This is a genomic window from Paragemmobacter straminiformis (assembly GCF_014243445.1).
In the GTDB taxonomy this organism is placed as follows: domain Bacteria; phylum Pseudomonadota; class Alphaproteobacteria; order Rhodobacterales; family Rhodobacteraceae; genus Paragemmobacter; species Paragemmobacter straminiformis.
The window spans coordinates 504697-562367 of sequence record NZ_JACLQD010000003.1; the positions used below are offsets into that span (position 1 = coordinate 504697).

The 57671-nt window shown below is 64.4% G+C and carries 49 protein-coding genes and 1 tRNA gene (2 of these 50 only partly in view); 36 read left to right on the plus strand and 14 right to left on the minus strand.

The window, feature by feature from the left end:
- Window positions 1–1152, plus strand: partial view of a glycosyl hydrolase family 28-related protein gene (locus H7F16_RS12870; RefSeq protein ID WP_185798004.1) — the 3' portion only. It extends 1137 nt beyond the left edge of the window; 1152 of the gene's 2289 nt are visible here — the last part of the coding sequence; its start codon lies off the left edge, out of view; it ends in the stop codon at window positions 1150–1152.
- A gap of 74 nt (window positions 1153–1226) precedes the next feature.
- Here the strand turns inward: H7F16_RS12870 and H7F16_RS12875 are convergent, their stop codons facing one another.
- The gene (locus H7F16_RS12875; RefSeq protein WP_185798005.1) at window positions 1227–1703 is read right to left on the minus strand and encodes a pyridoxamine 5'-phosphate oxidase family protein; all 477 of its coding nucleotides are present in this window, start codon (window positions 1701–1703) and stop codon (window positions 1227–1229) included.
- Window positions 1704–2105: 402 nt separating this feature from the next.
- Here H7F16_RS12875 and H7F16_RS12880 point away from each other — a divergent pair, with 402 nt between their 5' ends.
- From H7F16_RS12880 to H7F16_RS12900, 5 genes are all read left to right on the plus strand, one after another.
- Window positions 2106–3716 (plus strand): SulP family inorganic anion transporter, encoded by a 1611-nt coding sequence (locus H7F16_RS12880; protein ID WP_185798006.1) that lies wholly within the window; start codon window positions 2106–2108, stop codon window positions 3714–3716.
- 374 nt (window positions 3717–4090) lie between these two features.
- Entirely contained in the window at window positions 4091–6055 is a 1965-nt protein-coding gene (gene acs, locus H7F16_RS12885; protein ID WP_185798007.1) for an acetate--CoA ligase, read from the plus strand.
- Window positions 6052–6732, plus strand: coding sequence for an adenylate kinase (locus H7F16_RS12890; RefSeq protein WP_185798008.1), 681 nt, complete (start codon window positions 6052–6054; stop codon window positions 6730–6732). Before acs ends, H7F16_RS12890 begins: the two co-directional genes overlap by 4 nt.
- A gap of 140 nt (window positions 6733–6872) precedes the next feature.
- The gene (locus H7F16_RS12895) at window positions 6873–8744 is read left to right on the plus strand and encodes an MFS transporter (protein WP_206682602.1); all 1872 of its coding nucleotides are present in this window, start codon (window positions 6873–6875) and stop codon (window positions 8742–8744) included.
- A gap of 109 nt (window positions 8745–8853) precedes the next feature.
- Window positions 8854–9243, plus strand: a complete 390-nt coding sequence (locus tag H7F16_RS12900; RefSeq protein ID WP_185798009.1) for a response regulator transcription factor — start codon at window positions 8854–8856, stop codon at window positions 9241–9243.
- Between the two features lie 26 nt (window positions 9244–9269).
- Here H7F16_RS12900 and H7F16_RS12905 read toward each other — a convergent pair whose 3' ends face one another.
- Together H7F16_RS12905 and truA are read right to left on the minus strand one after the other, a co-directional pair.
- On the minus strand, window positions 9270–9551 hold the full coding sequence (locus H7F16_RS12905; protein ID WP_185798010.1) for a hypothetical protein: 282 nt from the start codon (window positions 9549–9551) through the stop codon (window positions 9270–9272).
- A 136-nt stretch (window positions 9552–9687) separates the two neighbouring features.
- Window positions 9688–10458, minus strand: coding sequence for a tRNA pseudouridine(38-40) synthase TruA (gene truA, locus H7F16_RS12910; RefSeq protein ID WP_185798011.1), 771 nt, complete (start codon window positions 10456–10458; stop codon window positions 9688–9690).
- Window positions 10459–10694: 236 nt separating this feature from the next.
- Here truA and H7F16_RS12915 point away from each other — a divergent pair, with 236 nt between their 5' ends.
- On the plus strand, window positions 10695–12101 hold the full coding sequence (locus H7F16_RS12915; RefSeq protein ID WP_185798012.1) for a YcjX family GTP-binding protein: 1407 nt from the start codon (window positions 10695–10697) through the stop codon (window positions 12099–12101).
- A gap of 23 nt (window positions 12102–12124) precedes the next feature.
- On the plus strand, window positions 12125–13075 hold the full coding sequence (locus tag H7F16_RS12920) for a YcjF family protein (RefSeq protein ID WP_185798141.1): 951 nt from the start codon (window positions 12125–12127) through the stop codon (window positions 13073–13075).
- 98 nt (window positions 13076–13173) lie between these two features.
- Here the strand turns inward: H7F16_RS12920 and pth are convergent, their stop codons facing one another.
- Window positions 13174–13875, minus strand: coding sequence for an aminoacyl-tRNA hydrolase (gene pth, locus H7F16_RS12925; RefSeq protein WP_185798013.1), 702 nt, complete (start codon window positions 13873–13875; stop codon window positions 13174–13176).
- 36 nt (window positions 13876–13911) lie between these two features.
- On the opposite strand from pth, the gene H7F16_RS19685 reads away from it, so the two are divergent.
- Both H7F16_RS19685 and H7F16_RS12935 read left to right on the plus strand, forming a co-directional pair.
- Window positions 13912–14976, plus strand: a complete 1065-nt coding sequence (locus H7F16_RS19685; RefSeq protein WP_185798014.1) for a glycosyltransferase family 2 protein — start codon at window positions 13912–13914, stop codon at window positions 14974–14976.
- A gap of 107 nt (window positions 14977–15083) precedes the next feature.
- Window positions 15084–16406 carry a lyase family protein gene (locus tag H7F16_RS12935; protein WP_185798015.1) on the plus strand — a complete coding sequence of 441 codons (1323 nt, stop codon included), beginning with the start codon at window positions 15084–15086 and terminating at the stop codon, window positions 16404–16406.
- A gap of 62 nt (window positions 16407–16468) precedes the next feature.
- On the opposite strand, the gene H7F16_RS12940 is transcribed toward H7F16_RS12935, so the two are convergent.
- A complete protein-coding gene (locus H7F16_RS12940) occupies window positions 16469–17062 on the minus strand; it encodes a 50S ribosomal protein L25/general stress protein Ctc (protein ID WP_185798016.1) in 594 nt (197 codons plus the stop codon).
- Window positions 17063–17262: 200 nt separating this feature from the next.
- On the opposite strand from H7F16_RS12940, the gene H7F16_RS12945 reads away from it, so the two are divergent.
- Window positions 17263–18414 (plus strand): MFS transporter, encoded by a 1152-nt coding sequence (locus tag H7F16_RS12945; protein WP_185798017.1) that lies wholly within the window; start codon window positions 17263–17265, stop codon window positions 18412–18414.
- Between the two features lie 62 nt (window positions 18415–18476).
- On the opposite strand, the gene H7F16_RS12950 is transcribed toward H7F16_RS12945, so the two are convergent.
- Window positions 18477–19640 (minus strand): alpha-hydroxy acid oxidase, encoded by a 1164-nt coding sequence (locus H7F16_RS12950; protein ID WP_185798018.1) that lies wholly within the window; start codon window positions 19638–19640, stop codon window positions 18477–18479.
- A 219-nt stretch (window positions 19641–19859) separates the two neighbouring features.
- On the opposite strand from H7F16_RS12950, the gene H7F16_RS12955 reads away from it, so the two are divergent.
- Complete coding sequence (locus tag H7F16_RS12955; RefSeq protein ID WP_185798019.1) at window positions 19860–20315, plus strand: MarR family winged helix-turn-helix transcriptional regulator; 456 nt, start codon at window positions 19860–19862, stop codon at window positions 20313–20315.
- Here the strand turns inward: H7F16_RS12955 and trpA are convergent.
- Together trpA and H7F16_RS12965 are read right to left on the minus strand one after the other, a co-directional pair.
- On the minus strand, window positions 20312–21103 hold the full coding sequence (gene trpA, locus H7F16_RS12960; protein ID WP_185798020.1) for a tryptophan synthase subunit alpha: 792 nt from the start codon (window positions 21101–21103) through the stop codon (window positions 20312–20314). The two genes, H7F16_RS12955 and trpA, sit on opposite strands and share 4 nt — an antisense overlap.
- A 79-nt stretch (window positions 21104–21182) precedes the next feature.
- Complete coding sequence (locus H7F16_RS12965) at window positions 21183–21614, minus strand: VOC family protein (RefSeq protein WP_185798021.1); 432 nt, start codon at window positions 21612–21614, stop codon at window positions 21183–21185.
- A 132-nt stretch (window positions 21615–21746) separates the two neighbouring features.
- Between H7F16_RS12965 and ychF the strand changes: the two genes are divergently transcribed.
- The 3 genes from ychF (at window position 21747) to H7F16_RS12980 (ending at window position 23246) form a co-directional block, all read left to right on the plus strand.
- Window positions 21747–22844 carry a redox-regulated ATPase YchF gene (ychF, locus tag H7F16_RS12970; protein WP_185798022.1) on the plus strand — a complete coding sequence of 366 codons (1098 nt, stop codon included), beginning with the start codon at window positions 21747–21749 and terminating at the stop codon, window positions 22842–22844.
- 55 nt (window positions 22845–22899) lie between these two features.
- Window positions 22900–23115, plus strand: coding sequence for a hypothetical protein (locus H7F16_RS12975; protein ID WP_185798023.1), 216 nt, complete (start codon window positions 22900–22902; stop codon window positions 23113–23115).
- Between the two features lie 41 nt (window positions 23116–23156).
- Window positions 23157–23246, plus strand: a tRNA-Ser gene (locus H7F16_RS12980).
- A gap of 1405 nt (window positions 23247–24651) precedes the next feature.
- Here the strand turns inward: H7F16_RS12980 and H7F16_RS12985 are convergent.
- The 5 genes from H7F16_RS12985 to H7F16_RS13000 all read right to left on the minus strand — a co-directional run bounded on the left by H7F16_RS12985 (window position 24652) and on the right by H7F16_RS13000 (window position 29159).
- The gene (locus H7F16_RS12985; RefSeq protein WP_185798024.1) at window positions 24652–26142 is read right to left on the minus strand and encodes a YfjI family protein; all 1491 of its coding nucleotides are present in this window, start codon (window positions 26140–26142) and stop codon (window positions 24652–24654) included.
- Entirely contained in the window at window positions 26139–27020 is an 882-nt protein-coding gene (locus H7F16_RS12990) for a DUF7146 domain-containing protein (RefSeq protein ID WP_185798025.1), read from the minus strand. The genes H7F16_RS12985 and H7F16_RS12990 overlap by 4 nt, the downstream gene beginning before the upstream one ends.
- A 91-nt stretch (window positions 27021–27111) precedes the next feature.
- A complete protein-coding gene (locus tag H7F16_RS20050; RefSeq protein WP_422121121.1) occupies window positions 27112–27513 on the minus strand; it encodes a winged helix domain-containing protein in 402 nt (133 codons plus the stop codon).
- Window positions 27514–27702 (minus strand): helix-turn-helix transcriptional regulator, encoded by a 189-nt coding sequence (locus H7F16_RS12995; RefSeq protein ID WP_185798026.1) that lies wholly within the window; start codon window positions 27700–27702, stop codon window positions 27514–27516.
- 197 nt (window positions 27703–27899) lie between these two features.
- Complete coding sequence (locus H7F16_RS13000; RefSeq protein ID WP_185798027.1) at window positions 27900–29159, minus strand: tyrosine-type recombinase/integrase; 1260 nt, start codon at window positions 29157–29159, stop codon at window positions 27900–27902.
- A 561-nt stretch (window positions 29160–29720) separates the two neighbouring features.
- On the opposite strand from H7F16_RS13000, the gene H7F16_RS13005 reads away from it, so the two are divergent.
- Window positions 29721–30707, plus strand: coding sequence for a porin (locus H7F16_RS13005; RefSeq protein ID WP_185798028.1), 987 nt, complete (start codon window positions 29721–29723; stop codon window positions 30705–30707).
- A gap of 15 nt (window positions 30708–30722) precedes the next feature.
- Complete coding sequence (locus H7F16_RS13010; RefSeq protein ID WP_185798029.1) at window positions 30723–31736, plus strand: ligand-gated ion channel; 1014 nt, start codon at window positions 30723–30725, stop codon at window positions 31734–31736.
- Window positions 31737–31740: 4 nt separating this feature from the next.
- On the opposite strand, the gene H7F16_RS13015 is transcribed toward H7F16_RS13010, so the two are convergent.
- Window positions 31741–32109 (minus strand): hypothetical protein, encoded by a 369-nt coding sequence (locus H7F16_RS13015; RefSeq protein WP_185798030.1) that lies wholly within the window; start codon window positions 32107–32109, stop codon window positions 31741–31743.
- Between the two features lie 169 nt (window positions 32110–32278).
- Between H7F16_RS13015 and tssA the strand changes: the two genes are divergently transcribed.
- From tssA to tssM, 19 genes are all read left to right on the plus strand, one after another.
- Complete coding sequence (tssA, locus tag H7F16_RS13020) at window positions 32279–33304, plus strand: type VI secretion system protein TssA (protein ID WP_338402006.1); 1026 nt, start codon at window positions 32279–32281, stop codon at window positions 33302–33304.
- 20 nt (window positions 33305–33324) lie between these two features.
- The gene (tssB, locus tag H7F16_RS13025; RefSeq protein ID WP_185798032.1) at window positions 33325–33828 is read left to right on the plus strand and encodes a type VI secretion system contractile sheath small subunit; all 504 of its coding nucleotides are present in this window, start codon (window positions 33325–33327) and stop codon (window positions 33826–33828) included.
- Window positions 33829–33836: 8 nt separating this feature from the next.
- Window positions 33837–35321: a type VI secretion system contractile sheath large subunit gene (tssC, locus tag H7F16_RS13030; protein WP_185798033.1), complete on the plus strand. Its 1485-nt coding sequence runs from the start codon at window positions 33837–33839 to the stop codon at window positions 35319–35321.
- 95 nt (window positions 35322–35416) lie between these two features.
- Complete coding sequence (locus H7F16_RS13035; RefSeq protein WP_185798034.1) at window positions 35417–35950, plus strand: Hcp family type VI secretion system effector; 534 nt, start codon at window positions 35417–35419, stop codon at window positions 35948–35950.
- A 69-nt stretch (window positions 35951–36019) separates the two neighbouring features.
- Window positions 36020–36835 carry a type VI secretion system accessory protein TagJ gene (locus tag H7F16_RS13040; RefSeq protein WP_185798035.1) on the plus strand — a complete coding sequence of 272 codons (816 nt, stop codon included), beginning with the start codon at window positions 36020–36022 and terminating at the stop codon, window positions 36833–36835.
- Window positions 36828–37322, plus strand: a complete 495-nt coding sequence (tssE, locus tag H7F16_RS13045; RefSeq protein ID WP_185798036.1) for a type VI secretion system baseplate subunit TssE — start codon at window positions 36828–36830, stop codon at window positions 37320–37322. The genes H7F16_RS13040 and tssE overlap by 8 nt, the downstream gene beginning before the upstream one ends.
- 7 nt (window positions 37323–37329) lie before the next feature.
- Entirely contained in the window at window positions 37330–39192 is a 1863-nt protein-coding gene (gene tssF, locus H7F16_RS13050) for a type VI secretion system baseplate subunit TssF (RefSeq protein WP_185798037.1), read from the plus strand.
- Entirely contained in the window at window positions 39189–40229 is a 1041-nt protein-coding gene (gene tssG, locus H7F16_RS13055; RefSeq protein ID WP_241741429.1) for a type VI secretion system baseplate subunit TssG, read from the plus strand. Before tssF ends, tssG begins: the two co-directional genes overlap by 4 nt.
- Window positions 40226–42916, plus strand: a complete 2691-nt coding sequence (gene tssH / locus H7F16_RS13060; RefSeq protein WP_185798039.1) for a type VI secretion system ATPase TssH — start codon at window positions 40226–40228, stop codon at window positions 42914–42916. The genes tssG and tssH overlap by 4 nt, the downstream gene beginning before the upstream one ends.
- Window positions 42917–42928: 12 nt before the next feature.
- Window positions 42929–43846: a hypothetical protein gene (locus H7F16_RS13065; protein ID WP_185798040.1), complete on the plus strand. Its 918-nt coding sequence runs from the start codon at window positions 42929–42931 to the stop codon at window positions 43844–43846.
- On the plus strand, window positions 43843–46410 hold the full coding sequence (locus H7F16_RS13070) for a type VI secretion system contractile sheath domain-containing protein (protein ID WP_185798041.1): 2568 nt from the start codon (window positions 43843–43845) through the stop codon (window positions 46408–46410). The genes H7F16_RS13065 and H7F16_RS13070 overlap by 4 nt, the downstream gene beginning before the upstream one ends.
- A 2-nt stretch (window positions 46411–46412) precedes the next feature.
- Complete coding sequence (locus H7F16_RS13075; RefSeq protein WP_185798042.1) at window positions 46413–46706, plus strand: hypothetical protein; 294 nt, start codon at window positions 46413–46415, stop codon at window positions 46704–46706.
- Window positions 46703–48805 (plus strand): type VI secretion system Vgr family protein, encoded by a 2103-nt coding sequence (locus tag H7F16_RS13080; RefSeq protein WP_185798043.1) that lies wholly within the window; start codon window positions 46703–46705, stop codon window positions 48803–48805. Before H7F16_RS13075 ends, H7F16_RS13080 begins: the two co-directional genes overlap by 4 nt.
- Before the next feature lie 11 nt (window positions 48806–48816).
- Window positions 48817–49428, plus strand: coding sequence for a DUF6931 family protein (locus H7F16_RS13085; protein ID WP_185798044.1), 612 nt, complete (start codon window positions 48817–48819; stop codon window positions 49426–49428).
- 1 nt (window position 49429) lies between these two features.
- Complete coding sequence (locus H7F16_RS13090; RefSeq protein WP_185798045.1) at window positions 49430–49726, plus strand: PAAR domain-containing protein; 297 nt, start codon at window positions 49430–49432, stop codon at window positions 49724–49726.
- 7 nt (window positions 49727–49733) lie between these two features.
- Window positions 49734–51308 (plus strand): type VI secretion system-associated FHA domain protein TagH, encoded by a 1575-nt coding sequence (gene tagH / locus H7F16_RS13095; protein ID WP_185798046.1) that lies wholly within the window; start codon window positions 49734–49736, stop codon window positions 51306–51308.
- Window positions 51309–51344: 36 nt separating this feature from the next.
- Window positions 51345–52682, plus strand: a complete 1338-nt coding sequence (gene tssK, locus H7F16_RS13100; protein ID WP_185798047.1) for a type VI secretion system baseplate subunit TssK — start codon at window positions 51345–51347, stop codon at window positions 52680–52682.
- 36 nt (window positions 52683–52718) lie between these two features.
- Window positions 52719–54113 (plus strand): type VI secretion system protein TssL, long form, encoded by a 1395-nt coding sequence (tssL, locus tag H7F16_RS13105; RefSeq protein WP_185798048.1) that lies wholly within the window; start codon window positions 52719–52721, stop codon window positions 54111–54113.
- Window positions 54113–57671, plus strand: the 5' portion of a protein-coding gene (gene tssM / locus H7F16_RS13110; RefSeq protein ID WP_241741430.1) for a type VI secretion system membrane subunit TssM. Its footprint extends 35 nt past the window's final position; 3559 of the gene's 3594 nt are visible here — the first part of the coding sequence; it begins with the start codon at window positions 54113–54115; the stop codon falls past the right edge of the window. Before tssL ends, tssM begins: the two co-directional genes overlap by 1 nt.

Consider the following 57671-nt stretch of genomic DNA (forward strand, 5'->3'; position numbering starts at 1 on the left):
CGGGGCAAGAATGTCAGCGCGGGGACGCTGGAACTGAGCCAGCCTTTGTTCGCGGCGGCGGGAACGCGGACCTTCACCTTCGAGCGTTACAAATACCTGCTCGATTTCAGCGGGTTCGAGAACCTTGCGCGCTTCGAGATCCGCGAGGTGGAGTTCAACTGCAACGGCACCTGTTCGGGGTTGATGCTGTCCAAGGTGGGGCTGACCAACCGCATCGAGAATGCGGTCTTCAACCGCCCGAAGGATCGGGGCATCACCTCGATCGGGTCGGGTTGTCAGGGGCTGATGGTGGATACCTGCCAGTTCCTGTCGAACGAGCAGGCGATGGCGGCGCAGAGCCGGACCAGCATTGCGATGAACACCAACGCCAATGACACCAAGATCAGGGACAACCGCGTGGTGCGTTTCGCGCATTTCGCGATCATCGGCGGGACGGGGCATCTGTTCCTTGGCAACCACTTCTTCCAGGGGGATGACCAGACCGACGGGACGCGCAAGGCGGGGGTGGTCTTTACCTCGACCAATGTGAAGACGGTGTTCAGCGGCAACTATGTCGACAACTGTTTCATCGAATGGTCGAACGAGCATGATGCCGAGCCGGACCTTGTGTCGGGCTTTTCCTTCGGCGGGCTCACCATGAGCAACAACATCTTCATGGCCATCGATGTCGCCGCCTTTTTCCGCTGGCTGGTCATCACGCCGCGCGGGTCGGGGCATTACATCAACGGCTTGGCGGTGACGAACAACGCCTTCCGGACGGTCAACGGCTTCATCGACCGTGTGGATGCGGTGGATACGAGCTTTGCCGCGCTGGATACGGGGCGGTTCCGCAACATCGTCTTTGACGGGAATACCTATAACGGGATCACCCAGATCACGGTGAGCCCGCTGGTGATGGAGCATACGCAGGTTTCGGCTGCCGACACTTGGGTGGTGGAGACGGGGGGATTCCTTCCGTTCTCGGGCCGCGCACGGAATGTCACTGCGGTCGTGGCCGAGGGGGCGGTGACCAACGGGTCGAACGTGGCGCAATATGCGCTGCCCTATACGCTGGTCGAGCAGGGCACGGCGAAGACGGCGGTCAGCCTCAAATGGCCGGGCGCGGTGAAGGGGAAGGTCAATGTGACGGTGCGGTGTGACGTGCCGACGTAAGGGCAAATTTCTTCGAAGAAATTTGCAAATCCGTTCGAACGGATTTGGGGCGGTCCTGCGGGGCCGCCCTTTGGCTATTTCAGGTCATCGGCGGAAAGGCGGTGCGCCTTGCCGAAGCCCGCGTTGAGAAGGGCCGAGACGGGGTGCAGGCGGACGAAGGCGAAGTCGGCGAAGTCGATGTAGAGTTTCGCCTTTGGGTGGGTTTGCAACCAGTGGTCACGCAGCGCGGGGCGGGCGGGGTCGTCCGGGGCCACGAATTCGGCGCGGGCTTTCAGCATCAGGCGCGGGTGGGTGAGCGGGTCGCCCTTGGCCGCCGGTTCCCCCAGCAGAAGGGCGCAGGCGGGGTCGGCCTGAAGGGCTGCGTGGTGGGCGGAGAGCGAAGATATCAGCGTGACGGGGCCATCGGGCGAGAGGCCAAGGGCGATGCGGCTGATGGCGGGGGTGCCATCGGCAGGGTCGGTCACGGCGAGTGCGGCATGGGGCAGGGCGAGAAGGTCGCGGGCGAGGGCGATGGCTTCGGGCGTGGCGGCTTGGACGGGGTCTTTGGGCATGGGCGGGGTCCTCGGGTTGGTTCCTTATCGGCGGGGTTGGGGGTTGGGTGCAACGGGGTTGGGGGGAGGGGTTAGCCCGCGTGTCCTTTGCTGGGCAACGGCTTCAAACCCAGGCACGGCGGCAGGGCTGGACCGTGGCCCAAAGCCACGGTCCGCGCACGCCCCGCCCCCGGGGGCGTGCGCAAGGGCGCCCACCCCCCGTGGCGCGCGCGGACCTAACGGCGCGTCCGGGAAACGCTCCACCGGAGCCTTTCCCGAACGCTTGCACCCTGTGACCATCGGAGGGTGGGGGGCATGGGCTGTCGCATATCAAGGCGAGGCTGTTCGAACCGTCCATTCTGCCGCGTTGACTTGCCCGCCCTAGAGGCGTTTGCTGCACCGCAAAACAGGCATGGTGGCGACATGAGCGCGACAGGCACCTTTTCGGCCCAGTTTACCCCGAAGATCATCACGGTCCTGCGCGAGGGTTACCGCTTTGCGGACCTGCGGGCCGATGCCATCGCGGGGTTGACCGTCGCCATCGTGGCGCTGCCCCTAAGCATGGCGATTGCCATTGCCAGCGGGGTCGGGCCGGAGCGGGGGCTTTATACGACCATCGTGGGCGGGTTCCTTGTTTCCGCGCTTGGCGGGTCGCGGTTCCAGATCGGCGGGCCTGCGGGGGCGTTCATCGTGCTGGTCGCGGCCTGCGTCATGAAAAGCGGACTCGACGGGTTGATCCTTGCCACCTTCCTTTCGGGGTTCCTGCTGATGGCGGCGGGGCTGCTGCGGTTGGGAACCTATGTGCGCTTCATTCCCTATCCGGTGACGGTGGGGTTCACGGCGGGGATCGCGGTCATCATCTTCTCGAGCCAGATCAAGGACCTGTTCGGGCTGACCCTGACGGGCGGAGAGCCTGCCGAGATCATCGCCAAGGTTCAGGCGCTATGGGCGGCGAAGGGGACGGTGACGCCTGCGGCCTGCGCGCTGGCGCTGGGGGTCGTGGCGGTCATCCAGGGGCTGAAGCGGGTCAGGCCGCATTGGCCGGGGATGCTGCTGGCGGTGATCGCGGCTTCGGTCATTGCCGCGGTTCTGGCGCTGCCGGTGGCGACCATCGGGTCGAAGTTCGGGGAATTGCCGCGCGTGCCGCCTGCGCCGGCCTTGCCCGCGATGGATATGGCGAAGATCTGGGCGGCGCTGCCTTTTGCCCTGTCCTTCACCCTGCTCGGCGCGATTGAATCGCTGTTGTCTGCGGTGGTGGCCGACGGAATGAGCGGGCGGCAGCACCGGTCCAATGCGGAGCTGGTGGCGCAGGGGGCGGCGAACATCGGATCGGCGCTGTTCGGCGGCTTCTGCGTGACGGGAACCATCGCGCGGACGGCGACGAATGTGCGGGCCGGATCGCGCGGGCCGGTTTCGGGGATGCTGCATGCGCTGTTCGTGCTGGCCTTCATGCTGGTCGCAGCCCCCCTTGCGGGGTTCATTCCGCTGGCCGCGCTTGCCGGAGTGCTGGCCGTGGTGGCGTGGAACATGGCCGAGAAGGAAGAGGCGTGGCAGCTTTTGCGGTCGAGCCGTGCGGATGCGCTGGTGCTGCTGGTCACCTTTGGGCTGGTGGTGTTCCGCGACCTGACCGAGGGGATCGTGGTCGGCTTCGCGCTGGGGGGGCTGGTGTTCATCAGCCGCATGTCCGAGGCGGCCGAGGTGGAGGGCGAGACCCCCTTTGCCACCGATGACGGCGAGCGGGTGATCTGCCGTCTGCGGGGGCCGTGGTTCTTTGGCGCGGCGGCGCGGCTTGGGTCGGTGCTGGACCGGATCGCGGACAGGCCAAGGGAATTCGTGCTGGATCTGACCGATGTGCCGATGATCGATTCATCGGGGGTGCGGTCTTTCCTGCTGCTCGCGCGCAAGATGGCGCGGCGGGGCGGAAGCCTGACGGTGGTCGGCGCGCGCCCGCAGGTTGCCGAGGCGTTGCGCCACCACGGGTTGAAGGCGCGGTTCGCGGCCGATCTTGCCGCATTGGGCGCGCCGGAGCGGTAGCGCAAACATCTACAGGCAGGTGATTCGTGGCGAACGGGGCCGTGCTTGGCCCTGTGGCGGGCTTGTCGCGGCCCTGTGGCTGCGGCAAATGGCGCGCCGCGCCCGCATGGGGCCAAAGGCGCGATTCCCTGGACAAAGCGGCGTTTGCGGGGGCTGAACACAGCGCCTTGAATGCAAAGTGAATTTGGCCGGATTTACGCCAGATTTACGGATTTAACCAATATTCTGCAAATTAATTGACAGAAAAATCGTTGCAGCAATTAGAGTTAGCTGTAATTTTACGCATAGTGTAAAAGTGCAGGTGGGAGAGGGGTCGCCATGTCGGGCGGCCGATGCAAGCGGGTGGACCGGCCCGCGTTACGGGAGGACTGACTATGGCGGATACCGCACAGCCGACGAAGGCCTATACGGCCTCGTCCGATTTCATCGCCAAGGCGCATGTCGATGCGGCGGGCTATGAGAAGATGTATGCGGCTTCTGTCGCCGATCCGGTGGCCTTTTGGGCCGAACAGGGCCAGCGCATCGACTGGATCCAGGATTACACCAAGGTCAAGGACACGAGCTTCGAGCTGGGCAAGGTCTCGATCAAATGGTTCGAGGACGGCAAGCTGAACGTCAGCGCCAATTGCATCGACCGCCATATGGCCCGCCGCGCCAACCAGACGGCGATCATCTGGGAGCCGGATGATCCGAAAACCCCCGCGCAGCACATCACCTATGCGCAGTTGCTGGAACAGACCTGCCGCATGGCGAATGTGCTCAAGAAGCACGGGGTGAAAAAGGGTGACCGCGTCGTCCTGTACCTGCCGATGATCCCCGAGGCGGCTTATGCGATGCTGGCCTGTGCGCGGATCGGGGCGATCCATTCGGTGGTGTTCGGCGGCTTCTCGCCGGACGCGCTGGCGAACCGGATCAACGATTCCGAAGCCAAGGTCGTGATCACCGCCGACTGGGCGCCGCGCGGCGGCAAGAAAACCCCGCTGAAAGGCAATGCCGACCAGGCGCTGCTGCATTGCAGCGACAAGGTGAAGTGCCTTGTGGTGAAGCACACGGGCGACCAGACGCACTGGACCGAAGGGCGGGATTTCGACCTAAAGGCCGAGATGGAGGTTGTCTCGCCCTATTGCGCCTATACCGAAGTCGGCGCGGAGGACCCGCTGTTCATCCTTTACACCTCGGGGTCGACGGGCAAGCCGAAGGGGGTGGTGCATACCTCGGGCGGGTATCTGGTCTATGCGGCGATGACGCACCAGCTGACCTTTGATTACCATGACGGCGACGTGTTCTGGTGCACCGCCGATGTGGGTTGGGTCACGGGGCACAGCTATATCGTCTATGGTCCGCTGGCGAATGGCGCGACCACGATCATGTTCGAGGGCGTGCCGACCTTCCCCGATGCGGGGCGGTTCTGGGAGGTTTGCGCCAAGCACAAGGTGACGCAGTTCTATACCGCGCCGACGGCCATTCGCAGCCTGATGGGGCTGGGGCCGGAGTGGGTGGAAAAGCACGACCTGTCGTCCTTGCGTCTGCTGGGGTCGGTGGGCGAGCCGATCAACCCCGAGGCGTGGAACTGGTACAACACCCATGTCGGCAAGGGGAAATGCCCGATCGTCGATACCTTCTGGCAGACGGAGACGGGCGGTCACCTGATCACCCCGCTGCCGGGGGCCATTCCGCAGAAGCCGGGGTCGGCGACGAAGCCCTTCTTCGGCATCCGGCCCATCGTGCTGGACCCCGCAAGCGCCAAGGTGCAGACGGAAACGGAGACCGATGGCGTGCTGTGCATCGCCGACAGCTGGCCGGGGATGATGCGGACGCTGTGGGGCGACCACGCGCGGTTCGAGGAAGCCTATTTCAGCCAGTATCCGGGCTATTACTTCACCGGTGACGGCTGCCGCCGCGATGCGGACGGGTATTACTGGATCACCGGCCGCGTGGACGATGTGATCAACGTATCGGGCCACCGTATGGGCACGGCCGAGGTTGAATCGGCGCTGGTGGCCCATGCCAAGGTGGCCGAGGCGGCGGTGGTGGGCTATCCGCACGACATCAAGGGGCAGGGCATCTACGCCTATGTCACGCTGATGAAGGGCGAGGAGCCGACCGAGGCCCTGCGCAAGGAGCTGGAGGCCTGGGTGCGGACCGAGATCGGCCCCATCGCCAAGCCCGACCTGATCCAATGGGCGCCGGGCCTGCCGAAAACCCGTTCGGGCAAGATCATGCGCCGCATCCTGCGCAAGATTGCCGAGAACGACTTCGGCGCGCTGGGCGACACCTCGACCCTTGCCGATCCGTCGGTGGTGGATGACCTGATCGCCAACCGGATGAACAAGGCATGAGCGAGGTGCTGGTCAAACCGGCGGTGCTGATCTTGCTGGGCCCTCCGGGGGCCGGCAAGGGCACGCAGGCGCGGATGCTGGAGGAGGACTTCGGTCTGGTCCAGCTTTCGACGGGTGACCTGCTGCGCGCCGCGGTTGCGGCCGGAACCGATGCGGGCAAGCGCGCCAAGGCTGTGATGGAAGCGGGGCAGCTTGTCAGCGACGAGATCGTGCTGGCCATCCTGAAGGACCGGATGGCTGCGGATGATGTGGCGCGTGGCGTGATCCTTGACGGTTTTCCGCGCACCGACGGGCAGGCGGCGGCGCTGGATGCGCTGCTGGACGCCGCCGGACAAAGCGTGACGGCGGCCATCTCGCTTGATGTGGATGACGAGGCGATGGTGGGCCGCGTGTCGGGCCGCTACACCTGCGCGGCCTGCGGCGAAGGCTATCATGACGAATTCAAGCAGCCTGCCCATGCGGGTGCTTGTGACAAATGCGGCGGCACGGCGTTCAAGCGCCGCGCCGACGACAATGCCGAAACGGTGCGCGAGCGGCTGAAGGCCTATCACGCCCAGACGGCGCCGTTGATTTCCTATTACGAGGCCAAGGGCGTGCTGCACCGGATCGACGCGATGGGGTCCATCGCCGGTATCCGCGCGGCGCTGTCGGGCATCGTCAGGGGTGTCGCGGCATAGACGGGGGTTGTGTCCGGGAGGAGCCGGTCACGACAGGAAGGGGGACGGCTGCGCCATGTGGTGCCCCGAAGGGGGTGGCGGGGCGGCCGAACAATAAGCGTAACGGTCGGTTTCAGACCGGACAACAAGGAGGAAGCCTAATGGCGACTACGGAAATGAACGTCAGGGACCGCTCGCGGCCCATGACCAGCGAGGAAAAGAAGGTCATTCTTGCCTCGTCTGCGGGAACCATCTTCGAATGGTACGACTTCTATCTTTACGGCTCGCTCGCGGCGATCATCGGCGCGCAGTTCTTCACCTCGTTCCCGGAAGCCACGCGCAACGTCTTTGCGCTGCTGGCCTTTGCCGCCGGCTTCATCGTGCGCCCCTTCGGCGCACTGGTGTTCGGCTCGCTCGGTGACCTGATCGGCCGGAAGTATACCTTCCTGATGACGATCCTGATCATGGGCATGTCGACCTTCCTCGTCGGTCTGCTGCCGGGCTATTCCTCGTGGGGTGCTGCGGCTCCGATCATCCTGATCGGCCTGCGCATGTTGCAGGGCCTGGCGCTTGGGGGTGAATACGGTGGCGCTGCGGTCTATGTGGCCGAACATGCCCCCGCCAACCAGCGCGGCTATTTCACAGCCTTCATCCAGACCACGGCGACGCTGGGCTTGCTGCTCTCGCTTATCGTGATCCTGTCGGTGCAGGGCTATGTGAACGGCCATTGGGATCCGACGCCGGTTCTTGACGCTGCGGGCGCTGCGGTGATGAACGCCGACGGCACGCCGAAGGTGATCAAGGCGTTCGACCTGTGGGGCTGGCGCGTGCCGTTCCTCGGCTCGATCTTCCTGCTGCTCATCTCGCTTTACATCCGTTTGCAGATGAACGAATCCCCCGCCTTCAAGAAGATGAAGGAAGAGGGTGCCGCCTCGAAGGCTCCGCTGCGCGAGGCTTTCGGCCAGTGGCGCAATGCCAAGATCGCGATCATCGCCCTGCTGGGTCTGACCGCCGGTCAAGCCGTGGTCTGGTATTCGGGCCAGTTCTACGCGCTGTTCTTCCTTCAGAACGTCGTCAAGGTCGACAGCTTCACCGCCAACGTGATGGTGGCGTGGTCGCTGATCCTTGGCACCGGCGGCTTCCTGTTCTTCGGGTCGCTGTCGGACAAGATCGGCCGTAAGCCGATCATCCTTGCGGGCTGCCTGATTGCCGCGCTGACCTACTTCCCCGTGTTCAAGATGCTGACGACCACCGCCAACCCGGCGCTGGCTGCGGCGCAGGAAACGCCGGTCGTAGTGAGCGTTGCGCCGGAAGACTGCTCGTTCCAGTTCAACCCGACGGGCACGGTGAAGTTCACCTCGTCCTGCGATATCGCGAAATCGACGCTGGCGAAAACCTCGGTCAACTATTCGACCGTGGAAGATGCGGCGACGACCATCGCGCAGGTGAAAGTGGGCGAAACGGTTGTGGCGTCCTATGACGGTGCGGCCAATGCCAAGGCGATTGCCGAAGCGACCGCTGCGCTGGACACCGCCAAGGCGGGCACCGACCAGGCGGCCATCGACGCGGCGCAGGCTGCGCTCGACGCCGAGAAGGGCGTGAAAGCGGCCTTCGAGAAGAGCCTGAACGACGCGCTGGGCGCTGCGGGCTATCCGCTGGTGGCCGACAAGAACGAGACCGTCATCAAGGCGCAGAACGTGGTCGATATCTTCACCGGCCAGAAGATCAAGGTCGTGCTGATCCTGACCTATCTGATCCTGCTGGTGACGATGGTCTACGGCCCGATCGCGGCCATGCTGGTCGAGCTGTTCCCGACCCGTATCCGCTACTCGGGTCTGTCGCTGCCCTACCATATCGGCAACGGCTGGTTCGGTGGCCTTCTGCCTGCGACCGCCTTTGCGATCTCGGCCCAGACCGGCAACATCTATGGCGGGCTGTGGTATGCGATCGTGGTTGCGGTGATGACCGTGGTGATCGGGGCGATCTTTGTTCCGGGCGGCACGCACAAGAAAGACATCTTCGCCGACAAGTGATCGGTCAGGTGTGAACGGCCGGGGCGTGGAGACGCGCCCCGGTCGGTTTATTGGCGGTGTAAGCGGTGCTTTCGGTCTTTCCGCCCCTTCAGCTGCAAGGACATGACCCATGCCCGCAGATGCGAAGCGCCGGGTTCTGGTCGTCGAGGATGACGACAATATCGCGACCGCCCTGCATTATGTGGTGAGCCGCGAGGGAATGGCCTGCGACCGCATCGCGAGCGGCGCCACGGCATTGGACCACATCCGCGCCACGCGGCCCGATCTGGTTCTTCTTGATATCATGTTGCCCGAGGTGTCGGGTTACGAGATCTGCGAAGGCATCCGGCGCGATCCGGTGCTGGCTGCGACGCGGGTGCTGATGATGACGGCGCGCGGATCGGCGCAGGAACAGCGCCGCGCGCTGGCACTGGGGGCGGACGGGTTCATCTCGAAGCCCTTCGACCTTGGCACGCTGCGCGGCGAGGTCTGGCGGCTGCTGTCCCCGGCTGCGGGCTGAGGCGGGGCCGGACCAGCCCCCGCGCCTTAGCCGCGCGCGCGGCGGTAGAGTTCCCAGACGCCCAGAACGATGCCGAGGATGACGGCATTCGACAGAAGTCCAGCCGAGATCTGTCGCCACATCGGTTCGCCCAGACCTTGGGTGATCGTCACGGGGATGATGATGGCGACGAAGGCGATGCCCGAGGCGAGGGGCAGAAGCGTGCCCGTCACGGGGCGGGTGCGCAGCATCGTGATGACGAGCCCCACGATCAGCACGATGCGGAACGGGTCGCTCAACTGGGACAGGATCAACTGGGACAGGGTCATGCGGGCCTCGTATCGTTTGGGGCAGTTTTAGACGAGCGGCGGGGTGCTGCAAGGGAATTGCGGCGGCAGGGGGGCTGCCGCCCCCCGGGCGCGGCCGCGCCCTCCCCCTGCGAGTATTTGGGCAAGGATGAAGCGGTCAGGCGAAGGGGTCGTGATCGTAGCCGACGCCGGTGAGGTAGAGGCCCTGGGGCGGGCAGACCGGGCCGCAGGCGGCGCGGTCGCGGGCGTCGAGGGCGGCTTTCACCTGTTCGGGGGGCCATGTGCCGGCGCCCACGCGGTGCAGCGTGCCGACGATGGAGCGGACCTGATTGTGCAGGAAGCTGCGGGCGCGGAGCGTGAAGCGGTATTCCGTGCCGTGGGCGTGGGGCTGTTCGGTGATCGTCAGCTCGTCGAGCGTTTTGACGGGGCTTTTGGCCTGACAGAGGGTTGAGCGGAAGGTGGTGAAATCGTGCTTGCCGACAAGGTGGGCCGCGCCGCGCCGCATGGCCGCGAGGTCGAGCGGTTCGGGCACTTGCCAGACGCGGTTCTTGTCATGCGTGACGGGGGCGCGGCGGGCCAGAAGGCGGAAGAGGTAGCGCCGTTCGAGCGCCGAGAAGCGGGCGTGGAAGTCGTCGGCCACGCGCGCGATCCTGAGGATGGAGACGGGATGGTGGCGCAGATGGTAGTTCATCGCCCCTGTCAGGCGAAAGCAGTCCCAGTCGCGGGGCAGGTCGATGGTGGCGACCTGACCCGTGGCGTGGACGCCTGTGTCGGTGCGGCCTGCCGCGGCGACGGTGTGGGGGCCGGGTTCCAGATGGGCAAGGGCCGCTTCGATGCAGCCCTGCACGGTCAGCTGGCCGCCGCCCTGCCGTTGCCAGCCGTTGAAGGGCGTGCCGTCATATTCGATGAGGAAGGCGTATCTGGGCATGGGCGAAGGGGTTAGCGGAAGCGGCGCGGTGAGTAAAGGGAAGGGGCAGCCTTGCTGCATTCGCGCGGGCAGCGCTGCCGGGCGCCGCGGTTTGCGCCCGGGCCGCCCCTTTGCCGCGCCGCCCGCGTTTCGGCGTGAGCGGTGCATCGGCGGGGGTATCGGTGGGGGTATCGGTGGGCGCATCTACACAGCGGGGCCCGGCGTGCCTATGTTGGGCGTAACGAAAGGGGTCCGCCTTGGCCTTGCAGAATATTCCGGACGGAATCGTCCGCAGCATCGAAGGGGCGGTTGCCCGCGCCTCGGGGTCTTTGGAGCCTGTGGTCCGGCTGGGCGTGACGGGGCTGAGCCGCGCGGGCAAGACGGTCTTTATCACGGGGTTGGTGGCGAACCTGCTTGACCGCGGGCGCATGGGGCAGCTTTCGGCCGTGGCGCAGGGGCGGGTCGAGGCGGTCTATCTGCAACCGCAGCCCGACCTGACCTTGCCGCGTTTCGACTATGAGGGGCATCTGGCCGCGCTGACGGGCGATGCGCCGCATTGGCCGGAAAGCACCAAGGCGGTGTCCGAGCTGCGCCTGTCGTTCCGCGTGCGTCCGTCGGGATTTCTGGCCGGGCTGACGGGGCCGCGCGTGGTGCATCTGGATATCGTCGATTATCCGGGGGAATGGCTGCTTGACCTGTCGCTGCTGGAGCGGAGCTATGCCGACTGGTCGGAGGCCGTGCTGGACCGGATCGCCAAGCGGGCGGAAGCGGGCGAGTTCATGGCCGTGGTGCGGGCCGAGGACGGGTCGCTGCCGCTGGACGAGGGGCGGGCGCAGGCGCTGGCGGCGTGCTACACGCGCTATCTGTTCGCGGCGCAGGCGGCGGGGCGGGGCGATTGCACGCCGGGGCGGTTTTTGTTGCCCGGCGATCTTGCCGGGTCGCCCGTGCTGACCTTTGCGCCGATCCCGCGCCCGGCCAGCGCGGCGCGGGGCAGTCTTTGGCGCGAGATGGAGCGGCGTTACGACGCCTATCGCGCGCAGGTGGTGAAGCCCTTTTTCCGCGACCATTTCGCCAGGATCGACCGCCAGATCGTGCTGGCCGATGTGCTGGGGGCGATACATCGCGGGCCGCAGGCGGTCGAGGAACTGCGCCGCACCATGGCCGATGTGCTGGGCGCGTTCCGCCCCGGCCGCAACGGCTGGCTGACGCGGATTCTGGGAGGGCGGCGGGTCGAGCGGATCCTGTTTGCCGCGACCAAGGCCGACCATCTGCACCACAGCCAGCACGCGGCGCTGACCGCGATTGCCGGGGCGCTGCTGCGCGAGGCCAAGGACAGGGCCGAATTCGCGGGGGCCAGAACGGCGGCGCTGTCTTTGGCGGGGTTCCGCGCCACGGTCGAGGACGAGGTGATGCGCGACGGTGTGGCGCTGGCGGTCGTGCGCGGCCGTGTGGGCGACCGGACGCTGGCGCTGTATCCGGGGCGCTTGCCCGAGGATCCGGCGCGCCTGCTGGCACCGGCACGGCAGGGGGCGGAGACCTGGCTGGAAGCGGAGTTCGGGCTGATGGCGTTCGAGCCGTCGCGGATGGCGCTGAAACCGGGGGACGGGGTGCCGCATATAAGGCTGGACCGCGCGGCGGAATTTCTGTTCGGAGACAAGCTGTGAGCGACAAGCCCTTCGTCATCGAGATGGAAGAGGGGGTTGACCCCTCGCTCGCCCCGCCTGTGCCCGAGGCGGAGGGCCGCGCGATGCAGGTGGCGCTGGCCTTGGGGGCAAGGCGGCGGTCGAAGCTGGCGGCCTTTGCGGGATGGGCCTTTGGCGCATTGTTTTCCTTTGTGATTTCGGTGGCGCTTTATGACTTTGTCGCCTCGCTTCTGGCGGCGAATACGGTGTTGGGGGCGGTGGCCTTCGGGCTGGTGGCGCTGGCCGTGGCGGCTGCGCTGTTGCTGGCGCTGCGCGAGGCTTCGGCCTTTTGGCGCCTTGCGCGGTTGGACGGGTTGCGGGCGAAGGTGGCGGCGGCAGGCACCTTGGCCGAGGCGCGGGGGGCGGTGGATGCGGTCGCAGCGCTTTATGCGGGGCGGGCAGATCAGGCCTGGGGTTTGGCGAGATTGGCCGAGCGGCGGGGCGATGTGATGGATGCCGATGCCCTTACAGGCTTGGCCGAGGTCGAGTTGATGGCGCCGCTTGATGCCGCCGCGCGGTCCGAGGTGGAGGGGGCTGCGCGGCAGGTCGCCACGGTGACGGCGCTGGTGCCGCTGGCGCTGGCCGATGTGGCGACGGCACTTTACGCCAACCTGCGGATGATCCGCCGCGTGGCCGAGATTTACGGCGGCCGGTCGGGGATGTTCGGGTCGATGCGGCTGTTGCGGCGGGTGTTCGGGCATCTGGTGGCCACGGGGGCGGTGGCGCTGACCGATGACATGATCCACTCGGTGGCGGGGGGCGGGCTTTTGTCGAAGCTGTCGCGCCGGTTCGGCGAGGGTGTGGTGAACGGGGCGCTGACCGCGCGTGTGGGGTTGGCCGCGATCGAGGTGTGCCGGCCCATGCCCTTTGTGGCCCTGCCCAAGCCGGGGGTGACGCAGACGGTGAGCCGTGCGCTGGCGGGGTTGTTTTCGCGGGGCGGAGAAAGCGTTTCCTGACGCAGGAAACGCGACGGAATTTGACGCAAATTCCGGTCGGGAGGGTGGGGGGCGATTTCTGCGCCAGAAATCGGGGCGGAATTTGTGTCAAATTCCGCCTAGCGGAACTTGTCCATCAGCTTCTGCATCGGGTTGCGCGTATCCTCGGGGGCGGGGTCTGCCGCCTTGGGCGCTTCGGTTTTCGGCTGTTTCGGCCCGCCTTGGCGTTCCGTTCCGGTCGATGCGCGCGGGGGGGCGGTGCGCAGGGCCACGGCGTTGAGGAAGCGGGCGCCGTCGCCTGCTGCAAGCGCCTCGGCCCCTTCGGAGAGGCCGCGGAGGAGGTCTTCGAGCCAGTCGCGTTCGACCTTGGCAAAGTCGTTCAGGACGTAAGCGGCCACGGCGTCCTTGTGGCCCGGATGGCCGATGCCGAGGCGGACGCGGTTATAGGCGTCGGTGCCAAGGTGCTGGTGCATCGAGCGCAACCCGTTGTGGCCCGCGTGGCCGCCCCCCGCCTTGACGCGGGCCTTGCCGGGGGCGAGGTCGAGTTCGTCGTGGAATACGGTGATGTCGGCGGGGGTGAGCTTCCAGAACTCCATCGCCGGACGGACGCTTTCGCCCGAGAGGTTCATGAAGGTCTGGGGTTTCAACAGCAGGACCTTTTCGCCGCCAAGCTGGCCTTGGGCGACAAGGCCCTTGAACTGCGCCTTCCACGGGGAAAAGCCGTGGTCGGCGGCGATGCGGTCAAGCGCCATGAAGCCGATGTTGTGCCGGTTGCCCGCGTATTTCGCGCCGGGATTGCCGAGGCCTACGAAGAGTTTCACGCCGCACCCCCTTTGGTTCGGCCCTTGGAATGCCCGATGGGCGGATGTGGCGCAAGCCTTGACGGGCAGCACGGCGCGGTCATGCTGGGGCCTGTGACGGGTGCGGGGGTGTCGATGCGCTATGCGGTGGTCTGTTCGGTGCGCGACGAGGGGCCGTTTCTGGTCGAATGGGTCGCGTGGCAACGGATGCTTGGCTTTACCGATGTCGTGGTGGTGACGAATGACTGCACCGACCATTCGCCCGCGCTTCTGGACGCGATGGAGGGGATGGGCTGGCTGACGCATCTGCGCTGCGATGTGCCTTCGGGCGAGCGGATCACGGCGACGAAGCTGGCGGCGGCGAAGCGGCTTGAGGCCGTGGCGGGGGCCGATTGGGTCATGGTTGCGGATGTGGATGAATTCCTGAACATCCATCGCGGCGCGGGGCGCTTGCCCGACCTGCTCGGGGGGTTCGACGAGCCGTTTCTGGGCATGTCGATCCCGTGGCGGGTGTTCGGCACGGCGGGGCGGGAACAGTGGGAGGACGGGGTGCAGCACCGCATGCATACCCGCGCGGCGACACGCGAGCACAAGCTGTCGGGCTGGGTGAAGTCGATCCACGGGCATGCCGACTGGTTCCTGCGGCTGGGGGAACATTCGCCCAAAAAGCTGAAGCCGCAGCGGATGCGCGACTGGGGGCTGCGGGGGATGCGCTGGATCAACCCTTCGGGCCAGGAGTTGAGCGGCTGGACCCCTGAGGATGACAGCCTGCGCACGCTGCCGCTGTCGCTGCGCGGGTTCGAGGTGGCGCAGGTCAACCATTTCATGCTGCGCAACCGTGAAAGTTTCGGGCTGAAGCGGGGCAGCCTGTCGCCCGTGGCGGGGAAAGACCGCTACACGGACGAATATTTCGACGTGGCCGACCGGAACGAGGTGGAGGATGTCACCATCTTGCGCCATGCGGCGGCTTTTGATGCGGTTCACCTGCCCATGATGGCCGAGGCGCAGGTGGCGCGGTTGCACCATCGCTGTTGCGCCGATTACGTGGCGCGGCTGGCGGCCAAGGCGGGCGGCGATCCGCGCGGCGATGCGCGGTGGCAGGGGCATATGGCGCGCGCCTGACGGGGGTTGCCGCCTTGTCGCGGGCGCCGTGGCCGAAGGAAGGGCTTGCGCAACCCGTTGCGGAACGGCCATGTGCCTGCCGGAACCGCAGCAAACCCGAGGCCCCCATGCCCGCAAGCCCCGCCGACAGCGCCATCTACCGCCAGCTTTTCAGCGATGACGAGGGGGCGCGGCTGTTTTCGGACAGCGCCGAGCTGCGCGCCATGCTGATCGTCGAGGCAGCGCTGGCCAAGGTGCAGGGCGAGACGGGCCTGATCCCGCCGGAGGCGGCGGCCTTTATCGCGCGGGCGGCGCATGAGGTGCAGATCGACCCTGCGGGGCTTGCTGCCGAGACGGGGGTGAACGGCGTGCCGGTTCCGGCGTTTCTGGCGGCCTTTCGCAAGGCGGCGGAAGCGCCCGATCTGATGCAATACTTGCATTGGGGGGCGACCAGTCAGGACATCATGGACACGGCGCTGGCGCTGCGGTTGCGGCGGATGCTCGAGCTGTGGCAGGCGCGGCTGGATGCGGTCTTGCAGCGGTTGGGCCGTCTGGCGCGCGACCATGCCGACCTGCCGATGGCGGGGCGCACCTTCGGGCAGGCGGCGACGCCGGTCAGCTTCGGGGCTGTGGTCGCGGCATGGGGCTGGCCCCTGCTGGGCTGGCGCGACGGGTTCGACCCGCTGCGGGCGGCGGTGCTGAATGTCTCGCTTTCAGGGGCGGCGGGCACGCTTTCGGCGATGGGCGAGGCCGGGCCCGAGGTGCGGGCGCGGCTGGCCGAGGCGTTGGGGTTGGCCGATCCGGGCCACAGCTGGCACAGCGACCGGTCGGGCATGGCGCGGCTGGCGGGCTTTGCGGCAGGGCTGGCGGGCAGTCTGGGCAAGATGGGCGAGGATGTGATCCTGCTGGCGCAATCGGGGCTGGCCGAGGTGTCGCTGGGTGGGGGCGGGTCGTCGTCGACCATGCCGCAGAAGCGCAATCCGGTGGCACCATCGGTTCTGGTGGCGCTGTCACGGCAGGTGATCGGGCTGGCCGCTACGATGCAGGGCGCAGGGCTGCACCGCCAGCAGCGCGACGGGGCGGCGTGGTTCACGGAATGGCTGACGCTGCCGCAGATGTGCATCTCGACCGGCAAGATGCTGGCGCTGGCCGAGGGGATGCTGGCCGGACTGACGCCCGACGGCGAGGCGATGCGGGTGCAGCTTGATGGCGGGCTGGGGCTGATCCATGCCGAGGCATTGGCCTTTGCCCTTGCCGCCCGTCTGCCGCGGCCCGAGGCGCAGGCCGAGGTCAAGGCGCTGTGCGCAAGGGCGCTGGACTCGGGCCTGCCGCTTGCGGCGCTGGTGGCCGAGCGCTTTCCCGATGGTGATTGGGCTGCGCTTTTCGGGGCAGGGGGGCTGGGACAGGCCCCAGCCGAGGCGCGGGCCTTTGCCGCCCGTCTGGGCCACTAGGCGCGCGGCAAAGCAAAAGGGCGCAGGTTTCCCCGCGCCCTTTGGTCAGTCTTGGTCAAAGATCACTCGTCTTCCGAAGCCACGAGGCCGGTCGGAGCGTCGATCTTGGCGATCACGAAGTTGCGGTTGATCGTCGGCTTGGCGCCGGCGGGCAGGGCCACGTCTTCGATGTGGATCACGTCGCCGATCTGGCGGCCGGTCAGGTCCACGGTGATGTGGTCGGGGATGTCACCGGCCAGCACCTCGAGTTCGACTTCGGCGCGCACGACGGTCAGGGTGCCGCCACGCTTGATGCCCGGCGAGGCCGCAGCATTGTCGAAGTTCACGTGGATGAACAGGTTGATCCGCGATTCGTCGTGGATGCGCATGAAGTCGACATGCGTCGGCAGATCCTTGACGACGTCGCGCTGGACGCCGCGGCAGATCACGTGGACTTCTTCGCCGCCTTCGATCTTCAGGTTGAAGAGCGTTTGCAGGAAGCGGCCCTGACGCAGGCGCTTGAGCAGGTAGTTGTAGTTCAGGTTGATGGGCGAGGGCTCTTTGCCGTCGCCATATACGATGCCGGGTACGTAGCCCTCACGACGAGCTTGACGAGCGGCCCCCTTGCCTGTCCCCGTCCGTACCGCAGCCTGAAGATCGGGGATCTCGCGAGCCATGGTGGTTCTCCATAAATAAGTCCGCCGCCCTCCAAGGGTGTGCGACGCGACCGGGGGGCTATAGCCGTGATTCGCCATGAAGGAAAGCGGGAAAAGGGCGGTTTCGGGCGGCTCTGTCGCGGACGGTGCCTGCCTGTCGCGGCCAGACTTGCCCGCGGCGCGGCCCCGTCCTAGCTGCGACGGACAGGAGTTTCCAGCCCATGTCGATCTTTCGCACCCTTGCCGTGGCCCGCGCGCCGGTTGCCGCCTTTGCCGCGATGGGCGTGCTGTGGGGCACCTTTGCCGCCGTGCTGCCGGACCTGAAGGACCAGGTCGGCGTGGACGAGACGCGGCTGGGGCTGATCCTTTTGCCGACCCCGCTTGCGGCGGTGGTGGCGATGCTGCTTGCCCCGATGATCGGCGCATGGCTTGGCCGCGTGGCGGTGCCGGTGGCGGCGCTGGCGATGGCGGCCAGTTTCGCCTTGCCCGGGCAGGTGACGGTCGCCTGGGTCTTTCCGCTGGCGATGATGTGCTGCGGGGCGGCCACGGGCTTGACCGATGTGCTGATGAATGCCCGCGTCTCGGCGCTCGAGAACGAACGCGGGTTGCATCTGATGAACCTGTGCCATGCGGCCTATAGTTTCGGCTATGCGGGCGGTGCCTTGCTGACGGGGGCGATGCGGGGGGCGGAATGGGGCCCTGCATGGGTCATGGGAAGCTGCGCGTTGCTGGCGGGATGTTGCGCGGCATTGTCGTGGGAGAGGGATGGCGCGATCCACGGGCTGCGCAAGCCCAAGGGCGGCGGCGCGGCGGCGCGGTTGGGGCTGGTTCCGCTGATCGGGGGCGGGATCGTGCTGATCGCCTTCCTGACCGAGAACGCGGCGGAAAGCTGGTCGGCGCTGCATATCGAAAAGACGCTGGGCGGATCGCCCGAGCAGGGCGCGATGGGGCCTGCGGCGCTGGCGCTGACGATGGGGCTGTCGCGGCTGGCCGGGCAGGGGCTGGTGACGCGGCTCGATCCGTCGCGGGTGCTGATGGGGGGCGCGCTTCTGTCGGCGCTGGGCGCGCTGGGCGCGGCTTTGGCGACAAGTCCCGAAATGGCCTATGCGGGGTTCATCGTGATGGGGCTTGGGTCTTCGGTCATCGCACCCACGGCCTTTTCGCTGGTCGGGCGGCTTGCCACGGCCGAGGCGCGGGCGCGGGCGGTGGCGCGGGCGACGCTTTACGGCTATTTCGGCTATTTCTTCGGCCCGCCGACGCTGGGTTTTCTTGCCGGAACCTTCGGGCTGCGCTTTGCCTTTGTCTTTGCCGCCGCGATGCTGATGATGGTGCTTGTGCTTGCCCCGATCATGGCGCGGCAAAAGGCGGACTGACGGCGTTCTGCCCGCGTCCGGCCCTTGCGCGCGCGGGGCGCCCCCGCGCGGGCGGTTTGCCGCTAGGCCCAGAGCCCCTCGAAATCGGCCGGAACCAGCAGGTTGTCGCGGCTGAGGTTCTTTACGTTCTTTTCGCCACAGAGCGCCATCGTGATGTCGAGTTCCTTGCGGATCACCTCGAGCGCGGCGGTCACGCCAGCCTCGCCCATCGCGCCGAGGCCGTGGATATAGGCGCGGCCGATGAAGGTGCCCTTGGCGCCCAGTGCCAGCGCCTTGAGAACGTCTTGCCCCGAGCGGATGCCGCTGTCCATGAACACCTCGGTCCGGTCGCCCACGGCGCGGACGATGGCGGGAAGCATGCGGATGGCCGAGAGCGCGCCGTCAAGCTGCCGCCCGCCGTGGTTCGAGACGATGATCGCATCGGCCCCGAAATCGGCGGCGCGCTTGGCGTCCTCGACGTCGAGGATGCCTTTGAGGATCAGCTTGCCGCCCCATTTGTCGCGGATGCGGGCGATCTTGTCCCAGTCGAGATGCGGGTCGAACTGTTCGTTGGTCCAGCTCATCAGGCTCGACATGTCGCCGACGCCCTTGGCGTGGCCCACGATGTTGCGGAAGGTGCGGCGCGGGGTGCCGAGCATTTCCAGCGCCCATTGCGGGCGGATGGCGATATCCATCAGGTTCGGAAGGGTCAGGCGCGGCGGGGCGGAGAGGCCGTTCTTGAGGTCCTTGTGCCGCTGCCCGAGGATTTGCAGGTCGAGCGTGAGGACCAGCGCCGAACAGCCCGCCGCGCGGGCGCGCTCGATGGCGCTGTCGACGAACTCTTCGTCCTTCATCACGTAGAGCTGGAACCAGAAGGGTTTCTTGCTGTGGGCTGCGATGTCCTCGATCGAGCAGATCGACATGGTCGAGAGGGTGAAGGGCAGGCCGAATTTCTCGGCGGCGCGGGCGGCCTTGATCTCGCCATCGGCCCTTTGCATTCCGGTCATGCCGACGGGGGCAAGGGCCACGGGCATGGCGACAGGCTCGCCGATCATGGTGCTGGCGGTGCTGCGGCCCGACATGTCGACCGCAACCTTCTGGCGCAGGCGCAGCTTCTGGAAATCGGTCGTGTTCTCGCGGAAGGTCTGCTCGGTGTAGCTGCCGCTTTCGCAGTAATCGAAGAACATCTTGGGCGTGCGGCGCTTGTGCAGACGCTTGAGGTCGTCGATGCAGGTGATGACGGGCATTTCGGCAAACCTTTGCTGATTGGTTAGTTCATCTTACCAATATCGACGTTCCGGCGCAATCCTTCCCATCCGAAAGGTCTAGGGCCGTGCCTCTGGCTGCCCTGTCTTGTGCCTCTGGTCAGATATTCGTGCGGTCTTGCCCGATCTACGAGGTTCGGGATGGCACCACTTCGTTCCGGTTCGGACGTGTTGGTGCGGTATGGAACCAAGGGTGACGGTATGCAGGACAGGGACGCGGGCCATTCGGGCCTTTTGGGTTTTTTCGCCGAGGTCAGCGCCTTTGACCAGATGGTGCGCGCGCTTGTCGAGGCGCGGTTGCCCAAGGGGTTCCAGTGGTCGCAATTCGCGGTGCTGAACCATCTGTTCCTTGCGGGCGAGGGGCAGACCCCCGTGGCGCTGGCCCGCACCTTCGAGGTGCCGAAAACCTCGATGACGCATACGCTGATCGTGCTGGAAAAGCACGGGCTGGTCAGGATCGAGCCGAACCCCAAGGACGGGCGGTCGAAACTGGTCTGGCTTACGCCCAAGGGGCGCACGCTGCGCAGCGTGGCGATGACGGCGCTTGGTCCCGATCTTGACGCGCTGGCCGCGCGTGTGGATGTGCAGGGGCTGGCCCCGCTGCGGGCGGCGATGTTCGGGCTGCGTCAGGTGATGGAGACGCTGCGCGACGCCTAGGCCGAATGCGCGCCTGCCGAGAGGCCCGCGACGAAAGCCAGAACCTCGGGCACCGAGCGGCCCGCGCCGATTTCCTTGACGATGGCCGAACCCACGACGCAGCCGTCCGCCACAGAGGCGATGGTGCGCGCGGCGTCCGGCGTCGTGATGCCGAAGCCCACGATCACGGGCAGGTCGGTTGCGGCCTTGATGCGGGCAACCTCGGGGCCGACGTTGGTGGCGACGGCCGCCCCCGCCCCGGTGATGCCGGTGATCGAGACGTAATAGACGAAGCCCGACGTATTCTGCAGCACCTTGGGCAGGCGCTTGGCATCGGTCGTGGGTGTCGCGAGGCGGATGAAGTTCAGCCCTGCCGCCTGTGCGGGGATGCAAAGCTCGCTGTCTTCCTCGGGCGGGAGGTCGACGACGATCAGCCCGTCGATGCCGGCGGCTTTGGCATCGGTCAGGAAGCGGTCGACGCCGCGCGAGTAGATCGGGTTGTAATAGCCCATCAGCACGATGGGCGTGGTGGTGTCGCCCTTGCGGAAGCTGCGGACCATGTCGAGGATGCGGTCCATCGTCATGCCCTGTTCCAGCGCGCGCTGGCCGGCAAGCTGGATCGTCGGGCCGTCGGCCATCGGGTCGGTGAAGGGCATGCCGAGTTCGATGATGTCGACGCCGGCGGCGGGAAGCCCCTGCATCACGGCGAGCGAGGTCGCATCATCGGGGTCGCCGCCCATGATGTAGGAGACGAAGGCTTTCTTCCCCTCGGCCCGAAGCCGCGCGAAGGTATCGTCGATTCTGGTCATGTTTTGCCCCGCCCCATTCAACACCACAGGGGGTTTCGCACGGGCGGGCGGGAAAGATCAACCCGCCCGTTGGCGGGGATCATGCGTCGGCGGTGGCGTCGAGCGGTTCTTCGGGCGCGACCGAGATCATCCAATGCGTGCCGTAGCGGTCCTTGAGCATTCCGAAGCCGCGCGAAAAGAAGCTGGGGCCGAAGCCTTGCACCACATGGCCGTGGTCGGAGAGGGCATTGAAAAGGCGCTGCCCTTCGGAAACCGTGTCGGCCACGGTCATGATCGAGACGGCCGATTGCGGGTCGGCCGGCATTCCGGGGGGGTAGTCGGACGCCATCAGCATGCCGTCGGGCAGGGTCAACTGGCCGTGGATCACCCGTGTCGGGTCGCGCATCGTGTCGTCCATTTCCGGCGCGTCGGAATAGCGCATCATCGACAGGTCCTCGGCCCCGAAGACATCGGCGTAGAAAGCCAGCGCCTCGGCGCAATGACCGTCGAAATGGATGTAGGGAATGGGCATGGCGGCCTCCTCGGCTTGGGTGGGGACAGTGTAGCGCAACAGGCCCGAGTCGGGGGATTTTCCCGGGGGAACTTGATAACCCCGCCCCCGCAAACTAGAAGCGGCCCGTTCAGGATAACGGAGAACGGCGCGATGGGTTTCAAGATGGGGATCGTGGGTCTGCCGAATGTCGGCAAATCGACGCTGTTCAACGCGCTGACGCGCACCGCCGCCGCGCAGGCCGCGAATTTTCCGTTCTGCACCATCGAGCCGAATGTGGGCGAGGTGGCCGTGCCCGATGCGCGGCTGGACAAGCTGGCCGCGATTGCCGGATCGAAGCAGATCATCCCGACGCGGATGACCTTCGTCGATATCGCGGGGCTGGTGCGGGGCGCGTCCAAGGGCGAGGGGTTGGGCAACCAGTTCCTGGCCAATATCCGCGAATGCGACGCCATCGCCCACGTGCTGCGCTGTTTCGAGGATGGCGACATCACCCATGTCGAAGGCCGGATCGACCCCGTCGCCGATGCCGAGACCATCGAGACCGAGCTGATGCTGGCCGATATGGAATCGATCGAGCGGCGGCTTGCGAACCTTGCCAAGAAGCTGCGCGGCGGTGACCAGGACACGCTGGATCAGGACCGGCTGCTGCGGGCTGCCCTTGCCGCGCTGAACGCGGGCAAGCCTGCGCGCACCGTCAAGATCGACCCCGAGGACGAGCGCCAGTGGCGGATGCTGCAACTGCTGACCGCCAAGCCCGTGCTGTTTGTCTGCAACGTCGAGGAATCGAAGGCCGCGACCGGCAACAGCCAGTCGGACCGCGTGGCGGCGATGGCCAAGGCGCAGGGGGCGGCTTCGGTGGTGATCTCGGCCCGGATCGAGGAAGAGATCAGCCAGCTTGCCGATGACGAAGCGGCGATGTTCCTCGAGGAGATGGGCCTGCAGGAGGCGGGGCTCGACCGTCTGATCAAGGCGGGCTACGCCCTGCTGGGTCTGCGCACCTATTTCACCGTCGGCCCCAAGGAGGCCCGCGCCTGGACGATCGAGGCGGGCTGGCTTGCCCCGCGCGCGGCCGGGGTGATCCACGGCGATTTCGAAAAGGGTTTCATCCGGTCGGAAACCATCGCCTACGAGGATTATGTCGCCGGAAACGGCGAGGCGGGCGCCAAGGAGGCGGGCAAGTTCCGCGTCGAGGGCAAGACCTACGAGGTCAAGGACGGCGACGTGCTGCATTTCCTGTTCAGCGGCTGACCCGAGGTTTGCCGCGGCGGGAAACCCCTTGCCCGGCATCGTGCTGAGATGCAGAATGACGCTGTGCCGACGGGGCTGTTCCCGCCGGATGTACGAGTGGTGCCAGATGTTGGACGCCGACCAGATCGAAGGGTTCCGCGCTGCCTTTGCCGATGCGCGACCCGCTTGCCCGCCGCAAGCTGCGGGGCTGGCCCTTGCCGCCCGCCGCGCGGCAGCCGCAGGATCGCAGCCATCGGCAAATCCGCCCGTCGCCGCACCGAAGTCGCCATAACCCCCTTGCACGCCCCCCCAGCCCCCGTTATTGCGGTCGGCGGAGCTGTGGCCGAGTGGTCGAAGGCACACCCCTGCTAAGGGTGCAGACGGGGAACCGTCTCGAGGGTTCGAATCCCTTCGGCTCCGCCATTTTACCCACTTAAGTATATGATTTTATTGGGAAATCGGATTTTACTTCCCCCAAAAAATCCCCCTCATCGCGCCGGATGCCCTAGGAATTCGGCGGAACAAGTGGCGATTTGGAGCCGTGATGTTTGACGATGCAGACTTCCTAAATCGGGGTTTTCGGTTCCTTACGGAGCGGCCCGAAGCTTGGCTTCCCTACGTTCTTCTACTTGCGGGCATTGTCGGGGGATTGGCCATGCTTCTGCCGAAACGCCGAAGCCGCCCCTGCAAATGGAAGCGGCTTGGCTACAGGTCGGGAACGCGCCTAGTGAAGTGGCAATGCAAAACGTGCGGGGCAGAAGCTTTCACGCCAAGCCGCGCAGCGCCCAAGGAATGCAAGCGAAGCCTTCGCCCCTCGGTTCTCTAGGTTCTGTAGGCAGGTGGGAGCGGTTTGACTTCATTTGGCTCATTTCGAGTCCCAGAGCATCCATCGCCCCCTTTTTACGGCGCGGGAAAATTCCCTTTTTTTATGGCGTTCGAAAATTCGGCTTTCCGTCATTGCAGAAAGGCACCCTAAAATTGCCCTAAGGTTCTGTCGTCCAAAGCGCCTTTCCATGATAATGGAAAGCTATGGCCACTACTTGCAGAGCTATTTCAACGAAAGAAACATTCCACCTAAGGAGCTTCTCATGGGCAACTACTTCATGTCTTGTGCGCTTGCGGTTTGCATGACTTTAGCGGCCCCACAATGGTCGTTTGCCGTAGAGCAAATTTGGGTTGTCGACTCTTGGACGTGTGCCGACTGGGCTTCTAGAGCTAAAGGTGCAACGCCCTTAGAACCCCACTTGGTCGGCCTTATAAATGGCATGTCTATGGGGTCTGGACTGGATTTGTGGGGGCGACCCACAAAGGTCGCAAAGGACCAAGTGTTTTTTTGGATGGACCAGTATTGCGCTTCGCATCCGCTAGACGGCTTGCTCCAAGGTGCCGCAGCGTTCGCTATTGAACGGCGGGGAACGGACTGGAGCGATAAATTTAAGGAATAATCTTTCTCACAGCCCGCTAGCAATCAAACCGTCCTTTGGTCGGCTATCGGAGCCTTGCCCGGCCTAGCGCGTCATACTCCACGTGGCCCGATGCCCTTAACCTCGCTTCGGCTTGCCATGCCCTTGTAGCGCCCCAGCCCAGCGCAACGGCTGCTGCCCCGTAGGTAGTCGGCCCCGATGTTGCCAGCATATCGGCCAAGCGTTCCGCGTCGGCTGCCCCGTCGGTTTCGGGATTTCGAGCCGTAGGGGCTGCTACACTCGCTACAATTGCTACACGGGGTCGGGGCGGGTCATGCTTTGTAGCGGTTGTAGCGGTTGTAGCAGGGGTGAAGGTTGCAGGGGGCTTGTCGCCCCCCACTATCCCGGCAACGGCTTGCTGCACGTCAAACCACATTTTCCGCACCGACTTTAAGCCACGCTTCCTTCCTTGCCGCGCCGCGAATGACGGTCCCGCGTTCGAGCGGGATTAACCAATTATGCGTAACAAGAAGGGCGATTGCAGCCTTAGCTTTCGGAGCTTCTCGTAGTGCGTTCGGCCCAAGCTGCACCACGTCGCGCACGGTCACTTCCCGATGGGGAAAGCTATCCAAGAGCCAAGCCCGCAAGGTTTCGGCCCTTTCGATTTCTGCCGATACCGTTGCCGCGTCGGCGAGCCGCAAGGCTTCGGAAAGGTAGAATTGCGCCAAGATGATACCGTCGGCCATTGTCGCCACGTCAACTTGCGGGGCGTGCAGGTCGCGCCACAAGGTCAGCACCCCGGCAATCCGCGCCGCTTGTTCGGCTATCTTGGAAGCGCTGCCCGTCACCCGCCGAAGGCTTCGGCCCGGTGCTTGTTCCGCCTCTATAGCATCGGCGAATTGCACCAAGAGCGCCCGAGCGTCGGGGGCGAGATGCAAAGGGCGGGTTTCGAGCGCCCGTGTTTCGGGATGGATGGGCAAGGGCGTTTGCAGAATAGCGTTCAGCCGCGCCCCGAAGGCTTCGAGCGCTGCCCGGTCGCTTCGCGCCAAGGATGCTAACCGCGTTCCGATGGTGCTGGGCGGTTCGGTCACAAGGAAGCGTGCCAGAAAGCCCGTATCGCCTGCCATCGGATCCGCCATGAAGGTTCGCGCCACACCGGGCTGCACCATGAGGTGAACCGACAAGCGCCGCCCATACATGGTTAGAGAGCCTTCGCCGTTAAGCGTGCGCTTGATGGGCTGCCCCTGCCATGCGTCGTTCAAGGCTGCCAGCGTGCTTTGGCGGTTCTCCGATTTCATGGCATAGCCGCCAAGGAATTGCCCGCCTTCGTCCGAGAAGATGCCAAGCGCCGGGCAGCCTTCGCGGAATTGCCGGGTCAGCCCTTCATAGGTCGGGCTTCTGACCGTGCGGTCAGCCGTTGGCGGGGGCGACGGTTCCGGCCCTAGCTTTTCAAGGTCAGCCCGCGCAGCTGTGCGCTTGTCGGGCTTCTTGGTGTCGGCCATTATCCGTTCACGTTCGGCCTTCCATATCGCGTGACTGTTTTTCCACGTTTCTAAATCGGCTTGGCGGGCTTGGTCTTGTTCCCGTTCATAGGCCCAGAGCGGGGCCAAGAGCGCCTTATCGCAGGTGGATTTCCGTTCGCCCGATAGCGCGATGGTCAGCGCATAGAGCGAAACCGGGCTAAAGCCGCCAAGCGTTTCCACATCGGCAAAGCCCTGCACGGCCAGAGCCGCCACCGCCAAAGCCGACTGGGCAGGAATTGCCACAGGGGCTTGGCTTTCCCCCTGCACAGCTTCGACGGCTTCCCGAAGCGGCCCCAAGGCTGCCACGGGGTAAGGTTCGCCCTTGGGTATTTCACGCAAGAGCGGTTGCGGCCCTTCGCCTTTGAATTCGATTTCTTGCGGTTGCGCGTTCATGCCAGCACCGCCTTTCCCGTTAAAACGTCGTTCCAGTCAGCCCCATCCGGGGCGGGAAGGATTGAGACAGCCCAGCCCAGCGCCACGGCACGTTCGGCCAGAGCGTGCGCCGCTTCGCGCCCCGGTTTGTCGCCGTCGCTTGCAATGGTCAGCCGTGAAGGGGCGGGGGGCAGCCGAAGCGTTGCAAGGCCAGACGTGGATAGCGCCGCCCATATCGCCGTAGGGGCCGAAAGAAGCCCGTAGGAAAGGCTTAAGGCGGTTTCCAGCCCTTCGGCCACGGCAAGCGCACCTTGCCCCTGCGAGAGCCTTACAGCGCCCCCAGACGTAGCGCCCAGCATCGCCTTTGCCGGGGCCACGCCAGCCTTGCCCGAGCCGTCGGCCCGTAGGTAGGTCCGATGCACGGCAAAGCCGATAGCGCCTTCGAGCCGCGCTACCATTGCCGGAAAGCGCTTGGCCGATTGATGCCAGCACGCCGGATGGAAGCGAAGTGACGGGGGCAGCGCCCCGCCGATGCCACGGCCCCGAAGGTATGCTTCGGCTGCCGTTCCTTCGATGGGCTGGGCTTCTTGCCAGAGCCGTTCCGCTTGCGCCGCACGCTTTGCCGCTTCGGCCCTTTCTGCGGCTTCGCGCTGGGCAAGGGCTATCGGGTCGGGGGCGACGAACGCGCCGCCCCCTTCGATAAGCCCCAAGCCCCTCAAGGCTTCCACGATTGCCGCGAAGTCGCAGCCTGTATGGCATTTCGCCAAGAGCCGCCCATTGCTGCCGTCCGAGAGCGACAAGCTGGGCTTGCGGTCGCCGTGCGCCGGGCAACGGCAAAGCCCGTAACGGCCATGCCACTTGCCGCCCAATGCTAGGACGATTGTTCGAGCGTCGGTCATTGCGGCCCCCCGAAAGCGAGAAGGGCGATTGCCGCCGCTTGTTCAGGAGTCAGCCCGAATCGGTGCATTAACATAAGGACTTGAAGGCGGTTCATAGGCCGCCCCTTTCCTGTGTCACTTTGCACCGCAGGACGTAGCGGCCATGATGCCCCGGATAGTCGCCGCCGTGCTTTTCCGTCACGGTTTCGATTTCCAGTCCAAGAAGCCTAGCCTCTCTAATGTAACCGCTCCAACGTGGCGCGGGTTGATGCAAGGGCGTGCAGCCCTTTTCCCCCGCCGCGATAAGCCGCTCCACTGCCCAGCGAACCCGGCCTTTAACGGATACCTTGAAGGGTGCGCCGTCGGTCGGTTCCACGGTAAACACGGCATAGCCTTGCCGCTTTGAGGGTGATATTTTCCGGTCGCGGACAGCATCACGCTTTCCCGCATCCCGGCCCCGAGCCGTTGTTTCTGTCAGGTCAGAACGGTTCGGGGCTGCATCAGCCCCCAGCATTCAGGCAGCCCGTGCCGCTTTGCGGGCTTCAAGCCAAGCTTCAATTTCGCTTTCAGCCCAGCCGACTGCACGCGTTCCGATTTGGATGGGTTTTGGGAATTTTCCCTTCGCCATCGCATCGTAAATGGCGGAGCGGGAAAGCCCGGTGCGAAGTTGCACGGTTGGGCGACGGAGTATCATATCAGGCATAAATGCCTCCTTTGCGTTGGGCGAACCGCAAATCTGCGGCAACCCGGTTTCAATGCTCCTCCTTCTGGCCATCGTTAGATGGATGGTTCGTTGCGGGCTGTATTCCCAGTCCTCACCCCTCGCCACCTACCCTAAGTTGGGAAGGTGGAAGGAATCTGTCAAGCATCTTGGGGCGTCTATGGAATATGACGCAATATCTAGGGCTTACGAAGGGGAAGGACGGATGCCGAGCCGTCAATTCCTTTTAGAACACTTCCCCACGAATCGAGCATTGCCCGCCGCCGTTCGAGCATATCGGAACGCTGATAAGCCCGCTCCACGGCAGAGCCGACGTTATGGGCCAAGGCCATTTCCGCCATGTCGCGTTCAAAGCCTACGTCGGCAGCCCAGCCGCGAAATGTAGAGCGTAGCCCGTGCGGCACGGCTGGGCGCTTGGAACGCGGGTCAAGGTAGCCCACACGGCCCGCCGCTACTTCGGCTTCCTGCATTCGGCGCATTACGGCGCTAATGGTCATGTCTGAAAGCTGCCCGCCCTTCGGCGCAAAGAAAACGTAGGGGCTGCCGTCCATGCGGGGCAAGGCTTCGAGAATCGCCACGGCTTCCTTGGTGAGCGGCACGCGATGTTCCCGCCCCATTTTCATCCGTTCGGCGGGAACGGTCCAGAGTGCCGCCTTAAGGTCCACTTCGCCCCAAGTCATGCCCCGCACTTCGCCCGAGCGTGCCAGCGTCATGGCAATGAATTGCAGCGCCCGTGCTGCCATACCTTCGCGCTGGGCCAGAGCCTTCCACCAGCGCGGCGCGTCGGCCAAGGCAAGCGCCGGATGGTTCCCCTTGTCGGCCACCTTGCTAGGCTTCGCCAACAGTTCCGCAAGGTTGCCTTTCCAGCGTGCCGGATTGTCGCCCGTGCGATGCCCCGCCACGGTCGCCCAAGAAAGCACCGCTTCAATCCGCTGCCGAAGCCGCGAAGCCGTTTCGGTTTTGTCGTTCCAGATGGGTTCCAGCACCTTTAGAACGTGCCGCGTTTCCACCGAAGCAACGGACAGCCCGCCCAGCACGGGCAGCGCATAGGCGTCTAAAGTAGAGCGCCATTGACGCTTGTGCTTCTCGTTCCCGAATTCGGCTTCCTTCTTGGCTAGGAAAAGGTCCATTGCTTGCGTGAAGGTCAGCGCATCCTTTGCCTTGCGCTTGGCTTCGAGCGGGTCGCCCCCCAGCACGGCCATCCGTTTGTTATCGGTTGCCCGCGCCCTTGCATCGGCCAGCTTCACTAGGGGAAAGCTGCCCAGCCCGATTTCGGTTCGCTTCCCCTTCACGGTCAAGCGCTGCACCCAAAACCGCTTCCCGTTCGGTTCCACGCGAAGGAACAAGCCGATGTTGCCGCCGTCAAAATACTTGCCGGGGGCTAGGTCGGTTGAAAGGAAAGCTGCCGATAGCACTTTTTCTGCACGCCGCTCCGCCATTTTATTCCCCCAAAAATTCCCCCACGCCTAAGCGGAACATAGCGGAACAAGCGGGAACGGGCTAGACGGATAGAGTGAATATTTACCTATATTTTATTGGTTTAGTTGGAAGCCTCAAGACGATGCAGGAACGGTCTATGGCTGCCTTCGGCTCCGCCACCTTTCCCCCCTTCACATGCCGAATTGTTCCGGAAACCCGCGTTTGCGGGGCTTTCTTCACCTGCCGTATCGCGGGGGTGGGTGTGGCTTGCTGGCGCTTGGGGATGGGGCGGGCGGTGGGGCGCTTTCGGACGCGTGCGTGTTGGGGCGGCGTTGGGGCGGAGGAGGGGCGAGGCACCGATTCCGCGGGTGGCGATTTTACGCGAAACAGGTCCGGGCGGGGCCGCCAAGGGCGCTTTGCCGTGCTGCCCGCTTCGCTGGCGCAAGGCGTGGCGGGCTTGCGTGGTGATTTGATGGGCACAGCGCGATGAAAGATTCGGGCGAGGCTAGCCTGTGGTTGTATTTTGCGAGTCTTGCGTATTAACTTTCATTAATTTGATCCCGAACATGAGAGTTTGCAGCATGCGCCCAGTTTTCCAGACGATGCTTGCCAGTTCCTTTATCCTTGCTCTGTCCGGCATGGCCCAAGCCGAAATCACCCTGTCGGGCGATGCCCGCATGGGGATCGAACAAAGCCTGTTTTCGGATGATGTCTCGTTCACGAGCCGCGCCCGGGTGCGGTTCGACATGTCGGGGGAAACCGACAACGGGCTGAGCTTCGGCGCGCGGGTCCTGATGAACGAGGCCGAACTGGCCGTTCCGGGAGAATTCCGGCCGTGGGTTGCCGGGCGTGTCTATATCTCGGGGCCGTTCGGCATGCTTTCGATGGGGGACACCGACAGCGCCGCCGAAGCCGCGGTGGGCAGCGTGAGCGCGATCAGTCTGACCGGCTTGGGCGACAACCACGAGACGACGTTCTACCAGAGCAGCGTCGGGGCGGCCTGGGGGCCTTCGGTCCTGTATGAATATTACGGGTCCGGCTGGGCTGTGTTCGCCTCGGCGACCGGCGAGATCTATTACAATGGCCTTTCCCAGAACGAGAGGAACCTGTCGCTTGGCGGCCGTTACGTGATTGACGGATTGACCGTTGCGCTTGGTGTCGAACAGGTATCGTCGGACCCGAGACCGTCAACACTCAACGTCGTGGCAAGCGTGACCTACGACATAGGCGAGTTTTCGGCCAAAGCGGTCTACGGGCAGAAAGAGGATTGGAACGTCCGTTACGACTTTGATCCCCCGTGTACGCCGTATTGCACGAACTTCTCGGTGACCCCTTACGAACACTACTATTTCTCCCTTGATTGGGAGCGTGGTCCTTTGGCCGTCGCGGTTTTCTACGCGCGCCAGCCGGATGATACCAATGGCCCGAACTCTCGGTATTACGGTATCGGGGCGGCCTATGACCTTGGCGGAGGGGCCGGGCTGACCGGCGGGATCGTCCGTGAAAATTCGCCTTTCGCGGGGAATGACCAGACTGCCTACGACTTCGGCGTGACAATGTCCTTCTGACCGAGGAGACCCGCGATGCTCGGCAAGATCATCCGCAGCCTTGCGCTGTTCTTACTGGTCGTGTTCGCGGTTCCCGCGCTGGCGCAGACGACGACAGACCCTGCGGCCACGACAGACCCTGCCGCCACGACGGCGGCGGCTACGGCCGGTCAGGTCGAGGTCTATGCCGGCGCCTATATCCTGCGGCTGACGAATGTGTCGCCGCGTGACGGCACCTTTGATGTCGATATGTGGGTCTGGTTCCGCTGGAAGGGGAACAGCGTCAATCCGGTGGAGACCTTCGAACTCGCCAATGGGATCATCACCAACCGGCTGCCGAACCCGCAGACGATGGACGGCGATTTCAACTATGCGACGGCGCGGGTGCAGGCGACGGTCTACCACCAGTTCGACGTGCGCCGCTTTCCGATGGACAACCATGTCATCGAGCTTGAATTCGAAGACGCGAACCTGACCGAGAACCAGCTGATCTATATCGCCGATACCGGCACCTCGCTTGATCCGGGCGTATCGGTGGCCGGATGGGACGTTGCCTTGCTGGAGCCGAGCGTCAAATCGCATGTCTACGATACCGATTACGGGATGCATGCGACCGGAGAGAGTGCTGCGGTCTATTCCAGATTCACGCTTCCGGTGTCGCTTGAGCGCACGAGCTATGGCGTGCTGTTCAAGTCTTTCTGGATCTCGCTGCTGTCGGTCGTGCTGGGCTTGCTGGCCTTCCTTGTGAAGGCCGACGACCTTGACGCACGGTTCGGCATGGGGGTCGGTTCGATCTTTGCGGCTTCGGCGAACTCGTTCGTCATATCGGATTCCCTGCCGCAGACGACGATGGTGACTTTGGCCGAGCAGATAAACCTGATCGCCGTGGGGGTCATCTTCCTGTCGGTCTTCATCAGCATCTGGTCGCTGCGACTGCGCTACAAGGAGCAAGAAGACGCAAGCCTTGCGCTGGACCGCTGGGCGATGCTGATCCTCGGGGTGGTCTATGTGGCGCTGAACGTGCTGGTCATGCTGGTCGACCTGTCGTGACCGGTCACTTGGCGGGGGGCGGCACGGCAAGCTGGACCTGAAGCGGAACGTGCTTTTCGCGCAGATACTTGGCCAGCCTGCGTGAGAGCGAGGGCAATTCCTTTATGCAGGTCACGGTCAGGATCTTGCCTTCGACCGTCATGGACCCGTAGGCCACCTTGGTTCCTGCCGATTCGCGGCGCGCCTCTTTGGCGAGCCGTTCGGGCTGGCGGCGCCGGTCGAGCAGCAGGACGTCTTCGTCCGCGCCGCCGGGACAATAGGCGAAAAGCAGGGTGCGATTGCGGGCGACCTTGAACAATGCCTTCAGGTCGGCGGTATCGAGCCTGCCTTCGCCGTCATCGTCAGAGTCGTCGTCCGCCGTTGCTTTGGCCATCGCTTCCCCCCAGCCCTCCAAATTTGCCCCGCACCAGAGGTAAAGATTTACATACTTATTAACGAGTATAAACTAAACTTAAGGCGGCAGGGTTAGCCTTTTGGATTTTCAGGGCGTCACGGGTTTCCAAAGGGCGCGTCGTTCATACCGTAGGGGTGCAGCATTGGACGTGAGCGAATTCCTGTTGCCGCGCGAAGGGGCTTCGGCAAGCGGCGACAACCTTGAATACGACCGCGATTTCATTGCGATGGAGCTTGCCGCCCAGCCCGATGCCGAACGGCAGATGGGCGATGATGTCATCGGCGGGTCCGAGCCGGATTGGCGCGATGTGGCCGAAAAGGCGACGGCCGTTCTGCACCGCGCCCATGACCTGCGCGCCGCCGCCGTGCTGGCATTGGCCGAGACAAAAACGCGTGGCGTGACCGGATTTGCCGAGGCCACATCCTATGTGCGCGGTTGCCTCGAGCAGTGGTGGGACAGTTGCCACCCGCAGCTTGACGCGGACGACGACAATGATCCCACGATGCGGATCAACGCGCTGATGGCTTTTGCCGATCAGGACCGGATGCTCAAGGCCCTGCGAACCGCGCCGCTGACCGACAGCCGGGCATTCGGCAGGTTCTCGTTGCGGGACATATTGATTGCCGAGGGCGAGATCAGCCCGCTTCCCTCGGACACGGCAAGCGACGTGGCGACGATTTCCGCGGCGTTTCAGGATACGTCCGGCGAAACCAAAGAGGCCATCGCGGCGGCAATCGCCAAGGCGTCAAGCGACGTGCAGGCCATCGACAGCATCTTTTCGGATCGCACGCCGGGGCAGGGGCCCGACCTCGACCAGCTGTCGCGGATGCTTTACCAGCTGCGCCGCCGCGTCGAGGATTTCACCGGCGTCGCACGGGCGGAACCCGATGCGCAGGACGAGGAAGCCGCAGCCCCTGCGGGCGGGGGCGGTCCGGCAGCACCCGCCGCGATGCGCGGCACGGGTCAGGTTTCCAGCCGGCAAGACGTGGTGGCGGCGCTTGACCAGATCATTGCCTATTACAAACGCACCGAACCCTCGAGCCCGCTGGCGATTTTGATCGAGCGGGCCAAAGGTCTGGTCGGTGCCGATTTTCTTACCATTGTCAAAGAGTTGGCCCCGGAAGGGCTGGACAGCGTCCAACGCGTCGGCGGCATTAAAACCGACGATTATTGAAAACAGACAGGGAGCAAGGCATGGCCGGCAGTTCACAGAAGTTCGTGGCCCGAAACAGGGCACCACGCGTGCAGATCGAATATGATGTCGAACTCTACGGGGCGGAAAAGAAGGTTCAGCTGCCGTTCGTCATGGGTGTCATGGCCGATCTGGCCGGAAAGTCCGAAGCGGCGCAGCCCGCGATTGCGGATCGCAAGTTTCTTGAAATCGACGTCGACAATTTCGACGACCGCATGAAGTCGATGAAGCCGCGCGCCGCGTTCACCGTGCCGAACACCCTGACCGGCGAAGGCAATCTGGCGGTGGATGTCACGTTTGAATCGATGGAGGATTTCTCGCCCGCCGCAATCGCCCGCAAGGTCGAACCGCTGCGCAAGCTGCTGGAAGCGCGGACGCAGCTTTCGAACCTGATGACCTATATGGACGGCAAATCGGGTGCCGAGAACCTGATGAGCCAGATCATGCAGGACCCCACCCTTCTCAAGGCGCTGGCCTCGACGCCCGCCCCCAAAGCCGAAGAGTGAGGTGAGCCATGGCTGACGAAAAGGCACAGGTGTCGTCTGGCGCGACCGAGACGATCTTCGCATCCAGCGAATTCGCGCAACTTCTGCAAAAGGAATTCCGCCCCAAGTCCGATCAGGCGCGGACCGCTGTCGAGCAGGCCGTAAAGACGCTGGCCGAGCAGGCTTTGGCGAACACCGATCTGGTCAATGCCGACGCCTTGCGCACCATCGAAGGCATCATCGCCGAGATCGACAAGAAGCTGACCGAACAGATCAACGTCATCCTGCACCACGAGGATTTCCAGCAACTGGAAAGCGCGTGGCGGGGTCTGCATTTCCTTGTGAACAACACCGAGACCGACGAGACGCTGAAGATCCGCTTCATGGCGATTTCGAAGAAAGACCTGTCCAAGACCCTGCGCAAATACAAGGGCACGGCTTGGGACCAGTCGCCGATCTTCAAGCGGGTTTACGAGGAAGAATTCGGCCAGTTCGGCGGCGAGCCCTATGGCTCGATCGTGGCCGATTACCATTTTGACCATTCGCCGCCCGATGTGGAGCTGCTGGGCGAGCTTGCCAAGATCGCGGCGGCTGCCCATGCGCCGATGATCACCGGCGCGAAGCCGTCGCTGTTCCAGATGGACGACTGGTCGGAACTGGCCAATCCGCGCGACCTGACCAAGATTTTCCAGACGCCGGAATATGCGGCCTGGCGGTCGCTGCGCGAGAGCGAGGACAGCCGCTATATCGGCATCGCCATGCCGCGCTTCCTTGGACGGATTCCCTATGGGTCGAAAACCGATCCGGTCGAGGATTTCGCGTTCGAGGAGGACACCGAGGGCGCGTCGAGCGACAAATACTGCTGGGTCAACGCCGCCTATGCGATGGCGACCAACATCACGCGGTCGTTCAAGGAATACGGCTGGTGTTCGCGCATTCGCGGCGTTGAAAGCGGCGGTGCGGTGACCAACCTGCCCGCCCATACCTTCCCGACCGACGATGGCGGCGTGGATATGAAGTGCCCGACGGAAATCGCCATTTCCGACCGGCGCGAGGCCGAGCTTGCCAAGAACGGCATGATGCCGCTGATCCATCGCAAGAACAGCGACGTTGCGGCCTTTATCGGTGCGCAGTCTTTGCACAAGCCTGCGGAATACGACAATCCGGATGCGACGGCGAACGCCAATCTGGCCGCGCGCCTGCCCTATCTGTTCGCGACCACGCGTTTTGCGCATTACCTGAAGTGCATGGTGCGCGACAAGGTCGGGTCGTTCAGCAGCCGCGAAAGCATGGAAGGCTGGTTGCAGAACTGGATCTCGCAATACGTCGACTTCAACCCCGCAACCTCTCCCGAAGAGGAAAAGGCGCGCCATCCTCTCGCCGAAGCCAAGGTCGTGGTCGAAGATGTCGAGGGGAACCCCGGCTACTATTCGTCCAAGTTCTTCCTGCGCCCGCATTACCAGCTTGAAGGGCTTTCGGTTTCCCTCCGGCTTGTCTCGAAGCTTCCGACCTGACCGGTGGCGGCCGCAAAGGCCGCCGCTTTGTGACCTTGTTTCCATGTGAACGCTGCTGATCGAACTGATCCCATCCATCGAAAAAGGAGACGAAAATGGCATTTGACGCATTTTGCTATTGCGCGACCAAGCCGAAAGACCGGCATTTCCTCGGCGAAACGCAAGACGACTTCATGAGCAAACTCGGCGCGTTCGAGATCATCAGCTTCGAACTCGGCGCCGAGAACACGATCAACATCGGGTCGATGTCGAGCGGTGGCGGCGCAGGCAAGGCGACGTTCAAGGAATTCACGATCACCAAGAAAACCGACACCGCCTCGACGGCGCTGTTCGGGGCGCTTTGCCTTGGCACGCACTTCGACGACGTCGTGGTCGAACTGCGCCGCTCGGGGACCGCTTCGAGGACGGATCAGCTTTTCATGCGCTTCACCATGAAGATGGTGCTTGTGCAGGATATCAGCTGGTCCGGTTCGGATGGTGATGACGTCTGCGAAGAGACGGTGATCATGCAGTATGGCGCCATCAAGATCGAATACATCCCGCAAAAGAAGGATGGCGCGCACGACATGGGCAAGAAGAGCGAGACGAAGTGGAACCGCGTCCGCAACCTCGCCACGGACGATATCTGAGTCAAAACGGGGCGGCGCTAACGCCGCCCCGTCTTTCGCTTCATTCATCCATTTCCCGCGGAGAGTTCTGTGGATTCTGCCGTCACGCTTTTGAAGTCCGGCGACCTCGGCGGATGCCTTGCCTCGTTGCAGGCCGAGGTTCGGGCCAAGCCGCAGGATGCGAAACTCCGTATCTTCCTGTTCCAGTTGCTTTGCGTGCTTGGCGACTGGAAGCGGGCGGTCACGCAGTTGAAGCTGTGCGCCGAACTCGATCCAACGGCCACCTCGATGGCGCAGACCTATCGCGAGGCGATCATCTGCGAGGTTTACCGCGAAAAGGTGTTCAGCGGCGAAAAGCAGCCGCTGGTTTTCGGCGAGCCGCAGGAATGGACCGCGCTGTTGCTGAACGCCTTGAAGCTGCTGGCCGAAGGGCGCGAGGCCGAGGCCGCGATGCTGCGCGACAAGGCGTTCGATCTGGCCCCCGCAGCGGCGGGGACGCTGAACGAGACCGCTTTCGAGTGGATCGCCGATGCCGACACGCGCTTCGGGCCGCTGCTCGAGATCATCGTCAACGGCAAGTATTACTGGCTGCCCTTTACGGCGATTGCCGAAATACGTGCCGATCCGCCCAGCGACCTGCGCGATGCGGTCTGGACGGCGGTGAACCTGACCCTTGCCAATGGTGGCGAGGTGGTCGGCCTGATCCCGTCGCGCTATCCCGGCACGATCCAAGCGGGCAATGCGCTGCAAAAGCTAGCACGGGCAACCGACTGGACGGAAACGCCGGGCGGGTGGTTCTTTGGTCTGGGGCAACGCGTTTTTGCGACCGATGCCGGAGAGGTGGCATTGTTCGACATGCGCCGGCTGACCATCAGCCCGCAGCACGGGGGCGCTTCGGATGGCTGAGCGCAACGAGGAACGTCTGCAACCCTCGCTTCTGGACCGGCTGACCGACAACGCGCCGGGCGATCTGCGCGAAAGCCGTGACGACCGGGTCATCGACCTGCGGCGGCTGCGCGAGATCGTGCAGCGCGATTTGTCGTGGCTGTTGAACACCTCGGACAACCACCTCGAGATCGACGCGCAGAAATACCCCCATGCCGCAAGGTCGGTGCTGAATTACGGCATCAGCGAAATTGCCGGGGGGTATTCCACAGATTCAGGGGCCAGCACCATTCGCGCCTCGATCCAGCGCGCCATCGAACGCTATGAACCGCGGATAAGCGCAGGCTCTCTCGACGTCAGGATTCGCGGCGAGAAAGAGCAATCGCAGGCAATCGTGGCCTTTGACATCATTGCCGAAATGTGGGCCCAGCCCATGCCCATCGAGCTTTACCTGCGCAGCGAGATCGACCTCACAAGCGGCCAGTTGAAGCTGGAACGCAAGACCTGAGGGGCAGATGGATACGCGACTGCTCAAGCATTACGATCAGGAACTTGCCTATCTGCGCGAGATGGGCGCGGAATTCGCCGAAGCGTTTCCGAAGGTGGCCGGGCGTCTCGGGATGAATGCGACCGAGGTTCAGGACCCCTATGTGGAGCGTCTGCTAGAAGGGGCGGCCTTTCTGTCGGCACGGGTGCAGCTGGAACTGGAGCTTCAGTTTCCGGCCTTTACCAGCCATCTGCTTGAAATCGTCTATCCGCATTATCTGGCCCCGACGCCGTCGATGACCGTGGTGCAATTCGTTCCCGATCCGGGGTTGAGCAACGGCTTTACCCTGCCGCGCGGCACGGCATTGCGGTCGGCGCTTCTGGAAGGGGAACAGACCGCCTGCCTGTTCCGCACCTCGCAGGATTGCACGCTTTGGCCGATCGAGATCAGCGAAGCCGAATACATCGACGGGCGGGGCGAGCTTGTCGCGGCGGGGATGGGGCGCGATGTCGAGGCGCGCGGGGCGATCCGCCTGCGTTTGCGCAGGACCGACGATGCCCCGATCAGCGGGCTCGACCTTGACAAGCTGATGCTTTTCTTTCCGGCGGCCTCGGGGGCGAACTGGTCGCTGCATGAACTGTTCAGCACCGATGTGGCGGCCCTTTATGCGCGCTCGACCGACCGGCGCGCCGATTGGGTGACGCCGCTGGTCAAGGGGGCTGCGGTTCCGCGCGGTCTCGAGCCGGAGGACAGCCTGCTTCCGCTGCCGCGCCGGTCCTTTGACGGCTACAGGCTGCTTCAGGAATATTTCGCCCTGCCCGAACGGTTCCATTTCGTGGAATTGCAGGGTCTTGGCCCCGGGATCGGCCGGGCGGCGGGGCGTGATGTCGATATCTACATCCTGCTGCGCAATGGCCGCCCGAACCTTGCCGCTGCCGTCACGCCTGCCGCTTTCGCGCTGAACGCCAGCCCCGCGGTGAACCTGTTCACCAAGCGCTGCGACCGGATCGTGATTTCGGGGCGCGATTTCGAACTGATCGTGCTGCCGGACCGGACCGCACCGCTGGATTACGAGGTCTGCGCCATCGAGCGCGTCATCGGCGTCGGGGATTCGGGTCAGGACGAGGTGGAGTTCCTGCCCTTTTATTCGCCGACCGATCTGACGGCGGCGGGCAACACCCACAGCGCCTATTACACGCTGTCGCGCCGTATGCGCCAACGCAGCGAGAACGAGCGGCTGCGGGGGGTGCGGACGACCTATCTCGGTTCAGAGACGTTCCTGACGCTGGTCGATGCGCGACAGGCCCCCTATGGCGAGAACCTTGAACAGGTTTCCGTGACGGCGCTGTGTTCCAACCGCGACCTGCCGCTTTTGCTGCCCGGAACGGCGAGCGATATCTTCCATCTTCCCGATGGCGGGCCGGTCGCGTCGATCCGCACGCTGATCGCCGCGACCAAGCCGCGTCCCACCTTGGCCCAAGGCGATGCAAGCTGGCGGCTTATCAGCCATCTGAGCCTGAACTACCTGTCGATCACCGATGGCGAAAGCGGTGCCGCGGCGCTGCGCGAGATCATCGGGATCTATGCGCCGCAGTCCGACCGGATCACGGAAAAGCAGATCGAGGGTCTTGTCTCGGTCACCACGCGACCGATCGTGCGCCGGATGAGCGACGGCGTCCTGTCGACGGCGGTGCGCGGGATCGAAGTGACGCTGACCTTCGACGAAAGCTATTTCGAGGGCACGAGTGTCTACGGGCTGGGCGCCGTGCTTGAACGGTTCTTCCGCAAATATGTGATGATCAACAGCTTTACCGAAACCGTCCTGCATACGACGCAGCGCGGCGAGATTGCGCGATGGTCTCCGCAACCCGGTCTGGACCGTATGCTATGACGCGCGCTTTCGACGAATTCCTGACGGCGCCGGAACGCACCCATGTGTTGCAGGCCTTTCGCCTGCTCGAAGCGCATTTCGCGGATGCCCCCCGTTTCGGCGAGGCGCGGCGTCCGTCCGAGGACCCGATCCGTATCGGGCAATTGCCGGAAATGGCGTTTCCCACCTCGACCATCGCCGAATTCTCGATGCCGCAGGCGGGCAAGCCGGGGCGGCTTTCGAACCGCTTCTTCGGCCTGTTCGGACCGCACGGCCCCTTGCCGCTGCATCTGACCGAATATGCCCGCGACCGCTTGCGCAACCACGCCGACGGAACGCTTGTCGGCTTTGCCGATATGCTGACCCACCGCTTTGCGACGCTGTTTTACCGCGCTTGGGTCCAAGGCCAGCCCGCCCCCAGTTTCGACAGGGGCAAGGATGCCGCATTCGAGCGCAAGGTCGCGGCGCTGTCGGGCTATATGGGGCGCGGCCTGCAAGAGCGCGACGCGATGCCCGATCTGGCCAAACGCCATTTCGGCGGATTTCTCGGATCGGGTCCGAAACATGCCGAGGGCCTTGTCTCTATCGTTGCGTCCTTTGTCCGCGCGCCCGTCAGGCTTGAGCAGTTCATCGGATCGTGGCTTCCGCTGGAACCGGGCGACCAATGGCAACTGGGCCGCCGCACCGCGCTTGGCCGGTCGACCAGCATCGGCACCCGTGTCTGGAGCCGGACATCGAAATTCCGCCTGCGGATCGGGCCGCTGGGTCTGGCAGAATACCGCAGCCTGTTGCCGGGCGGGCGCGGGCTGGCGCAGGTCGATGCCATCGTCAGGAATTACGTTGGCGAGCAGTTCGAGTGGGAGCTGAACCTTGTTCTGGCCGCGCGCAGCGTGCCCAAGCCCATTTTGGGAAAGGGTGCCACCCTTGGCCAGACCACTTGGATCGGCCGCCGTCCGGCAGACCGGGATGCCGACTCGCTTCACCTCAATCCTGCCCTCTTGAACCGGTCGCCCGCCAAGCCGACCGCAACGACGCAGAAAAAAGGACGCATGACATGACCGAGATCAGCCGCGTTGCATTGTTCGGCAAATTGAACAGGCTTGGCTATCAAGCCATCGAAAGCGCGGCGGTGTTCTGCAAGTTGCGCGGCAACCCCTATGTCGAGGTGGTGCATTGGTTCCACCAGATCTTGCAGGGGCAAGACAGCGACCTTCACCGCCTGATCCAGTTCTACGGGCTGGATCCCGCCAAGCTGGCGCAGCAGATCACCCGCGCCCTCGATGCGCTGCCGCGCGGGGCGAGCAGCATTTCGGACATTTCCGCGCATGTGGATACCGTGCTGGAACGTGCGTGGGTCTATGCCTCGCTGAAATATGGTTCGGCGCAGGTGCGCAGCGGGCATCTGGTCCTTGCGATGCTCAAGACACAAAGCCTGCAACCGGTGCTGTTCGGCATCGCCGACGAGTTCCGCCGCATCAAGCCCGATGATCTGGCCGAAAACTTCGACGCGGCGGTGAATGGCAGCCCCGAGGACGGGCAGGCCCCGCAGGATGGCAGCGGCCATTCGGGGGCCGGTGTGGGCGAAGGGTCGGGCGCGATGGCTCCGGCGCAGATGGGCAAGGAAGAGGCGCTCAAGCAGTTCTGCACCGACCTGACCCAGCAGGCCCGCGACGGCAAGATCGACCCGATCGTGGGACGGGACGAGGAAATCCGGCAGGTTATCGACGTTCTGATGCGCCGCCGCCAGAACAACCCCATCCTGACCGGCGAGGCGGGGGTGGGTAAGACCGCCGTCGTCGAAGGCTTTGCCCTGCGGATCGCGCGGGGTGACGTGCCGCCCGCCTTGGCCGATGCGCGTATCCTTGTGCTGGACGTGGGTCTGTTGCAGGCCGGCGCGTCGATGAAGGGGGAATTCGAGAACCGCCTGCGGTCGGTCATCGACGAGGTGCAGGCAAGCACGACGCCGGTGATCATGTTCATCGACGAGACCCACACCCTTGTCGGGGCGGGCGGGGCGGCGGGAACGGGCGATGCGGCGAACCTGCTGAAACCGGCGCTGGCGCGGGGCACGCTGCGCACCATCGGGGCGACGACCTGGGCCGAATACAAGCGCCATATCGAAAAAGACCCCGCCCTGACCCGCCGTTTCCAGACCGTCGTTGTCGAGGAACCCAGCCCGGCCAAGGCGATCATGATGATGCGCGGCATCGCCTCGATGCTTGAGCGCCACCACAAGGTGCAGGTGCTGGACGAGGGGATCGAGGCCGCCGTGAACCTGTCGGCGCGCTATATCCCGGCGCGGCAATTGCCCGACAAATCGGTTTCCGTTCTGGACACCGCCTGCGCGCGGGTGGCTGTCAGCCAATATGCCGTGCCCGCCGAGGTGGACGACAGCCGCCGCCGCATCTCGGCGCTGGAAACGGAACTCGAGATCATCGGGCGCGATGAAACCGCGGGCTATGATGTGGGCGACCGACGCGATGCGGTCACCCATGCCAAGGCCGACGAGGAGCTGCGCCTTGCGGAACTGACCGCCCGTTGGGAGGGCGAGAAGAAGGTGGTCGAGGAAATCCTGTCGCTGCGGGCCAAGCTGCGCGAAGGTGCCGCCCCCGTGGACACGGTCGACGCGCCGCAAAGCCCGCTGTCACCCGAGGACCGCGCCGCCCTGCTGGCCGAGTTGAAGGCCAAGAACGCCGAACTTGTCGCGTTGCAGGGTGAAAGCCCGCTGATCCTGCCAATTGTCGATGCCCAGGCCGTGGCAAGCGTGGTGGGCGACTGGACCGGCATTCCCGTGGGCCGCATGGTCAAGGACGAGATCGGCACCGTGCTGCATCTGGACGAATATCTCGCCAAGCGGGTCATCGGTCAGGACCATGCGATGAAGATGATCGCAAAGCGGATCCAGACCAGCCGCGCGGGGCTGGACAACCCGTCAAAGCCCATCGGGGTTTTCATGCTGGCCGGAACCTCGGGCGTGGGAAAGACGGAAACCGCGCTTGCCCTTGCCGAGCTGCTTTATGGCGGCGAGCAGAACTGCATCACCATCAACATGAGCGAATATCAGGAGGCGCATACCGTCTCGTCGCTCAAGGGCGCACCTCCGGGCTATGTCGGCTATGGCGAGGGCGGGGTGCTGACCGAGGCTGTGCGCCGCAAACCCTATTCGGTCGTCTTGCTGGACGAGGTGGAAAAGGCACACCCCGATGTGCATGAGCTGTTCTTTCAGGTGTTCGACAAAGGGCTGATGGAGGATGGCGAGGGGCGGCAGATCGATTTCCGCAACACGCTGATCCTGCTGACCACCAATGCCGGAACCGACATGATCATGGACATGTGTTCCGACCCCGACCTGATGCCGGACCCCGAAGGCATGGCAAAGGCGCTGCGCGAACCGCTGCTCAAGATCTTTCCGCCCGCGCTGCTGGGGCGTCTGGTCGTGATCCCGTATTATCCGCTGTCGCCCGAGATGGTGGGCAAGATCACCCGCCTGCAACTGAACCGTATCAAGAAGCGGGTCGAAGCGGCGCATGGCGTGCCCTTTACCTATTCCGACGCGGTCGTCGACCTGATCGTGAGCCGCTGCCAAGAGGTCGAAAGCGGCGGGCGCATGATCGACGCCATCGTGACCAATTCCATGCTGCCGGATGTCTCGGGCGAATTCCTGCGCCGCATGATGGCCGGCACCGAGGTCAAGCAGGTCGCCATCGATGTTGCCGACGGCGGCTTCTCGTACGGCTTCGATTGAGGGGGAAAGGGGATGAAGCTTTTCAAGATCAGCTTTCGGATAAACCCCCTCGCGGAAACGTCGAGGGAGACGAAGAAGGCACTTGAAAATGACCCGAAATGCCGACCGCTGGTGTTGGCTTATTATTATGAGGACTCGGTCGAACTTAACGAACGCAAGTGGGACGATAAGGAGCTGTTCGAGGCACTTACGGCCTTTGTCCGCTATGATCTTCAGGTGCTGAGTGTCGCACTTGCCGATGCGGTCAAGAACTCGCAAAAGAAAGGCGAACCGCTTTCGGAACTGGTCAAGGATGTCATCGCCGATTTCAAGCAGAAGCTTGATAAAAAGATATCCCGGGGTCTGGATGAATTGAAAGGCGACGGCGGTGCCAACAAGGCCACCGCAAAGAGCATGACGGATGCGCTGAAGAAGATCGCCGCCGATGTTTCCGAGGATGCAATTACAAAAGCTGCCGATGCGTTGAAGTCATTCGTCGAGACCTTCGCAAAGGCCATAGGAGACGAGGAAGTCACGCTCGACAGGTTGGTTTCGTCCAAGGCCATTCGGGAATACGAGAAGATCATGGCCGCGTTCACCAAATCGACCAAGGCGGCAGACCAGTCGATTCAGGGCGTGATCTCGGCTGTGAAACAGATCAAGAACAAGAAGGATCTTGAAGCGAGGATCGTTGCCATAATCGAAAGCGTGAAGTCGGACGTTTCGACGTTCGAAGACTATCTTTCGGAATACAAGGAATTTGAGCGCGAGGCCGGTGCGATCAAATCGGAACTTGGCAACAAGACGGTTTCGGCCAAGAACCTGCATGATATTATAAAAGATCTGGATAAATTAAAAGGCGCTGACAAGAAGGCCAAAGACATCAGAACCAAAAGCGCCAATGCCAGACGGCAGCTTAAACAGGCCATGACGGACCTTAAACTCAAATGACACGCAACAGTGATGAAACCCCGCCGCAGGACGGCACCGGCAAGGGCACCGCGTCAAGCGGGGGCGGCGATCTGCAATCGGCGTTTGCCGCCCTGCGCCGGGCTGCGGGCGAGGCAGCGCCTGCGGCGTCCGATGCCGCGTCTGACGCCCTTGCCGCCCTGCGCGGAACCGTCGCGGCCGAAAGCCCAGCCGCGGCAGAGGACGCGACGGATGCGCTTGGAGCGCTTCTCGGAACGCTTGGGGCCGATGCCGAAGCACAGGACCCGGAACCGGACCTTGGCGCGCTTTTGCAGGGTCTGGCCGATGAACCGGCCCCCGACGGGGTGACGGATCTTGACGCCCTGCTTGGCGCGCTGGGCGAAGCGCCGGTCGGCGATGCCCTGCCCGAGGTCGCATCGACCGACGCGCTTTCGCTGGCGGGCCTTGGCTTTCATGCCGAACCGCCGCCCGATGCGGATTTGCCCGACGCGCGCGATGACGTTCTTGGCGCCCTTGCGCGTGCGGGGGCGCAGGCGCAGGACACGGGCGGGGAAACCGACGACATTGGCGCGCTGCTGGCGGGCCTGACGCAACAGGCCCCCGCCGACGCCGCAGACAGCGCCGGCAGCGGGCTGGACGATCTTGACGCGCTGTTGGCGGGTGTCGGGCTTGCAGAGGACGGCCCGTCGACCGAGGGCGCGGCCGAAGGCGACCCCCTTGCAGCCCTTCTGGAAGATATGGGCGCAGTGCAGGATGCGGCATTGCCGCCTGCGGTGCCGGTTGCCGAAGCCGGTGATCCGGTCACCGACGGGGGCCTGCCGCCGGACCCCGCGCCCGCCGATGCGGTGCAGGCCCCCGCGGCGGCCCGCCCCGCCGTGCAGGATGAATTTGGCCGCCTGCCGCTTGCTGCGCCCGATCCTGCCCGCCTGAAACGCGATGTGTTCCGCATTGCCATTCTGGCCGATTGCTCGGGGCGGTCGGCCTCGGGCAGGCTTGGCGTCGGAGATGACATTGCCGCGCGCCGCGCCATCCGGCTGGATATCGACCGGCTCGATGACATCATCGAAAGTTTCGCCACCACCCTGAGCCTTCAGGTCGGCGCTGACGGTGCCGCGATCGAGGTCGCGTTGCGTGATCTCGATGCGCTGCATCCGGACGAGCTGTTCGAGAATGTCGAGCTGTTCTCGGCGCTGAAATCCATGCGGCAAAGCCTGTCGGGCAGCGCGGCGGCCCATGCGATCCGCCAGATGCAGGGCTGGGCGCAGGACGGGTCTGCCGGGCTGATGCCGCAGCGCGCCAAGTCGTCGGGGGGGGCCGTTCCGGCGGACCAACGGCTCGATGGGCTGGCTGCACTGGTCGCGCAACCGCGCAGGGCCGCGCAAACCCCCGTGGCCGATCTGTTGGCCCGCGCCGTGGCTCCGCATGTCGTGGCCGCGCCGCACCCCGAAGCGGGCGCCTATCGCGCGGCGGTCGATGCCGCCCTGACCGATGCGATGCGGCTTGTGCTGCATCATCCAGAATTCAGGCAGGTCGAGGTGACGTGGCGCACGCTCGATTTCCTTGCCCGGCGGATCGAGACCGATGCCAAGGTGCAGATCACCCTTTATGACATTTCGGCCGAGGAATTTGCCGCCGATCTGGCTGCCGAAGAGGACCTGACGCGGACAGGCCTGTTCCGCCTTTTGGCCGAAAACCCGCTGTCGGAAAGCGGGGCAGGCGGGTATTCGGCCATCTTCGGGCTGTATGGTTTCGAGGAAACACCGCCGCACGCGGCGCTTCTGGCGCGCATGGCGCAAATCGCCGCCTGGGCCGACGCGCCCTTTGTGACCGGATTGTCGAATGCCGTGATCGAGGTCGCGCCCGAGGACCGCCATCCGCTTGTCCGCGCGGCGTGGGACAGGCTGCGCGCCCTGCCGCAGGCGAAATGGCTGGGGCTTGCCTTGCCGCGTTTCATGCTGCGGCGTCCCTATGGCAAGAAATCCGAACCGGTCGACAGTTTCGCTTTCGAGGAATTCGATCCGGCTGCGGGGTTGAACAGCCTGCTCTGGGGCCATCCGGCCGCTGTGATCGCCGTGCTTCTGGCGCAAAGCTGGACCAAGGGCGGGCGCGATCCGGCAAAGGTGCTGAGCATCGGCGAGATGCCGTTCCACTACATCACCGACCGGCATGGCGATCAGGTCGCCTTGCCCTGCACCGAACGCAACCTGACGCTGACGCGGCTTGAATCCGTCGCGGCGCGGGGCCTGATGCCGCTTGTGTCGATCCGCGGGCGCGATCAGGTGCGGCTGGCCTCGTTCCAGTCCTTTGGCGGCGGTCCGCTGCTGGGCCAGTGGTCCGACAGCGCGATGCGGCCCCAGACGCTGGCACAGCCCGGTCCCGCAGCACCGGAAACGCCTGCGCCCGCGCCCGACGCGCCTGCACCCGCCGCTTCCGCCGAAATGGTCGTCTCGCAAGAGTTTCCGGCAGAGCCGGCGGCCCTCGACGATCTGGACGCGCTTTTGGCCGGGTTTGCCGACACCGGAACCGCCGAACCCGGGCAGGACGGTCTTGATGCCGAGCTTGCCGCATTGCTGGAGGGACTATGACCGTGACCCTTCCCGACGACACGCGCCACCTGCCGATGCTTTTGGCGGTCGGCACGTCCTATACCTTGTTCCGTGGCGAGGAACATCTCGACGATATTCTGATGACGGGAAAGAACTACCCCTTGCCCGTGCTGTGCATCCGCTTCGAGTCCGCCTTTGAAATGGGCATGTTCATCGCGCAAGCAGGATCGCAAAGTGACAACTGGGGGATAAATCCGGGCATCGTCGACCGGCTGAAGCGTGACGGACATCTGCACGAAATCGCATATCGGCCGGGGGATGGAAGCACGCCATGACCGCAAAACAGTTCATCCTCGAGAACCGCGATGTCGTGCTTTACGCGCCGATGATCAAGGGCGCGAACTTCACGCGCGCCGTGATCGACGAGGGCCTGAGCGAGCCGATGTCGGCCACCGTAGAATTCGCCGTATCGGACCGCGATCTGGATTACTCGAAGATCCTCGGGCGGGAATTGGCCGTGCGTGTCGCCATCGGCGAGGAAAAATGGCGCGATTTCCGGGGGATTGCCTTTGAGATCGAATATATCGGCATGTTCGAGGGGCTTTATCTTTACAGCGTCCAACTTCGGTCATGGCTGTGGCTGCTGACGCTGTCCAAGAACAACCGGGTGTTTCAGGACCTGTCGCTTCAGGACATCGTGAAACGGGTCATCGGGGACTACGGACAAAGCGATTTCGAATTCAAGACAAGCCGCGAATACAAGAAGCGCCCCTATACGATCCAGCACAACGAGACCGATTTCGACTTCCTCTCGCGGCTGCTCGAGGAAGAAGGGATGTATTATTTTTCGAACTGCGAGAACGGCAAGGAGAAGATCTTCTTCGTCGACGGGATCGGCGGGCATACCACGGTGCCGGAGGCCGCGACGATCAAGTATTACGAGCCGGAACCCAACTACCGCCGCACGGTCGACCATATCTTCGACTGGATATCGTCGGAACAGGTGACGACCGGCAAGGTGACGCTGTCGGATTACAATTTCGAAACCCCGAAGTCGGACCTGACGACAAAGTCGGCGCAGCCCAAAGGCTCGCATGGCAACAAGGACCGTGAACACTATGTCAGCCCCGGAAAGTATCGCGACACCGAGGCGGGCAATACTTTTGCACGCATCCAGATGGAGGCCATCGCCGCCCGCCACACGTCGCGCCGCGCGGTCTGCAACGTGCCGACGATGGCGGTCGGGTTCATCTTCGACCTCGACCAGCATCCGCGTTCAACGGAAAACGCCGCCTATCTGGTGACGCGCGCGCGCCATCTGGTCCAGATCGAGCCGAAGTCCAAGGAAATGGTCGACGCCCTTGGCATGCTTCACGGGCGCCTGCCGAACGATCCGGACAACTACGACCGCTATCGCAGCCAGATCGAGGTGCTTCCCAAGACGTCGGTTTTCCGCGCCGAACGCAAGGTGCCGTGGCCGCAGATTCCGGGACTCATGATCGCAAAGGTCGTTGGTCCCAAGGGCGAGGAAATCTTTACCGACAAGTACGGGCGCATCAAAGTGCAGTTCCCCTGGGACCGCGAGGGCAAGAACGACGACCATTCGTCCTGTTTCGTGCGCTGCGTCATGCCTTGGGTGGGCAACAAATGGGGCATGGTGTCGATTCCGCGCATCGGCCAAGAGGTCGTGATCCAGTTCGAGGACGGCAACCCCGACCGGCCGATCTGCACGGGCATGCTCTACAATGCCGACAACATGCCGCCCTATGATCTTCCGGCCAACAAGACGCAGACGGGCATCAAGACCAACACCTCGGCCGGCGGGGGCGGGTTCAACGAACTGATGTTCGAGGACAAGAAGGGCGAAGAACTGGTCCGCATGCAGGCCGAGAAGGATTTCACCCAGATCGTCAAGAACAACGCGACGGTGACCATCGGGATTGAAAAGAAGGATGCGGGCAACCTGACCCAGACCATCCAGAACCACCTGACCGAAACGCTGAAAGCCGGGGACCATACCTTTACCGTCGAGGCGGGCAAGGAGACGCGCAAGATCGCGAAGGACCAGACCGAGGAAGTCGGCGCGAACCGCAAGAAGGACATCACCGGCGACAGCACCGAAACCGTCGGTGGAAACGAGAAACTGGACGTCACCGGAAACCGGGAGATCACGGTGACCGGCAACCAGAAGACATCGATTACCGGCACCGAAACCACCGAAACCACCGGCACCGCCGACTGGAAGGTGAAAGGCCCGATCACGATCGAATCCAATGCCTCGATCACGCTCAAGGTCGGCGGTTCGCAGATCGTGATCAGCCCGCTGGGCGTCACCGTCGAAGGGATGTCGATCAAGACCGACGCCAAGATGGCGGCCGAGCATTCGGGCGGGCTGTCGATGGTGGTCAAGGGCTTGATGGTGAACATAAACTGATGGAACGCGACATGAAAAACCGCTTCGCGAACCTGAAGAAAGTGCCGCAACAACCGGCCGCGCGCCTGCTTGCGATGGCGAACCTGAAGCTTGACGCCGAGCTTCAGTCTCCGGCCAGCGCGCCGGTCGATGTCGTGCTGGCCGAACTGGATGCCAAGGCGGCCTTTCCCGACACGCTGAAGCTGCTGTCCGTGGCGCTGCCCCCGCGCGAGGCGGTGTGGTGGGCCTGTCTTGCCGGACGCGACCTGCTGGCCGCCAATCCCAAGCTGAAGCCGCCGCGCACGCTCGAGGCCGCCGAGGCATGGGTGTTCCGCCCGACCGAAGAGAACCGCGCCGCGGTGCAGAAGTCGGTCGATACCGCCGAAAATGACGACGACTGCGTCTGGTGCGCGATGGCCGCGATCTATTCGGCGGGCAATCTGGGGGTGGGCCATATGTCGGAATACCCCGTCGCCCCCGAGGCCCTGCCCGCGATGGTCATCAAAATGGTAATCTTGTCGCTTTCGGTCCATGCTGCGGATTTCGAGGACCATTGCAGGCTGGTCGTGGACCGCGCCCTCGACATCGCACGGGGCGGCAGCGGCCAGATCACCCCGCAAGCGCAGTTGCAGGAAGGAGTCTGACATGCCCGGACCCAATCAGGCGCGATTGACCGATCTTCACATCTGCCCCGTCACGGCGGGCGCGCCCATGCCGGTTTCGGCGCCCGGCGCGCTGAACGTGATGGTGCTGAAACTGCCTGCGGCGCGGGCGACCGATCTTTGCGCCGCCGCCCTGCCACCCGTGCCGCATCCCATCGCCAAGGGGTCGATGACGGTGATGATCGGCAAGCTTCCGGCGGCGCGGATCGGCATGGACCCCTGCGCCTCGGGCGGGGTGATCCTGCCGCCCGCCGCTTTCAACGTCTTTACAGGGGGATGAGGCGTCCATGACCGTGACGCTGCGCTTCCAGTCGACAGGAACGGTTCCCGGCAATGGCCGCCCCGTCAGCATGACCGGCACAAGCCTGACCATCGGGCGCGGGCCGGAGAACGATCTGGTCTTGCCCGACCCCGACAGGATGATCTCGAAACGCCACTGCGTGATCGAGGATCATGGCGGCAATATCGTGGTGATCGACTTTTCGTCGAACGGGACCTTTCTGAACTATGGCAAGGTTCCGCTGGGTCAGGTGACGACCCCGCTGAACGATGGCGACGTGCTGTCGATGGGAACCTATGAACTTGTCGTGTCGATCAGTCAGGCACGCGGCTTCGACCCGCTGGCCGATCTGCCCCCGCCCGTGGGCGAGGTGGCGGTGTCGCATGGCAATGCGGGTGCTGCGCCGGACCTGTCGAACCTGCTGGACGATCCGTCGCGCGGCGGAGATTTCCTTGACGATCTGATGGGGGCGGCGGCGCGGCCGGCGGGGCCTGCGGCGGTGCAGCGCGAGGACCCGTTCGATCCGCTGTCGCTGGCACCCCTGCCCGACGATGATGATTTTCTGACACCCGCAGCACCCGTCGCCTTTGGCGGGGCGTCGCGGTCGAACCATTCGGCATCGGCGCAGGATGCGTTCCGGCCGAGCGGCGTGGCGGCATCCGCCTCGGTCATTCCTGACGACTGGGACGATCTGTTGGCGCCGACGCCCGCCCCGACACCCGCGCCGCGCGCGCCTGCGGCCCCGCCGCCCCCGCGTCCTGCGGCGGCGGCCCCCGTGGCACCGGCTGCGATTCCTGTCGAGCTGGACGACGATTTCCTTTCCGACCTTGCCCCCGCGCCTGTGGCCCCCGCGCCGCTTGCGCCCCCACCTGTTGCGCCTGTCGCCGAACCCGCCGCAGCGCCGCCGCCGCAGGCACCGGCGGTGGCAGCCCCTGTCGCGCCGCCCGTCAGCGCCCCGCCTGTGGCTGCCGACCCCGCGCCCGTGACAGGCCCCGCCGCATCGCAGGATGCGGCCCGCGCCTTCCTTCATGCGCTCGGGGTCGAGGGCCTTGCCGTGCCGGATGCGGACCTGCCCGACACCATGACGCGCCTTGGCGGTGTCTTGCGCGCGATGATCGAAGGCCTGCGCGAGATCCTGATGACGCGGACCTCGATCAAGGGCGAGTTCCGCATCAACCAGACCATGATCAGCGCGGGCCGCAACAACCCGCTGAAATTCTCGGTGACGCCGGAGCAGGCCGTCGAGGCCCTGGTCAAACCGCCACCGCGTGGCTACCTCGACGCGCCGACCGCGACGGCCGAAGCCCTGCGTGACATCAAGGCGCACGAGGTGGCGATGGTCACGGGGATGGAGGCGGCGCTGAAAGGGGTGCTGGGCAAGCTGGACCCCAAGGCGCTGGAAAGCCGGATCGTCGCCAAGGGCGGCTTTGCGGGACTGCTGAAGAACCGCAAGGCGCAATACTGGGAAACCTACGAGGCGCTCTACGCCGAAATTTCCGATCAGGCCGAGAACGATTTCCAAGAGCTTTTCGCCCGCGAATTCGCCCGCGCCTATCAGGAACAACTGGAAAAACTGAAATGATCCTGCCGCAAACCGCCACCGCCGGAAAGGCCCGCCATGTCCTGGGATAGCCGCGTTCTTTGGATTGAGGGGCTGTTTCTGCAACCCCAGCATTTCCAGCAGGCCGACCGCCATGTGGAAGCGCAGATCAGTGGCCTTGCCCGCCATGTGTTGCCCTATCTCTGGGGGGTGAGCGCCCTCGAGATCGATGAGGAGATGCTGAAATCGGGTCAGTTCTCGGTCAAGGCGGTTGCCGGGCTGACCGCCGATGGCGCCACGTTCCGCGTGCCCGCGACCGAGGACCATCCGCCATCGCTGATCGTGCCCGAAGGGATCAAGGATTGCGTGGTCTATCTGACCGTGCCCAGCCGCCGCCGTGGCGCGCCCGAGGTCGAGATGACGGGGGCGGAACTGTCGGCCACCCGGTTCCGGCCTGCCGAGATCGAGGTGACCGATACCGTGGGCCGCGACCGCACGCCCGTCACGCTGGCGGTGGGCAAGCTGCGCCTGCAATTCGCGCTGGCGGTCGATGACCTGTCGGACCGGCTGGCCATTCCGATTGCCCGCATCCTCGAGGTGCGGCCCGACAAGCAGGTGGTTCTGGACGGCAGTTTCATTCCCGCCTGTATCGACCTGCGCGCGGCCCCGACGCTTTCGGGCTTTCTGCGCGAGCTGGAGGGTTTGCTTGCCCATCGGCAAAAGGCCCTTGCGGGGCGGCTTTCCGAAACCGGAGCGACGCGGGGTGTGGCGGAAATCTCCGACTTCCTGATGCTGATGGTGCTGAACCGCAACCTGCCCGTGATCCGGCATCTGCTGACGCTTGAAAACGTGCATCCGGCAACGGCTTTCCGCGAATGCGCCGCATTGGCCGGAGAGCTTGCAACCTTCATGGCCGCCGAAAAGACGGTGCCGGACTTTCCGCCCTATGTGCATGACAACCTGTCGGCAAGTTTCGCGCCGCTGATCCGCGCGCTGCGGCAATACCTGTCGTCGGTGCTGGAGCAATCGGCGGTGTCGATCCCGCTTGACCCGCGCAAATACGGCATTTCGGTCGGCATCATCGCCGACCGCAAGCTGATCACGACGGCGGGTTTCGTGCTGGCGGTCAAGGCGGATATCCCGCCCGAAACCGTGCGCCGCCATTTCGCGGGCCATGCCAAGCTTGGCCCGGTCGAGGAAATCCGCCAGCTCGTCAATTCGGCCCTTCCGGGGATCGGGCTGACCCCGCTGCCGGTCGCGCCGCGTCAGGTGCCCTATCATGCGGGGGTCGTCTATTTCGAACTGGAACGCGACAGCCCCTATTGGCGCAAGATGACCACCTCGGGCGGGGTCGCGGTGCATGTGTCCGGCGATTATCCGGGGCTGACGATGGAACTCTGGGCGATCCGGCAATGACGGGCCGCGCCTTGCGGATTGGGGAAAGGACAAGCGATGTCGGACAATGATCCCTTTGCCGAACCGGATGACAACGAACGGACGGTGATCCGCCCGAACCCGGGCGGGCGACGACCGGCATCGGCCCCGGCGGCCCCCGCCTATCAGGCACCGCCGCCTCCGGCTGCCGCCTATCCCGACCCGCCGCGCGCGCAGGCGGCCCCTGCCGCCGCAGCCGCAGGTGCCGCAGCGCCCGCCATCGCGGCGACCGGCCTGAACCCGCTGAACGGTCAGGCGACCACGCTTTTCTCGCTTATCAGCCGCATCCGCAACCGCGCGCAGCACCTCGACCCCGAAAAGCTGCGCGCCAATGTCGTGGCGGAAGTGCGCGGCTTCGAAGGCCGCTGCCTGACGGCGGGGATCGACCCGCAGAACGTCAAGGTTGCCCGCTATGCGATCTGCGCCACCATCGACGACGTGGTGCTGAACACCCCCTGGGGCGAGGCGTCGTCATGGGCGCAGCAATCGATGGTCGCGACCTTTCACCGTGAAACCGTGGGCGGCGACCGGTTCTACGATCTGCTTGCGCGGCTGGAACAGGACCCTGCGCGCAACATCGATCTGCTCGAATTCCTTTACATGTGCCTCTCTCTCGGATTCGAGGGGCGGTTGCGGGTGGAACATGGCGGCAGCGACAAGCACCTGACCATCCGGCAGGGACTTGCCCGCATCATCCGCGGCCAGCGCGGCGAGGTCGAAGCGGATCTTTCGCCGCATTGGAAGGGGCTGGAAAAGCCGCACAGGCCGCTTTCGGTCTGGACGCCGGTCTGGATTGCCTCGGCCTGTTTCGCGGTTCTGCTTGGCGCGATCTATGCGACGCTGGCCTGGGCGCTGACGTCTTCGGCCAATGCCGCCATCGACCAGCTTGCGGTTTATGAAACCCAGCCCTTGCCGACCTTTCTGCGACAGGCGCCACCGCCACCCGACCCGAAGCCCACGGTTGCGGATGTGAAGATGCTTGACGGGTTGCAGACCTTTTTGCAGCCCGAGGTGGATGCCGGACGCGTGACGCTGCTGCAAGACACCAGCACCATCACGATCCGCATCGCAGGCGCGGGCATGTTCGGGTCGGGTTCGGACGCGCTGAAACCGGAATTCGACGAATTGCTGACCCGCGTCGCCGATGCGCTGAACAGCGTGACGGGGCCTGTGCTGATCGCCGGGCATTCGGACAGCGACAAGATCCGCACCTCGCGCTTTCCGTCGAACATGCACCTTTCGCTGGCCCGCGCCGAAGCGGTCCAGAAATTCCTGGCGGCCAAGTTGACCGACCCCGCGCGGCTGACGGCGGAAGGGCGGGCCGACAAGGAGCCCATCGCCGACAATGCGACGCGCGAAGGGAAGGCTGCGAACCGCCGGATCGAAATCGTTCTGAGAAGGATTGAAAGCTGATGATGCGTCAAATGCTGATCCGGCGGATCATTTGGTCGATCTTCAGATCGGTCATCGGATCGCTGCTGGTCTTTGCGATCGTCGTTTCGGGCTGCATCATCTGGTTCGGCCCTCTGCTGGCCTTTGGCGAAAGCCGCCCGCTGGAGTCTCCCCTCGCACAGGGGATCGCGGTGGGTTGCCTGTGGCTGGTCGTGCTGCTGACGATCCTGCTGGTGTTGTGGCTGCGCGCGCGCCGCAATCGCGCCATGACCGAGGATATCGTCAGCGGTCCCGACCCCGAAGACCTGACCGATGCCGCCGTCAAGGCCGAACTGGGCGAGGTGCGCGCCAAGATGCGTGCGGCAATGGTCAAGCTGCGCAAGGCCAAGGGCCGGAAATCGCTGGCCGAATTGCCGTGGTACCTGATGATCGGCCCCCCCGGTGCGGGCAAGACGACGGCCATCGTCAATTCGGGCCTGCAATTCCCGCTGGCCGAGGAATTCGGCCGCACGGCGCTGGATGGCGTTGGCGGCACGCGCAACTGCGACTGGTGGTTCACCGACAACGCCGTGATGATCGACACGGCGGGCCGCTTCACCACACAGGAAAGCGACGCCGCCGCCGACAGCGGCAGCTGGCTCGGCTTTCTCGGGATGCTCAAGAAGCACCGCCCGCGCCAGCCGATCAACGGGGCCATCGTCGCGCTGTCGCTGGCCGATCTGTCGATGCAGGACGAGGTGACGCAGAAGAACCAGGCCAAGGCGGTGCGCCGCCGCTTGCAGGAATTGCGCGAGAAACTGGGCGTGCGCTTCCCCGTCTATATCGTCTTTACCAAATCGGACCTGATCGTCGGCTTTTCGGAATTCTTCGAGAACCTTGGCAAGGAGGCGCGCGAACAGGTCTGGGGTTTTACCCTTCCCGTGACGCGCCCGAAGGCCGAAGACACGACCCTTGCGGCTTTCGACGGTGAATTCGATCTGTTGCTCGACCGGCTGAACAGGCTTTCGCTTGACCGCATGCAGCAAGAGACCGACCACCAGCGCCGCAGCCTGATTGCGGGATTTCCGGCGCAGGTCGCCTCGATCCGGCAGGTCGCGCGGGATTTCCTGACCGAAATCTTCGTCGAGAACAAATACGAGGCGCGACAATTCCTGCGCGGCGTCTACTTCACCTCGGGAACGCAGGAAGGCACGCCGATCGACCGTCTGATGATGGGCATGGCGCGCAGTTTCGGCATCGGTCGCCAGGCCATCGGTTCGGGGCGCGGACAGGGGCGCAGCTTCTTTCTGACGCGCCTGTTCGACGGCGTCATCTTCCACGAGGCGGGTCTGGTTTCCGCCGATGACAAGGTCGAGCGGATGTATCGCTGGACCCTGCGCGGGGCGATGACGGCCGTCATCCTTGCCGCCTTGGGAATGGGGGCAATCTGGACGCAAAGCTACCGCTACAACCGCGATCTGGTGGACCGCACGGCGCAGGGCTTTGCCGCCTTTACCGAAGCCGCTTCCAAGGTTCCGGGAAACCCCGTTGCGGATACGCAGGTTGCAGGCACGTTGCCCGCGCTTGAGAACTTTCGCACCATGCCCGCCAACAGCGCGGTTGCCGAGTGGGATTCGGGCCTGACATCGGGATGGGGGCTGGATCAGGGCGCGGTTCTGGCCGACAGCACCGCACAGGCCTATCACGCGGCGCTGGTGCAGATTTTCCTGCCGCGCCTTTTGCTGCGGCTGGAAGAGCAGCTGTCGCAACTGAACGGCGACGACAGCGGATCGCTTTACGATGCGCTCAAGGTCTATCTGAACCTTGGCGGGGTCGGGACACAGAACCCCGACCTGATCCGCGACTGGCTGACCAAGGATTGGGAGCAGCAATTCGCCGGCGAAACGCAGGCACCGCTGCGCGCGGCGCTGCTGGACAATCTGAACGCCCTTCTGTCGCAAGAGCCGGTTCAGGTTCCGCTCAACGGGGACCTGATCGCGACGGTGCGGCAGTCGTTGCAGGAAATGCAGGTGGCCGAGCGTGTCTATCGCGGGATCATCGACAGCCCGGAAGCCCGCGCCTTGCCGGCTTGGACCATTTCGGCGGCGGCGGGACCGCAGGCCGACAAGGTCTTTGTCCGCGCCTCGGGTGCCGCGCTGTCTGACGGGGTGCCGGGCATCTACACCTATGATGGCTTCCAAAAGGTGTTCAAGGCCGGTCTGGGCAAGATCGGGGAACGTGTCGAAGCCGACGGCTGGGTGCTTGCCGATAACCAGTCCACGGCGAAGACGCCCGAAGAGTTGGCCCTGATCGAACGCGACGTGCTGGCGCTTTATGAATCCGATTTCATCAACCGCTACGAGGATATCCTGAAAGACGTCGACATCCGGCCCATCGGCATTCTGTCGGATGCGGTCGAGGTCACGCGCATCCTGTCGAGCCCGTCGTCGCCGTTGCGCTATCTGCTGCAATCGATTGCCGTCGAAACCGTGCTGACGCGCGAGCCGGATGCCATTTCGGCTGCGGTCAGCGAAGGCGCGGGGCAGCTTGCGGCGGGGGATGCCACGGTTCTGCTGCCGGGCGAAGTGCGGATGGTCGTTGATTCGATCCGTCAGGCGCAAAGTGCGGGCGGGGCCGGAGAAAAGCCGAAACCCGGTTCCGAGGTGCAAAAACGCTTCCAATGGCTGGTCGATCTGAGCTTTCCGCCGGCCGAGGGCACTCCGGCACCGGTGGACAACCTGATCGGCGTGCTGGACGGCGTCAGCAAGGAGCTGAACAAGATGCAGTTCACCGGCGGCGCCTCGGCGGCTGCGGTTCCCGAGGACAGCGCCATCGTGCAGCTTCAGATGGTCGCCTCGGGGATCGGCGGACCTGTCGAACGCTGGGCGGGGCAGATCGCCTCGGGGTCGTCGGGCATTTCGGCCGAGGGAACGCGGGCCTCGATCGACGCGCGGTGGAAAAGCACGGTTCTGGCGATGTGCGAGCAGGTCACGGCGAACCGCTATCCGTTCGAGAAATTCGCCCCTGCCGATGTAGGTCTGGCCGATTTTGCCAAGCTTTTCGGTCCCGGCGGGTTGATTGACACCTTCTTCAACGAGAACCTTGCCGCAGTGGTCGACACCACGCAGCGGCCCTGGGTGTTGAAGGCCGGAGCGGGCGGGGCCAGCATCGCGATCTCGGAAACGGCCTTGGCGCAATTGCAGGCGGCGGCTGACATCCGGCAGGCGTTCTTTCCCAACGGACCGACGCCGCAGGTCACCTTCCAGTTGACGCCGCATTCGCTGGACAAGCTGTCCAAGTCGGCGACGCTGGAAATCGACGGGCAGAAGGTCGAGTTCGACCTCGACAATCCGACGCCGGTGCAGGTGGTCTGGCCCGGTGATGTCGGCTTTGCACAGCTGTCGTTCCTGCCCGAGAAGCGCGGCACCGAGAGCAATATCCGCGCCGACGGACCTTGGGCGCTGTTCCGGCTGATGGATGCCGCCTCGCCCCGCCGCACGGCGGCCGAGGACCGGCTGCGCATCTACTTCACGGTTGGACAGCGGATCGCCATCGTCAACCTTCAGTCAACGGCCTTGGTCAGCCCCTTCTATCTACAGG

Bases quoted from the DNA above. Each gene is read 5' to 3' on its own strand.
- H7F16_RS12965 (WP_185798021.1), bottom strand. From the start codon at position 21,614: ATGCCCATTCCCTACATCCATTTCGACGGTCATTGCGCCGAGGCGCTG.
- truA (WP_185798011.1), bottom strand. From the start codon at position 10,458: ATGCCCAGATACGCCTTCCTCATCGAATATGACGGCACGCCCTTCAAC.
- acs (WP_185798007.1), top strand. From the start codon at position 4,091: ATGGCGGATACCGCACAGCCGACGAAGGCCTATACGGCCTCGTCCGAT.
- H7F16_RS13015 (WP_185798030.1), bottom strand. From the start codon at position 32,109: ATGGCCAAAGCAACGGCGGACGACGACTCTGACGATGACGGCGAAGGC.
- tssB (WP_185798032.1), top strand. From the start codon at position 33,325: ATGGCCGGCAGTTCACAGAAGTTCGTGGCCCGAAACAGGGCACCACGC.
- H7F16_RS12995 (WP_185798026.1), bottom strand. From the start codon at position 27,702: ATGCCTGATATGATACTCCGTCGCCCAACCGTGCAACTTCGCACCGGG.
- H7F16_RS13070 (WP_185798041.1), top strand. From the start codon at position 43,843: ATGACACGCAACAGTGATGAAACCCCGCCGCAGGACGGCACCGGCAAG.
- trpA (WP_185798020.1), bottom strand. From the start codon at position 21,103: ATGACCAGAATCGACGATACCTTCGCGCGGCTTCGGGCCGAGGGGAAG.
- H7F16_RS13010 (WP_185798029.1), top strand. From the start codon at position 30,723: ATGCTCGGCAAGATCATCCGCAGCCTTGCGCTGTTCTTACTGGTCGTG.
- H7F16_RS12945 (WP_185798017.1), top strand. From the start codon at position 17,263: ATGTCGATCTTTCGCACCCTTGCCGTGGCCCGCGCGCCGGTTGCCGCC.
- H7F16_RS12990 (WP_185798025.1), bottom strand. From the start codon at position 27,020: ATGACCGACGCTCGAACAATCGTCCTAGCATTGGGCGGCAAGTGGCAT.
- H7F16_RS12985 (WP_185798024.1), bottom strand. From the start codon at position 26,142: ATGAACGCGCAACCGCAAGAAATCGAATTCAAAGGCGAAGGGCCGCAA.
- H7F16_RS20050 (WP_422121121.1), bottom strand. From the start codon at position 27,513: ATGCTGGGGGCTGATGCAGCCCCGAACCGTTCTGACCTGACAGAAACA.
- H7F16_RS12935 (WP_185798015.1), top strand. From the start codon at position 15,084: ATGCCCGCAAGCCCCGCCGACAGCGCCATCTACCGCCAGCTTTTCAGC.
- H7F16_RS12920 (WP_185798141.1), top strand. From the start codon at position 12,125: ATGGAAGAGGGGGTTGACCCCTCGCTCGCCCCGCCTGTGCCCGAGGCG.
- tssE (WP_185798036.1), top strand. From the start codon at position 36,828: ATGGCTGAGCGCAACGAGGAACGTCTGCAACCCTCGCTTCTGGACCGG.
- tssG (WP_241741429.1), top strand. From the start codon at position 39,189: ATGACGCGCGCTTTCGACGAATTCCTGACGGCGCCGGAACGCACCCAT.
- H7F16_RS12875 (WP_185798005.1), bottom strand. From the start codon at position 1,703: ATGCCCAAAGACCCCGTCCAAGCCGCCACGCCCGAAGCCATCGCCCTC.
- tssK (WP_185798047.1), top strand. From the start codon at position 51,345: ATGTCCTGGGATAGCCGCGTTCTTTGGATTGAGGGGCTGTTTCTGCAA.
- H7F16_RS12950 (WP_185798018.1), bottom strand. From the start codon at position 19,640: ATGCCCGTCATCACCTGCATCGACGACCTCAAGCGTCTGCACAAGCGC.
- tssF (WP_185798037.1), top strand. From the start codon at position 37,330: ATGGATACGCGACTGCTCAAGCATTACGATCAGGAACTTGCCTATCTG.
- H7F16_RS12975 (WP_185798023.1), top strand. From the start codon at position 22,900: ATGACGCTGTGCCGACGGGGCTGTTCCCGCCGGATGTACGAGTGGTGC.
- H7F16_RS12955 (WP_185798019.1), top strand. From the start codon at position 19,860: ATGCAGGACAGGGACGCGGGCCATTCGGGCCTTTTGGGTTTTTTCGCC.
- tagH (WP_185798046.1), top strand. From the start codon at position 49,734: ATGACCGTGACGCTGCGCTTCCAGTCGACAGGAACGGTTCCCGGCAAT.
- H7F16_RS13000 (WP_185798027.1), bottom strand. From the start codon at position 29,159: ATGGCGGAGCGGCGTGCAGAAAAAGTGCTATCGGCAGCTTTCCTTTCA.
- H7F16_RS12900 (WP_185798009.1), top strand. From the start codon at position 8,854: ATGCCCGCAGATGCGAAGCGCCGGGTTCTGGTCGTCGAGGATGACGAC.
- H7F16_RS12940 (WP_185798016.1), bottom strand. From the start codon at position 17,062: ATGGCTCGCGAGATCCCCGATCTTCAGGCTGCGGTACGGACGGGGACA.
- H7F16_RS13065 (WP_185798040.1), top strand. From the start codon at position 42,929: ATGAAGCTTTTCAAGATCAGCTTTCGGATAAACCCCCTCGCGGAAACG.
- tssC (WP_185798033.1), top strand. From the start codon at position 33,837: ATGGCTGACGAAAAGGCACAGGTGTCGTCTGGCGCGACCGAGACGATC.
- H7F16_RS12895 (WP_206682602.1), top strand. From the start codon at position 6,873: ATGGCGACTACGGAAATGAACGTCAGGGACCGCTCGCGGCCCATGACC.
- H7F16_RS13005 (WP_185798028.1), top strand. From the start codon at position 29,721: ATGCGCCCAGTTTTCCAGACGATGCTTGCCAGTTCCTTTATCCTTGCT.
- H7F16_RS12880 (WP_185798006.1), top strand. From the start codon at position 2,106: ATGAGCGCGACAGGCACCTTTTCGGCCCAGTTTACCCCGAAGATCATC.
- H7F16_RS13090 (WP_185798045.1), top strand. From the start codon at position 49,430: ATGCCCGGACCCAATCAGGCGCGATTGACCGATCTTCACATCTGCCCC.
- H7F16_RS19685 (WP_185798014.1), top strand. From the start codon at position 13,912: ATGGGCGGATGTGGCGCAAGCCTTGACGGGCAGCACGGCGCGGTCATG.
- H7F16_RS12905 (WP_185798010.1), bottom strand. From the start codon at position 9,551: ATGACCCTGTCCCAGTTGATCCTGTCCCAGTTGAGCGACCCGTTCCGC.
- tssH (WP_185798039.1), top strand. From the start codon at position 40,226: ATGACCGAGATCAGCCGCGTTGCATTGTTCGGCAAATTGAACAGGCTT.
- H7F16_RS12890 (WP_185798008.1), top strand. From the start codon at position 6,052: ATGAGCGAGGTGCTGGTCAAACCGGCGGTGCTGATCTTGCTGGGCCCT.
- H7F16_RS13085 (WP_185798044.1), top strand. From the start codon at position 48,817: ATGAAAAACCGCTTCGCGAACCTGAAGAAAGTGCCGCAACAACCGGCC.
- ychF (WP_185798022.1), top strand. From the start codon at position 21,747: ATGGGTTTCAAGATGGGGATCGTGGGTCTGCCGAATGTCGGCAAATCG.
- H7F16_RS13080 (WP_185798043.1), top strand. From the start codon at position 46,703: ATGACCGCAAAACAGTTCATCCTCGAGAACCGCGATGTCGTGCTTTAC.
- H7F16_RS13035 (WP_185798034.1), top strand. From the start codon at position 35,417: ATGGCATTTGACGCATTTTGCTATTGCGCGACCAAGCCGAAAGACCGG.
- tssL (WP_185798048.1), top strand. From the start codon at position 52,719: ATGTCGGACAATGATCCCTTTGCCGAACCGGATGACAACGAACGGACG.